Annotated in this window: 44 protein-coding genes, 2 tRNA genes, 3 rRNA genes, 2 pseudogenes and 2 riboswitches; of the genes and pseudogenes, 27 read left to right on the top strand and 24 right to left on the bottom strand. The window is 64.7% G+C overall.

The annotated features are described in order from the left end of the window. Positions 1-151: 151 nt before the first annotated feature. From OKW28_RS01565 to OKW28_RS01555, 3 genes are all read left to right on the top strand, one after another. The gene (locus tag OKW28_RS01565; protein ID WP_429443361.1) at positions 152-883 is read left to right on the top strand and encodes an ABC transporter ATP-binding protein; all 732 of its coding nucleotides are present in this window, start codon (positions 152-154) and stop codon (positions 881-883) included. Further along, on the top strand, positions 873-3,452 hold the full coding sequence (locus OKW28_RS01560; protein WP_429443358.1) for an FtsX-like permease family protein: 2,580 nt from the start codon (positions 873-875) through the stop codon (positions 3,450-3,452). Before OKW28_RS01565 ends, OKW28_RS01560 begins: the two co-directional genes overlap by 11 nt. Before the next feature lie 167 nt (positions 3,453-3,619). Beyond that, a complete protein-coding gene (locus tag OKW28_RS01555) occupies positions 3,620-4,711 on the top strand; it encodes a lipocalin-like domain-containing protein (RefSeq protein ID WP_429446805.1) in 1,092 nt (363 codons plus the stop codon). A gap of 72 nt (positions 4,712-4,783) precedes the next feature. On the opposite strand, the gene rrf is transcribed toward OKW28_RS01555, so the two are convergent. The 5 genes from rrf to OKW28_RS01530 form a co-directional block, all read right to left on the bottom strand. Next, positions 4,784-4,897, bottom strand: a 5S ribosomal RNA gene (rrf, locus tag OKW28_RS01550). Between the two features lie 252 nt (positions 4,898-5,149). Further along, positions 5,150-8,031, bottom strand: a 23S ribosomal RNA gene (locus tag OKW28_RS01545). Positions 8,032-8,397: 366 nt separating this feature from the next. Then, a tRNA-Ala gene (locus OKW28_RS01540) sits at positions 8,398-8,473 on the bottom strand. 53 nt (positions 8,474-8,526) lie between these two features. After that, positions 8,527-8,603, bottom strand: a tRNA-Ile gene (locus OKW28_RS01535). A gap of 79 nt (positions 8,604-8,682) precedes the next feature. Further along, positions 8,683-10,213: ribosomal RNA gene (locus OKW28_RS01530) — 16S ribosomal RNA — on the bottom strand. The 16S, 23S and 5S rRNA genes sit together here with 2 tRNA genes alongside, the layout of an rRNA operon. A 576-nt stretch (positions 10,214-10,789) precedes the next feature. Between OKW28_RS01530 and OKW28_RS01525 the strand changes: the two genes are divergently transcribed. Beyond that, positions 10,790-11,734, top strand: a complete 945-nt coding sequence (locus tag OKW28_RS01525; protein WP_429443355.1) for a flagellar brake protein — start codon at positions 10,790-10,792, stop codon at positions 11,732-11,734. A gap of 67 nt (positions 11,735-11,801) precedes the next feature. Here the strand turns inward: OKW28_RS01525 and OKW28_RS01520 are convergent, their stop codons facing one another. From OKW28_RS01520 to cobW, 4 genes are read right to left on the bottom strand one after another with little or no spacing between them, the layout of a single operon-like run. After that, the gene (locus OKW28_RS01520) at positions 11,802-12,416 is read right to left on the bottom strand and encodes a vWA domain-containing protein (RefSeq protein WP_429443352.1); all 615 of its coding nucleotides are present in this window, start codon (positions 12,414-12,416) and stop codon (positions 11,802-11,804) included. 56 nt (positions 12,417-12,472) lie between these two features. After that, positions 12,473-13,573: an ATP-binding protein gene (locus OKW28_RS01515; protein ID WP_429443350.1), complete on the bottom strand. Its 1,101-nt coding sequence runs from the start codon at positions 13,571-13,573 to the stop codon at positions 12,473-12,475. Beyond that, positions 13,570-17,388: a cobaltochelatase subunit CobN gene (cobN, locus tag OKW28_RS01510; protein ID WP_429443347.1), complete on the bottom strand. Its 3,819-nt coding sequence runs from the start codon at positions 17,386-17,388 to the stop codon at positions 13,570-13,572. The genes OKW28_RS01515 and cobN overlap by 4 nt, the downstream gene beginning before the upstream one ends. Positions 17,389-17,402: 14 nt before the next feature. After that, on the bottom strand, positions 17,403-18,494 hold the full coding sequence (cobW, locus tag OKW28_RS01505) for a cobalamin biosynthesis protein CobW (RefSeq protein WP_429443345.1): 1,092 nt from the start codon (positions 18,492-18,494) through the stop codon (positions 17,403-17,405). 202 nt (positions 18,495-18,696) lie between these two features. Further along, positions 18,697-18,974: riboswitch (cobalamin riboswitch) on the bottom strand. A gap of 80 nt (positions 18,975-19,054) precedes the next feature. Further along, positions 19,055-19,314: riboswitch (cobalamin riboswitch) on the top strand. 195 nt (positions 19,315-19,509) lie between these two features. Here cobW and cobA point away from each other — a divergent pair. The 5 genes and pseudogenes from cobA to bluB form a co-directional block, all read left to right on the top strand. Then, positions 19,510-20,235: pseudogene (gene cobA, locus OKW28_RS01500) on the top strand (uroporphyrinogen-III C-methyltransferase); the annotation flags it as partial. Beyond that, a complete protein-coding gene (locus tag OKW28_RS01495) occupies positions 20,218-20,757 on the top strand; it encodes a cobalamin biosynthesis protein (RefSeq protein ID WP_429446803.1) in 540 nt (179 codons plus the stop codon). The pseudogene cobA and the gene OKW28_RS01495, both read left to right, overlap by 18 nt. Next, positions 20,754-21,356 carry a cob(I)yrinic acid a,c-diamide adenosyltransferase gene (gene cobO, locus OKW28_RS01490; RefSeq protein WP_429443343.1) on the top strand — a complete coding sequence of 201 codons (603 nt, stop codon included), beginning with the start codon at positions 20,754-20,756 and terminating at the stop codon, positions 21,354-21,356. Before OKW28_RS01495 ends, cobO begins: the two co-directional genes overlap by 4 nt. A 3-nt stretch (positions 21,357-21,359) precedes the next feature. Beyond that, positions 21,360-22,739: a cobyrinate a,c-diamide synthase gene (locus tag OKW28_RS01485; protein ID WP_429443341.1), complete on the top strand. Its 1,380-nt coding sequence runs from the start codon at positions 21,360-21,362 to the stop codon at positions 22,737-22,739. Next, positions 22,723-23,382 (top strand): 5,6-dimethylbenzimidazole synthase, encoded by a 660-nt coding sequence (bluB, locus tag OKW28_RS01480; RefSeq protein ID WP_429443338.1) that lies wholly within the window; start codon positions 22,723-22,725, stop codon positions 23,380-23,382. The genes OKW28_RS01485 and bluB overlap by 17 nt, the downstream gene beginning before the upstream one ends. Positions 23,383-23,418: 36 nt before the next feature. On the opposite strand, the gene OKW28_RS01475 is transcribed toward bluB, so the two are convergent. The 8 genes from OKW28_RS01475 to OKW28_RS01440 all read right to left on the bottom strand — a co-directional run bounded on the left by OKW28_RS01475 (position 23,419) and on the right by OKW28_RS01440 (position 35,612). Then, on the bottom strand, positions 23,419-24,033 hold the full coding sequence (locus tag OKW28_RS01475; RefSeq protein ID WP_429443337.1) for a DUF4136 domain-containing protein: 615 nt from the start codon (positions 24,031-24,033) through the stop codon (positions 23,419-23,421). A 42-nt stretch (positions 24,034-24,075) separates the two neighbouring features. Further along, positions 24,076-26,544, bottom strand: a complete 2,469-nt coding sequence (locus OKW28_RS01470; protein ID WP_429443335.1) for a CHASE2 domain-containing protein — start codon at positions 26,542-26,544, stop codon at positions 24,076-24,078. 66 nt (positions 26,545-26,610) lie between these two features. Then, positions 26,611-28,062 carry a FecR domain-containing protein gene (locus tag OKW28_RS01465; protein WP_429443333.1) on the bottom strand — a complete coding sequence of 484 codons (1,452 nt, stop codon included), beginning with the start codon at positions 28,060-28,062 and terminating at the stop codon, positions 26,611-26,613. Further along, a complete protein-coding gene (locus tag OKW28_RS01460) occupies positions 28,059-28,799 on the bottom strand; it encodes a response regulator transcription factor (protein WP_429443331.1) in 741 nt (246 codons plus the stop codon). Before OKW28_RS01460 ends, OKW28_RS01465 begins: the two co-directional genes overlap by 4 nt. Positions 28,800-29,837: 1,038 nt before the next feature. Continuing rightward, on the bottom strand, positions 29,838-33,344 hold the full coding sequence (locus OKW28_RS01455) for an SNF2-related protein (RefSeq protein WP_429443329.1): 3,507 nt from the start codon (positions 33,342-33,344) through the stop codon (positions 29,838-29,840). A 197-nt stretch (positions 33,345-33,541) separates the two neighbouring features. Then, a complete protein-coding gene (locus OKW28_RS01450) occupies positions 33,542-34,081 on the bottom strand; it encodes a cytochrome b (protein ID WP_429443327.1) in 540 nt (179 codons plus the stop codon). Further along, on the bottom strand, positions 34,078-35,133 hold the full coding sequence (locus tag OKW28_RS01445) for a catalase family peroxidase (RefSeq protein ID WP_429446801.1): 1,056 nt from the start codon (positions 35,131-35,133) through the stop codon (positions 34,078-34,080). Before OKW28_RS01445 ends, OKW28_RS01450 begins: the two co-directional genes overlap by 4 nt. A 206-nt stretch (positions 35,134-35,339) precedes the next feature. Beyond that, positions 35,340-35,612 (bottom strand): DUF4148 domain-containing protein, encoded by a 273-nt coding sequence (locus OKW28_RS01440; protein ID WP_429443325.1) that lies wholly within the window; start codon positions 35,610-35,612, stop codon positions 35,340-35,342. Between the two features lie 166 nt (positions 35,613-35,778). Here OKW28_RS01440 and OKW28_RS01435 point away from each other — a divergent pair, with 166 nt between their 5' ends. The 3 genes from OKW28_RS01435 (at position 35,779) to OKW28_RS01425 (ending at position 38,029) form a co-directional block, all read left to right on the top strand. Further along, complete coding sequence (locus OKW28_RS01435; protein WP_429443323.1) at positions 35,779-36,504, top strand: anti-sigma factor family protein; 726 nt, start codon at positions 35,779-35,781, stop codon at positions 36,502-36,504. A 158-nt stretch (positions 36,505-36,662) separates the two neighbouring features. Next, positions 36,663-37,181 carry a sigma-70 family RNA polymerase sigma factor gene (locus OKW28_RS01430; protein ID WP_018421072.1) on the top strand — a complete coding sequence of 173 codons (519 nt, stop codon included), beginning with the start codon at positions 36,663-36,665 and terminating at the stop codon, positions 37,179-37,181. Then, positions 37,178-38,029: an anti-sigma factor family protein gene (locus tag OKW28_RS01425; RefSeq protein ID WP_429443321.1), complete on the top strand. Its 852-nt coding sequence runs from the start codon at positions 37,178-37,180 to the stop codon at positions 38,027-38,029. Before OKW28_RS01430 ends, OKW28_RS01425 begins: the two co-directional genes overlap by 4 nt. Positions 38,030-38,062: 33 nt before the next feature. Here the strand turns inward: OKW28_RS01425 and OKW28_RS01420 are convergent, their stop codons facing one another. Continuing rightward, the gene (locus tag OKW28_RS01420) at positions 38,063-38,962 is read right to left on the bottom strand and encodes a helix-turn-helix domain-containing protein (protein ID WP_429443319.1); all 900 of its coding nucleotides are present in this window, start codon (positions 38,960-38,962) and stop codon (positions 38,063-38,065) included. A 238-nt stretch (positions 38,963-39,200) separates the two neighbouring features. On the opposite strand from OKW28_RS01420, the gene OKW28_RS01415 reads away from it, so the two are divergent. The 3 genes from OKW28_RS01415 to OKW28_RS01405 all read left to right on the top strand — a co-directional run bounded on the left by OKW28_RS01415 (position 39,201) and on the right by OKW28_RS01405 (position 40,706). Beyond that, on the top strand, positions 39,201-40,106 hold the full coding sequence (locus OKW28_RS01415) for an NAD(P)H-binding protein (protein WP_429443317.1): 906 nt from the start codon (positions 39,201-39,203) through the stop codon (positions 40,104-40,106). Positions 40,107-40,184: 78 nt separating this feature from the next. Beyond that, positions 40,185-40,418: a hypothetical protein gene (locus tag OKW28_RS01410; RefSeq protein WP_429443314.1), complete on the top strand. Its 234-nt coding sequence runs from the start codon at positions 40,185-40,187 to the stop codon at positions 40,416-40,418. Positions 40,419-40,490: 72 nt separating this feature from the next. Continuing rightward, positions 40,491-40,706, top strand: coding sequence for a hypothetical protein (locus tag OKW28_RS01405; protein ID WP_429443313.1), 216 nt, complete (start codon positions 40,491-40,493; stop codon positions 40,704-40,706). Positions 40,707-40,939: 233 nt separating this feature from the next. Here OKW28_RS01405 and OKW28_RS01400 read toward each other — a convergent pair whose 3' ends face one another. Then, complete coding sequence (locus OKW28_RS01400) at positions 40,940-41,407, bottom strand: chloride channel protein (RefSeq protein WP_429443311.1); 468 nt, start codon at positions 41,405-41,407, stop codon at positions 40,940-40,942. A 464-nt stretch (positions 41,408-41,871) separates the two neighbouring features. Here OKW28_RS01400 and OKW28_RS01395 point away from each other — a divergent pair, with 464 nt between their 5' ends. The 3 genes from OKW28_RS01395 to OKW28_RS01385 all read left to right on the top strand — a co-directional run bounded on the left by OKW28_RS01395 (position 41,872) and on the right by OKW28_RS01385 (position 44,969). Then, a complete protein-coding gene (locus OKW28_RS01395; RefSeq protein ID WP_429443309.1) occupies positions 41,872-42,711 on the top strand; it encodes an ATP-binding cassette domain-containing protein in 840 nt (279 codons plus the stop codon). Positions 42,712-42,767: 56 nt separating this feature from the next. Further along, positions 42,768-43,763 (top strand): ABC transporter permease, encoded by a 996-nt coding sequence (locus OKW28_RS01390; RefSeq protein ID WP_429443307.1) that lies wholly within the window; start codon positions 42,768-42,770, stop codon positions 43,761-43,763. Positions 43,764-43,976: 213 nt separating this feature from the next. Then, positions 43,977-44,969: a sugar-binding protein gene (locus OKW28_RS01385; protein ID WP_429443305.1), complete on the top strand. Its 993-nt coding sequence runs from the start codon at positions 43,977-43,979 to the stop codon at positions 44,967-44,969. An 11-nt stretch (positions 44,970-44,980) separates the two neighbouring features. Here the strand turns inward: OKW28_RS01385 and OKW28_RS01380 are convergent. After that, positions 44,981-45,459 (bottom strand): annotated as a pseudogene (locus tag OKW28_RS01380) (tyrosine-type recombinase/integrase); the annotation flags it as partial. A gap of 138 nt (positions 45,460-45,597) precedes the next feature. Continuing rightward, entirely contained in the window at positions 45,598-46,248 is a 651-nt protein-coding gene (gene ribA, locus OKW28_RS01375) for a GTP cyclohydrolase II (RefSeq protein WP_090805969.1), read from the bottom strand. Positions 46,249-46,584: 336 nt separating this feature from the next. Between ribA and OKW28_RS01370 the strand changes: the two genes are divergently transcribed. Continuing rightward, a complete protein-coding gene (locus OKW28_RS01370; protein WP_429443302.1) occupies positions 46,585-47,028 on the top strand; it encodes a CBS domain-containing protein in 444 nt (147 codons plus the stop codon). 254 nt (positions 47,029-47,282) lie between these two features. Here the strand turns inward: OKW28_RS01370 and OKW28_RS01365 are convergent, their stop codons facing one another. Further along, on the bottom strand, positions 47,283-47,624 hold the full coding sequence (locus tag OKW28_RS01365; protein ID WP_429443300.1) for a DUF4148 domain-containing protein: 342 nt from the start codon (positions 47,622-47,624) through the stop codon (positions 47,283-47,285). A gap of 301 nt (positions 47,625-47,925) precedes the next feature. Beyond that, positions 47,926-48,555, bottom strand: coding sequence for a DNA-3-methyladenine glycosylase (locus tag OKW28_RS01360; protein WP_429443298.1), 630 nt, complete (start codon positions 48,553-48,555; stop codon positions 47,926-47,928). Between the two features lie 369 nt (positions 48,556-48,924). On the opposite strand from OKW28_RS01360, the gene OKW28_RS01355 reads away from it, so the two are divergent. Together OKW28_RS01355 and OKW28_RS01350 are read left to right on the top strand one after the other, a co-directional pair. Next, positions 48,925-49,284 carry a BON domain-containing protein gene (locus OKW28_RS01355; RefSeq protein WP_429443295.1) on the top strand — a complete coding sequence of 120 codons (360 nt, stop codon included), beginning with the start codon at positions 48,925-48,927 and terminating at the stop codon, positions 49,282-49,284. 319 nt (positions 49,285-49,603) lie between these two features. Beyond that, positions 49,604-50,686, top strand: coding sequence for a calcium:proton antiporter (locus OKW28_RS01350; RefSeq protein WP_429443293.1), 1,083 nt, complete (start codon positions 49,604-49,606; stop codon positions 50,684-50,686). A gap of 35 nt (positions 50,687-50,721) precedes the next feature. On the opposite strand, the gene OKW28_RS01345 is transcribed toward OKW28_RS01350, so the two are convergent. Beyond that, the gene (locus OKW28_RS01345; RefSeq protein WP_429443291.1) at positions 50,722-51,615 is read right to left on the bottom strand and encodes a LysR substrate-binding domain-containing protein; all 894 of its coding nucleotides are present in this window, start codon (positions 51,613-51,615) and stop codon (positions 50,722-50,724) included. A gap of 491 nt (positions 51,616-52,106) precedes the next feature. On the opposite strand from OKW28_RS01345, the gene OKW28_RS01340 reads away from it, so the two are divergent. The 6 genes from OKW28_RS01340 to OKW28_RS01315 all read left to right on the top strand — a co-directional run. Continuing rightward, on the top strand, positions 52,107-53,201 hold the full coding sequence (locus tag OKW28_RS01340) for an ABC transporter substrate-binding protein (RefSeq protein ID WP_429443289.1): 1,095 nt from the start codon (positions 52,107-52,109) through the stop codon (positions 53,199-53,201). Positions 53,202-53,206: 5 nt separating this feature from the next. Continuing rightward, positions 53,207-54,190 (top strand): ABC transporter permease, encoded by a 984-nt coding sequence (locus OKW28_RS01335; RefSeq protein WP_429446799.1) that lies wholly within the window; start codon positions 53,207-53,209, stop codon positions 54,188-54,190. Beyond that, positions 54,187-55,080, top strand: a complete 894-nt coding sequence (locus tag OKW28_RS01330) for an ABC transporter permease (protein ID WP_429443287.1) — start codon at positions 54,187-54,189, stop codon at positions 55,078-55,080. Before OKW28_RS01335 ends, OKW28_RS01330 begins: the two co-directional genes overlap by 4 nt. 25 nt (positions 55,081-55,105) lie before the next feature. After that, positions 55,106-56,200: an ABC transporter ATP-binding protein gene (locus OKW28_RS01325; protein WP_429443285.1), complete on the top strand. Its 1,095-nt coding sequence runs from the start codon at positions 55,106-55,108 to the stop codon at positions 56,198-56,200. A 62-nt stretch (positions 56,201-56,262) separates the two neighbouring features. Further along, entirely contained in the window at positions 56,263-57,084 is an 822-nt protein-coding gene (locus OKW28_RS01320; protein WP_429446797.1) for a transporter substrate-binding domain-containing protein, read from the top strand. A 62-nt stretch (positions 57,085-57,146) separates the two neighbouring features. Continuing rightward, the coding region (locus tag OKW28_RS01315; RefSeq protein ID WP_429443283.1) for an amino acid ABC transporter permease at positions 57,147-57,671 on the top strand (525 nt) is incomplete at its 3' end.

The following is a 57,671-nucleotide window of genomic DNA, read 5'->3' as shown; positions in this document are numbered from 1 at the left end:
AAATGTTCCACTCCAGGCGCACGAATCTTCCGTTTTCCTTACACAGACCAGCGCCGCGCCATGGTAACTGCTGCAGAAACTCGCGCGGCGAGGCACACTCAATTCGCGCAGCGGGCTCCCCTCGCCCGACTCCTTTTCCGGACCTCCTCGCATGGCGCTTCGTGACGACGTCGTACCCGCACTCGAATGCCGTGGCTTGAGCAAGCGGTACGGCACCGGCCGCATCGTGCTCGCGCAGCTCGACTTCACACTTGCAGCGGGCGAGTTCGTCGCGATCATGGGCGACTCGGGCGTCGGCAAGTCGACATTGCTCAACCTGATCGCCGGGCTCGACCGCGCCGATAGCGGCAGCGTGCTAATCGACGGACGCCCGGTCGAGCAACTCGACGACAACGCCGCGACGAGACTGCGGCGCCAGAAGCTCGGCTTCGTGTTCCAGGCGTTTCACGTGCTGCCGCATCTGACGCTCGCGCAGAACGTCGCGCTGCCGCTGCTGCTCAATGATCTACCGACGGCCGCCGCGCTCGACATGCTCGCGGCGGTCGGCCTCGGCGGACGCGGCGACGACTTTCCGCGCGATCTCTCCGGCGGCGAGTTGCAGCGTGTAGCCATTGCACGCGCACTCGTGCATCGTCCGACGCTGCTTCTCGCCGACGAACCGACCGGCAACCTCGACCCTGCCACCGCGCGCGACGTGCTCGGCCTGTTCCGCGCGCAAAGCAAGGCAACCGGCGCGGCGACGATCATGGTCACGCATTCGGAGGCCGCGGCCGCCGTGGCCGACCGCGTGTTGATCCTGAGCGAGGGCGACTTGCATGGCGCGCGCGATAAGGCCGCGAACGTCGCCCACGCCGCGGCCCGCTCGACCCACGATGGCCGTTGATCTTCGTCCACTGCCGCGCGCGCCGGGATATCGTGTTCTCGCGCGCTGGCTGATGGTCGCGGAATGGCGCAGTCATCGCGGACGCGCACTCGTCGCCATCGCGACGATCGCGCTAGGCGTCGCGCTCGGCTACGCGGTGCAATTGATCAACAGCGCCGCCTTCAACGAATTCTCGGCGGCCGCGCGCAGTCTGTCAGGCGAAGCGGATTTGCAGGTGCGCGGCGCGCAGCCTTTCGTCGACGAGTCCCTCTATCCGCGACTCGCCAACGAACCGGGCGTGGTGCTGGCTAGTCCCGTGCTCGCGCTCGACGTCGCGGTGCCGGGCCGCACCGGTGCACTGCCCGTTCTCGGCATCGACGTCTTCAAGGCGAGGTCGATCACGCCCGATCTGATCGGCGTGCCCTCGCCCGATCGCCCGTTCGACACGCTCGCCTCCGATGCGATATTTCTGTCGACGGCCGCGCAGCAATGGCTGAACGTCAAGACCGGCGACGACGTCACGCTACGCAGCGGTACGTCGGACCTGCATCTGCGCGTCGCGGGTGGGCTCGTGCGCACGCGGCCGGGTCAACGGCTCGCGGTGATGGACATCGCCGCCGCGCAATGGCGATTCGGCAAGGTGGGCAAGCTGACGCGCGTTGACGTGCAACTCGCACGCGGCGTCGATCGGCAACGCTTCAAACGCGATCTGCAACAGCAGCTCGGCAGCACATGGGTAGTCGCCGAGACGCGCGACACTGAGAGCCGCACCGATCGCCTGTCGCGTGCTTACCGGATCAACATGAACGTGCTCGCGCTGGTCGCGCTGTTCACGGGCGCGTTCCTCGTGTTTTCGACTCAGGCACTCGGTGTCGTGCGACGCCGATCGCAATTCGCGATGCTGCGCGTGCTCGGGCTCACGCGAGCTCAGCTATTGCGGCAGATCCTGCTTGAAGGCGCGCTGCTCGGGTTGCTCGGCTCGTTGTGTGGACTTGCGCTCGGCTACGCGATGGCCAGCGGTGCGCTGCGCTTCTTCGGCAGCGATCTCGGCGGCGGCTATTTTCCGGGCGTGCAACCGCGAGTCGGTTTCGAGCCGCTCGCGAGCGCGGTGTTTCTCGCGCTCGGGGTCGCGGTGTCGGTGTTGGGCAGCGTAGCGCCCGCTATCGACGCTGCCCGCGCACGGCCTGCCCCGGCACTCAAGGCCGGCGCCGAGGAAAGCGCATTGGCGCGGCTCGCCACGCCGTGGCCGGCGTTCGGCTGTTTGCTGGCGGCCGCCGCGCTGACGCGCGTGCCGCCGTGGTTCGATGCGCCGATCGCCGGTTATCTGGCGGTCGCGTTGCTGCTCGTCGGCGGCATTGCGCTGATGCCGCGCGTGACCGCGCTGATATTCGGCGCGGCAGGCCGCGCGCGCGGCACGCGACGCCGCGCGGGCGCGACGGGCACGCTCGCGATTGCGCGTCTCGCGAATGCGCCGGGGCAGGCGTCGATCGCGATGGGCGGCGTGCTGTCGAGCTTCGCGCTGATCGTCGCGATGGCGATCATGGTGGCCAGCTTCCGCGTGTCTGTCGACGACTGGATCACGCATCTGCTGTCCGCCGATCTGTATGTGCGCGTAGCGTCGGGCGGCAATAGCGGCGACAGTGGCGGCTTGCGGCCCGACGAACAGACGCGCATCGCGACGGTGCCCGGCATCGGCAACGCCGCGTTCGCGCGCATCACACGTCTGACGCTCGATCCCGCGCGCCCGGACGTCGCGCTGCTCGCCCGCGAAATCGATGCGACCGATCCGGGCGCGACTCTGCAGATGACCGGCGCGGTGCTGCCGCCGTCCGCGCTTCGCGCCGGCGACATACCTATTTGGGTCTCCGAAGCAATGATCGACCTGTATGGGTATGAGTTAGGTCAACATGTGCGGTTGTCGCTCGGCGAGCATGGCCAGACGTTCGTCGTAGCCGGCGTCTGGCGCGACTACGCGCGGCAGAGCGGCGCGATCCAGATACGGCTTGCCGATTATCGGCGGCTGACCGGCGACTCCACCGCAACCGATGTCGCCGTGAGCGTCGAGCCGGGCGTGAATGTCGAACGCGTCGTCGCAAGTTTGAAGGCGCTGCCGTTCGGCGCTTCGCTCGAGGTGTCGCAACCGGGCGAGATCCGTGCGCGCACGCTGGTGATCTTCGATCGCAGTTTCGCGGTCACGTATCTGCTCGAGGCGGTGGCGATCGTGATCGGATTGTTCGGCGTCGCAGCGACGTTTTCCGCGCAGACGCTCGCGCGCGCCCGTGAGTTCGGGATGTTGCGCCACGTCGGGGTGACGCGCGCGCAGATTCTCGCGATCCTCGCTTCGGAGGGCGGTCTGCTCACCGCATGCGGCATTGCGCTCGGTTTCGCGCTTGGTTTCGCGATCAGCCTGATTCTCGTGTTCGTCGTCAATCCACAGTCGTTTCACTGGAGCATGTCGCTGCATGTACCGTGGTTCGTGCTGGGCACAGTCGCGTTGGTAATGCTGGTGCTGTCGTGTACGACGGCGGTGGTCGCGGGACGCGGCGCGGTGTCGGTGGATGCAGTGCGCGCGGTGAAGGAGGACTGGTGATGCCAGCTGCACGGCGTGCGTGGAAAATTCGGTTGATCTGGGATAGCGCGGCCATTCGCGAGGTTTGCTCTGCGCTTGATGGCTGCGCAACGTGCATCGCGCGCCGACACGGCGGGTCACCTCCGCGGCGCCTTCAGCTCTTTTTCCGATGGCTACTTTGGATTGGCATAGCCGCTGTGTCGCCCTCTTTCGCCGCTAGTAGCGACTCCACTGGATCCACCCCGGTCGTCTTCGCGGCAGTCACGCCAGACCATCCGATCTCGTTTCCGCGGGACAGCGGTGCTCATCCGGCTTTCCGCACCGAATGGTGGTACGCGACAGGCTGGCTCACGACGCCCGACAACCGACCGCTCGGATTCCAGATCACGTTCTTTCGTACGGCGACTGGTCACGATGCCGCCGATCCAAGCGATTTCGCCCCGTCGCAACTGATCATCGCGCACGCTGCGTTGAGCGATCCGGCCATCGGACACCTCGTTCACGATCAACGCATCGCTCGGCAGGGTCTCGGGCTCGCCTACGCGAAGACCGCCAACACCGACGTCAAACTCGACGCCTGGAAAATGATTCGCGCCGCGGACGGCCACTACGACGTCACCGCCGATGCAAGCGGATTCTCGCTACACCTCCAACTCGCGCCAACGCAGCCTCCGCTGATTCAGGGCGAGCGCGGTTACTCGCGCAAAGGACCGCGGCCCGAACAGGCGAGCTATTACTACAGCGAACCGCAACTCCGCGTGACGGGCACTGTGGTGCGCCCAGCCGGAGGTGAAGACGACACGACGCGCGATGCAGCAGTGACGGGGACCGCATGGCTCGATCACGAGTGGTCGAGCACGTTGCTCGACGCCAATGCGGTCGGATGGGATTGGCTCGGCGCCAATTTGACGGACGGCTCGGCGCTAATGGCATTCAAGATCCGTAGCCGCGACGGACATGCAATATGGGCCCACGCGACGCTTCGCAGACCCGATGGTCAGGTAACGAATTTCGACCCCGGTGAAGTCGACTTCACGCCGCGTCGCATGTGGCGCTCGCCGCAAACGAATACTTTGTATCCGGTCTCGATGACGGTTAGAGCGGGAACGCTGACATGGCAACTCGATCCGCTAATGGACGATCAGGAACTCGACTCACGACAGTCGACAGGTGCCGTGTATTGGGAAGGCGCGGTACGGGTGAGTCAACAGAATGCGGATGTAGGGCGAGCCTATCTGGAACTGACGGGTTACGCGGATGCGTTGCGGATCGGAAAGTAGTGAAGCGCGCAAAGTCGGCCGCGTAAACGCAAAAACCCCACCGCGGCGGGTGGGGTTTCTGACTGGGGAGGAGCCTGACGATTACCTACTTTCACACGGGCAATCCGCACTATCATCGGCGTGGAGTCGTTTCACGGTCCTGTTCGGGATGGGAAGGGGTGGGACCGACTCGCTATGGTCATCAGGCATGACGGGTTGCTGCGTCGCAGGGTTGGAGTCAACCGGTTGCGCCACAGCCAATCGGGAAGAAGCGTAAAGGATTCGGGTGGGGGTTGTGTTGTTTCTGGCACAACACCGATCTCAACCGTGTGCGTGTTCCTGCCCCCTTCGGGGGTGGGGTCCGGGTAAGAGCTTTGCATGGGCCCGGAGTAAGTGCTGAAGCACTAACTCCGGCCGACAGCTGAAGCGTTCACGCTGACCGCAAAACACACCGGTTATAGGATCAAGCCTTACGGGCAATTAGTATCAGTTAGCTCAGTACATTACTGTACGTGCACACCTGACCTATCAACGTCCTGGTCTTGAACGACCCTTCAAGGGGCTCGAAGCCCCGGGGATATCTCATCTTAAGGCGAGTTTCCCGCTTAGATGCTTTCAGCGGTTATCTCTTCCGAACATAGCTACCCGGCGATGCCACTGGCGTGACAACCGGTACACCAGAGGTTCGTCCACTCCGGTCCTCTCGTACTAGGAGCAGCCCCCTTCAAATATCCAGCGCCCACGGCAGATAGGGACCAAACTGTCTCACGACGTTTTAAACCCAGCTCACGTACCTCTTTAAATGGCGAACAGCCATACCCTTGGGACCGGCTACAGCCCCAGGATGAGATGAGCCGACATCGAGGTGCCAAACACCGCCGTCGATATGAACTCTTGGGCGGTATCAGCCTGTTATCCCCAGAGTACCTTTTATCCGTTGAGCGATGGCCCTTCCATACAGAACCACCGGATCACTATGACCTGCTTTCGCACCTGTTCGACTTGTCAGTCTCACAGTCAAGCACGCTTATGCCATTGCACTATCAGCACGATTTCCGACCGTACCTAGCGTACCTTCGTACTCCTCCGTTACACTTTGGGAGGAGACCGCCCCAGTCAAACTGCCTACCATGCACTGTCCCCGACCCGGATCACGGGTCAAGGTTAGAACCTCAAACAGATCAGGGTGGTATTTCAAGGACGGCTCCACGCAGACTGGCGTCCACGCTTCATAGCCTCCCACCTATCCTACACAGACCGGTTCAAAGTCCAATGCAAAGCTACAGTAAAGGTTCATGGGGTCTTTCCGTCTAGCCGCGGGGAGATTGCATCATCACAAACACTTCAACTTCGCTGAGTCTCGGGAGGAGACAGTGTGGCCATCGTTACGCCATTCGTGCAGGTCGGAACTTACCCGACAAGGAATTTCGCTACCTTAGGACCGTTATAGTTACGGCCGCCGTTTACCGGGACTTCAATCAGGAGCTTGCACCCCATCATTTAATCTTCCGGCACCGGGCAGGCGTCACACCCTATACGTCCACTTTCGTGTTTGCAGAGTGCTGTGTTTTTATTAAACAGTCGCAGCCACCAGTTTATTGCAACCCTTTCACCCTTCTGGCGCAGGCCAGTCAGGCTATGAGGGCGTACCTTATCCCGAAGTTACGGTACCAATTTGCCGAGTTCCTTCTCCCGAGTTCTCTCAAGCGCCTTAGAATACTCATCTCGCCCACCTGTGTCGGTTTGCGGTACGGTCACTGTGAAACTGAAGCTTAGAGGCTTTTCCTGGAACCCCTTCCAGTTGCTTCGTCGCCTGAGCGACTCGCCTCGCACCCTTGAATTCCGCGCCCGGATTTGCCAAAGCGCCTTCTCCAATGCAAGGACCGGGACTTCCAACACCCGGACAACCTTCCGCGATCCGTCCCCCCATCGCATTTCACAATGGTGCAGAAATATTAATCTGCTTCCCATCAGCTACGCATTTCTGCCTCGCCTTAGGGGCCGACTCACCCTACGCCGATGAACGTTGCGTAGGAAACCTTGGGCTTACGGCGAGGGGGCCTTTCACCCCCTTTATCGCTACTCATGTCAGCATTCGCACTTCCGATACCTCCAGCACACTTTCCAGTGCACCTTCGCAGGCTTACGGAACGCTCTCCTACCATGCACATTACTGTGCATCCGCAGCTTCGGTATATGGCTTAGCCCCGTTACATCTTCCGCGCAGGACGACTCGATCAGTGAGCTATTACGCTTTCTTTAAAGGGTGGCTGCTTCTAAGCCAACCTCCTGACTGTTTTAGCCTTCCCACTTCGTTTCCCACTTAGCCATATTTGGGGACCTTAGCTGGCGGTCTGGGTTGTTTCCCTCTTGACACCGGACGTTAGCACCCGATGTCTGTCTCCCGTGATTGCACTCTTCGGTATTCGGAGTTTGCTATGGCGTAGTAATCCGCAATGGACCCCACAACCATGACAGTGCTCTACCCCCGAAGGTGATACACGAGGCACTACCTAAATAGTTTTCGGAGAGAACCAGCTATTTCCAGGTTTGTTTAGCCTTTCACCCCTATCCACAGCTCATCCCCTAACTTTTCAACGTTAGTGGGTTCGGTCCTCCAGCACGTGTTACCGTGCCTTCAACCTGGCCATGGATAGATCACCTGGTTTCGGGTCTACACCCAGCGACTGGACGCCCTGTTCGGACTCGCTTTCGCTACGCCTGCCCTAATCGGTTAAGCTCGCCACTGAATGTAAGTCGCTGACCCATTATACAAAAGGTACGCCGTCACCCCTTCGCAGAGGCTCCGACTGTTTGTATGCATGCGGTTTCAGGATCTGTTTCACTCCCCTCCCGGGGTTCTTTTCGCCTTTCCCTCACGGTACTGGTTCACTATCGGTCGATCACGAGTATTTAGCCTTGGAGGATGGTCCCCCCATCTTCAGACAGGATTTCACGTGTCCCGCCCTACTTCTCGTACACCCAGTTCTTCCATGCTGTTTTCGTCTACAGGGCTATCACCTGCTATGGCCGCACTTTCCAGAGCGTTCGACTAACAATACAGATAACGTGTACAGGCTGATCCCATTTCGCTCGCCACTACTCTGGGAATCTCGGTTGATTTCTTTTCCTGCGGTTACTTAGATGTTTCAGTTCACCGCGTTCGCCTCACGCAGCCTATGGATTCAGCTACGGATACTCCATTAGGAGTGGGTTTCCCCATTCGGACATCTCCGGATCAATGCTCGTTTGCCAGCTCCCCGGAGCTTTTCGCAGGCTACCGCGTCCTTCATCGCCTGTGATCGCCAAGGCATCCACCACATGCACTTGTTCGCTTGACCCTATAACGGGTGTGTCTCTGTCGACCAGTGTTAGCGCTTTAGCGCTTACACTGGTCCCATCCCCGGAGGGGACAGGTTCCCGAAGGAGTCGACCATTCACGTTCCGTTACAGGTTGAGTATTCGTGTTGCGCCGTATTCCAAGGCAATCTTTCGATCACCTTTAAAATACATCGATACAATCACAACCCTGATTCACCTACTCACACACCCATCTCCAGGTATGCTTTCGTGAATCTCTTTACTACTTCTTCCTGATTGTTAAAGAACGGCAGCCGGTATGAAGCCTGTGCCTCATACCGCTCTGACTGGCTCAATCGCCAATGCGCAACGCTCTGCCTTCAGGCAGAACCCTGCGCATTGAGGATTGGTGGAGGATGACGGGATCGAACCGACGACCCCCTGCTTGCAAAGCAGGTGCTCTCCCAGCTGAGCTAATCCCCCAGTCCCACAGCTATTCCAGCGGCCCCAGCCCTTCAGCTCACCAGACAAGACCGTGGTGGGTCTGGATGGATTCGAACCATCGACCCCCGCCTTATCAAGACGGTGCTCTAACCGGCTGAGCTACAGACCCCTGATGTCTGTCTGCGTTGCTTCCATTAACCACAGCCGATAAGCGTGAGCACTTGAGTGCAGTGAATGCACAGCTCTGGAAAGGAGGTGATCCAGCCGCACCTTCCGATACGGCTACCTTGTTACGACTTCACCCCAGTCATGAATCCTACCGTGGTGACCGTCCTCCTTGCGGTTAGACTAGCCACTTCTGGTAAAACCCACTCCCATGGTGTGACGGGCGGTGTGTACAAGACCCGGGAACGTATTCACCGCGGCATGCTGATCCGCGATTACTAGCGATTCCAGCTTCACGCACCCGAGTTGCAGAGTGCGATCCGGACTACGATCGGTTTTCCGGGATTGGCTCCACCTCGCGGCTTGGCAACCCTCTGTTCCGACCATTGTATGACGTGTGAAGCCCTACCCATAAGGGCCATGAGGACTTGACGTCATCCCCACCTTCCTCCGGTTTGTCACCGGCAGTCTCCCTGGAGTGCTCTTGCGTAGCAACTAGGGACAAGGGTTGCGCTCGTTGCGGGACTTAACCCAACATCTCACGACACGAGCTGACGACAGCCATGCAGCACCTGTGTTACGGCTCCCTTTCGGGCACTCCCGCCTCTCGGCAGGATTCCATACATGTCAAGGGTAGGTAAGGTTTTTCGCGTTGCATCGAATTAATCCACATCATCCACCGCTTGTGCGGGTCCCCGTCAATTCCTTTGAGTTTTAATCTTGCGACCGTACTCCCCAGGCGGTCAACTTCACGCGTTAGCTACGTTACCAAGCCAATGAAGGCCCGACAACCAGTTGACATCGTTTAGGGCGTGGACTACCAGGGTATCTAATCCTGTTTGCTCCCCACGCTTTCGTGCATGAGCGTCAGTATTGGCCCAGGGGGCTGCCTTCGCCATCGGTGTTCCTCCACATCTCTACGCATTTCACTGCTACACGTGGAATTCCACCCCCCTCTGCCATACTCCAGCGCTGCAGTCACCAATGCAGTTCCCAGGTTAAGCCCGGGGATTTCACATCGGTCTTACAGCACCGCCTGCGCACGCTTTACGCCCAGTAATTCCGATTAACGCTCGCACCCTACGTATTACCGCGGCTGCTGGCACGTAGTTAGCCGGTGCTTATTCTTCCGGTACCGTCATCCCTCACGGATATTAGCCACGAGGTTTTCTTTCCGGACAAAAGTGCTTTACAACCCGAAGGCCTTCTTCACACACGCGGCATTGCTGGATCAGGCTTGCGCCCATTGTCCAAAATTCCCCACTGCTGCCTCCCGTAGGAGTCTGGGCCGTGTCTCAGTCCCAGTGTGGCTGGTCGTCCTCTCAGACCAGCTACAGATCGTCGGCTTGGTAGGCCTTTACCCCACCAACTACCTAATCTGCCATCGGCCGCCCCTTGAGCGCGAGGTCTTGCGATCCCCCGCTTTCCTCTCCCGAGCGTATGCGGTATTAATCCGGCTTTCGCCGGGCTATCCCCCACTCCAGGACACGTTCCGATGTATTACTCACCCGTTCGCCACTCGCCACCAGACCGAAGTCCGTGCTGCCGTTCGACTTGCATGTGTAAGGCATGCCGCCAGCGTTCAATCTGAGCCAGGATCAAACTCTTCAGTTCAAACCTGTTACTGTTTTCGGGCTCTCTCGAACCCGGTCGCTCACTCAACGTACTGACGATGATTGATCCGTCTTCCGACAGACAAACCTTCCTCCAATACTGTGTGAGGCTTCTGATACTTCTGCCTGACAGCAGATTCCACAGAATCCGCCGCCGCATTCCGCATCAAGCGCCCACACTTATCGACTGTTAGTTTTTAAAGATCGGTCCGCCAGACCCGCCGCGCCTGAACCACCACTACCCGGCACCGCTTCGTTTGCGTCGCTGCGTCTGCAGCAGAGAAGCGAGATTATGGAGAGCGGTCGACAACACGTCAATACCCTTCTGCGAATTTCTTTTGGGAGCAAAGACTGCCATCTCCATCGCATTGCCGCCAGCCCTCAAAAGAGTCAACTCTGGCCAGACCAAAAAATCAGCGAATATAGTTAGTCATCCGATTCAACGCGCCGAAGTCCTGATACCGGCAAAACAAAGTAGTCCGAGCACGGCTCGAACTCACCACCGCTCCCCAAATTAAAGTTCTACCCTTCCCCGCCGTCAATCAGATCATCCCGCCACTTAAACTAGCTGCCGACTATGGACAATCTCGTCGACGCACACGTCGAGGACACCCAGCCCGCCGCGGCATCCCCGATGCTCGAGGCTGATACGGTGCCGGTAGGCATGCCGCTGCCATGGCCGATCGTCGATGCCGACGGCACGCTGCTCTTCGCAAGCGCGACGACGCTCGCGACCACCGACGAGCGCGCCTTTCTGTTTCAACACTTCCGCCCGCAACGCGGCGACCTGTTCGACCTCGGCGCACAACAACCGCCGGCGCCAACCGCCCAGCCTGACCACGCCGGTGAGTTGACGCTGAAGGACATGCACCTCGAGATCGGCGCATTGATCGGCATGCGTTCGCAATTCGGCAGCGGCGCGCCGATGCAACCTTGCCGCATCATCGGTTTCGCGCCGAATCATGCGCTGTTCGTCACGCCGCCGATGCAGCAGGGCCAACCGCTGCCGCTCACGCCCGGCGAGAACGTCGAGGTCGTCGCGATCGCGAGTCAGGCCGTGTTTCGTTTCGTCTGCACGGTCGAAGCAGTCTGCCGCGTGCCGTTCGACTATGCCGTGTTGTCGAGGCCCGGTATGGTCCGCCGGCTCCGTGAGCGCAAATCGATCCGCGTCCACGCGCACCTGCCTGTGCGGTTTGGCATCGGCGGGAGCGGTGACACTTACGAAGGCCTTGGACTCGCCAAGGGCATCAGCGCGCTCGGCATGTCGTTGAGTGCGTCATGGACACTGGGCGAAGTCGGCGAGCGGCTGCGCATCGCGTTCCGGCTGAAGTCGGCCGAATACGATTCACAGATCGAGACGTCGGCGGTGATCCGCAACGTTCAGAAGGGCAAAACGCCTGGCGAGCCGTCCATGCATGGGCTCGAACTGGATCAACTCGATTCCGTTCAACAGATGGCGATGAAGGTGTTCGTGTTCGATCGTCAGGAGGATGTTCAGCACTGGTCCAACGGACTGAAATAAGCGGTACGGCCACAAAAGCAACGCGCGTGCGGACACAGCAGCGTCGACCTCGCTGCGCACACATCGATCAGCCGAGCAACTCTTCCGGCGTCAACCGCCGCGCTCCCCAGGCATTGGCGAGCACCTCGCAACGACCGAGCCGTATCGCACCACGCTCGAAATCGACGAACACGACTTCATCGACGCCGGCCGGCCGCGCGGGTTCGTCGCTCGTGCGGCCGTCGGTCAGAATCCATAACCAGCGCTGCTGGGCCGGCCGTCGCCGCGCGCAGCGTTCGAGCAGTTGCGCGGCGCTGCGCACGCCCGACGCGAGCGGCGAACCGCCGCCTCCGCCCACGGGCGCGAGCCATCGCTCGTTCCACCAGCGCGGCACGGCGGGGCCGAAGCGCACATCCGCTCCCGCACCGCCGAAGCAGATCAGCGCAGCCTCGGCGCGCATCGCACTCGCACGGTCGAACAAGGCAGTCAGTAGACCCTTCGCCAACGCGAGGCGTTGGCCCGCCAGCATCGACCCGGAGCAATCGAGCACGAAACAATGCAGCACACCGCCACGCGGCACTTCCCGTACGAAGCGCAGATGCTCACGACGCAGCGTGTGCTCGCGCATCGCGGCGAGCGTCGGCGGCCATGCAATGCGCCTGCCCGGTTCGCCGCGCGACGTGTCGCGCGAATCCGCCCCCACGCCTTGTCGCCATCGAAAACCGCTGCGCGAGTCAGCGGCGGCGCCTTTCCGATGGCTCAGCGTTTTTTTGCGTCGAGCGCAATGACGCCTTTGACAGGCAAAGCCGCGGCCGGCTCGGGCGGCAGGTAGCCCCACTCGGAGTCGGCGGAAGGTGTCGTGGATCCATCCGTATCGCCAGACGCACCCTCAGCGACGTCCCGTGCCGGCGCCTCGCTTTCTGGCCGGCGCTGATTCGCATGTTGCGAATCATGCTGACGCCGCCGATGAAGCAGCACCGGATCGGCAACGCGCTCCACATGTCGCACCGTCACCGCACCTGCCCGTTCGAATGCGGCCAGCGCGCGCGCCGCGCGCAGCATCACGAGGTCGGCGCGCAGGCCGTCGACGGCCGCGTCGATGCATAGCGCGCTCACGCTCGCATGGACGGTGTCATCGAACGACAGCAGCGGCAGCGCCGCGCGCGCCGAGCGAATTCGCTGCACGTATGAAGCTTGCTGCTCCGCGTAAACGGTACGAAACCCAGCGGGATCGAGATCGAACGCGAACCGCGCTTTGACGATCGCCTGCCGCACCTGCGGCTCGAACGCGTTCTGCAACTCCACCATCAGACCGAAGCGGTCGATCAATTGCGGCCGCAACTCGCCCTCTTCGGGATTCATCGTGCCGATCAGCACGAAGCTCGCGTCATGACTATGCGACACGCCATCGCGTTCGACGGTATTCACGCCGCTCGCCGCCGCATCGAGCAACGCATCGACGAGCGCATCGGGCAGCAGATTGACTTCGTCGACGTACAGCACGCCGCGATGCGCCTTCGCGAGCAGCCCCGGCGAGAAGCGCACCGAGCCGTCGCGCAACACGCTTTCGATATCGAGCGTGCCGATCAGACGATCCTCGCTCGCGCCAAGCGGCAGATTCACGAACTCTCCCTGCGGCAGCAGTTCGGCGAGCGCGCGCGCGGCAGTCGACTTCGCGGTGCCACGCGGCCCGCTGATCAATACGCCGCCCAAGCCCGGATCGATCGCCGCGAGCACCAGCGCCTGCTGCAACGAGGCCTGGCCGATCAGCGCCGCAAACGGAAAAACGGGCCGCGCCGCCGTACCCGATGCACAGGCTGAGCAACCTGCATCGTCCGCTCCTCGCATCGCTCCATTCATGTTTGTCTTCCTTCGATCTGCTGTTCGCTCGCAAGCAGATGCGTTTCCACCTGCGCGCGATAGTCACCCGGCTGCTGCCACAGCCCCCGCTGCATCGCCTCGAGCAAACGCTCGCAGATCGAATGCAGCGCATGCGGATTGTGCCGTTGCATGAACGCGCGCGTATCGGCGTCATTCAGATAAGCATCGGCGACGAGCGCGTATTGATGATCCGCGATCACGCGCGCGGTCGCGTCGTAGCCATACAGATAATCGACGGTCGCGGCGATCTCGGCCGCGCCCTTGTAGCCGTGGCGCTTCACGCCGTCGAGCCATTTCGGATTGACCACGCGCGAGCGGATCACGCGCGCGATCTCCTCCTGCAACGTCCGCACGCGCGGCGCGGCCGGATTGGTGTGATCCGCGTGATAGACGCGCGGCTGCTGACCTGCCAGATGCCGCACCGCCGCGACCATGCCGCCCTGAAACTGGTAGTAGTCGTTCGAATCGAGCACGTCGTGCTCGCGGTTGTCCTGGTTCTGCAGCACGAGGTCCATCGCTGCGAGGCGCATGCCAAACGCTTGATGCGCTTCCTCGCCCGCGCTCTTCTGCGCGTACGCATATCCGCCCCATGCCTGATACGCGTTCGCGAGATCGGCGTCGGTCTGCCATTGGCGCGAGTCGATCATCTGCTGCAGACCCGCGCCGTACGTGCCCGGCCGCGCGCTGAACACGCGCCAGCCGGCGCGCTTGCGCGCTTCGAACGGGTCCATGCCGCGCGCGATCAACGCATCGCGTTCGCGCTGCACGCGCGCGCGAATCGGATTCAGCTCCGCGGGCTCGTCGAGTTCGGCAACCGCTTGCACGGCCGCGTCGAACAGATGCATCACGTTAGCGAAGGCATCGCGAAAGAAACCGGATACGCGCAACGTGACGTCGATACGCGGCCGGTCGAACGCGTCGATCGGCATGATCTCGAAGTCCGTCACACGGTGGCTGCCCGGCGCCCATTTCGGCCGCACGCCGAGCAGCGCGAGCGCCTGCGCGATATCGTCTCCGCCGGTGCGCATCGTCGCGGTGCCCCAGACCGACAGGCCGATCGCGCGGGGATAATCGCCGTGCTCCTGCAGATGCCGCTCGATCAGTTGCTGCGCCGATTTCAGGCCGAGTGCCCACGCGGCTTGCGTCGGCACCGCGCGCGTGTCGACCGAATAGAAGTTGCGGCCGGTTGGCAGCACGTCGGGCCGACCGCGCGACGGCGAACCGCTCGGACCTGGCGGCACGAAACGTCCTTCGAGGCCGCGCTTCAGCTGCGTCATTTCCTGCGGGCCGCAGGCGTCGAGACGCGGCAGCACGTCGTCACGCAGGCGTGCGACCACCTGTGCCGCTTGCGGCAGACTGTCGTCGGCTACGGGGACGGCCTGCGAACGATCCGCGTCATCGCAATCGACACCGCAGACGCCGCGCAACAGCTCGCCCGCGAGCAATTCCAACCGCTCGCGCGTATCGCCGTAATGTCGCCACGGCGCATCGCTGACCCGCTGCAATACATCGGGTCGCGGGCCGTCCCATGCGGCGGCCCAATCCACCGTCAACGGGTCGAACCGATGATCGATGCGCAGATCGCGCGCCAGCGCGTCGACGAGCCCCGCCTTGCCGCCCTGCCCATCGCCGACCGGAAAGCGCCCGAGCGCGAGCAGCGTGTCGCGCCGCTGCACGCCGCGCGGCGACTGCCCGAACGTATGCAGGCCATCGCGAATCTGCGCTTCCTTGAGCTCGCACAGCCACGCATCGACGCGTGTGAGCAGCGCGTCTTCATCGTCCTGTCCGTTCGGCGCCGCGAGACTCAGCTCTTCGTGCAACCGATGCTCGACGATCGTCGCCAGAATCGTGCGACGCAAGAGCTTCGCGCGACGCGAATCGACCATCAATGCCTCGTAGTATTCGTCGACCTGGCGTTCGAGGTCCTGCAGCGGCCCATAGTTTTCGGCGCGTGTAAGCGGTGGCATCAGATGATCGATGATCACCGCCTGCGCGCGCCGCTTCGCCTGGCTGCCCTCGCCCGGATCGTTGACGATGAACGGATACAGATGCGGCATCGGTCCGAGAATCAGATCGGGCCAGCACGCGTCGCTCAAGGCGACGCTTTTGCCCGGCAGCCATTCCAGATTGCCGTGCTTGCCGACGTGCACGACCGCGTCGATGCCGAACTGATGGCGCAGCCAGAAATAGAACGCGAGGTAGGCGTGCGGCGGTACGAGCTCCGCATCGTGATAGCTCGCGTAGTCGCCATGCTCGCGCGAACGCGCAGGCTGAATGCCGACGAACACCTGGCCGCAGCGCCAGCCGGCGATCATGAAGCGGCCGCGCCGTAGCGTGGGGTCCTGCTCGGGCTTGCCCCAGCGAGCGTTCAACGCGTCGCGCACGCTCGCCGGCAACGCGTTGAAATGCGCGAGATAGTCGTCGAGTGCGAGGCTTTGCAGGGCCGGACGCAGATCGCGTACGACCGGATCGTTGGTCACGCCTTCGGTCAGCCTGTTCAACAACGCGTCGCCGTTTTCGGGTAATTCGCCGACACGATAATCTTCATCGCGCAGCATCGACAGAATGCCGACCACCGACGCCGGCGTATCGAGCCCGACGCCATTGCCGATGCGCCCTTCGCTCATCGGATAGTTGGCGAGAATCAACGCGACTTTCTTGTCGGCGTTATCGAGCGAACGCAAACGGCACCAGCGCCGGCTCAGCTCGGCGAGAAAGCGCACCCGTTCGAGGTCGGGCTGATAGCGGACCACGTCGACCTGCGTATGCGCACAGCGATACGCGAGCCCCTTGAAGCTGATCGCTCGCGTGATGATGCGCCCGTCCACTTCGGGCAGCGCGATATGCATCGCGATGTCGCGCGAATTGAGGCCGTGGTTGTCCTTCAGCCAGTCTTCGCGATTGCCGCCGCTCAGGATCACCTGAAACACGGGCGCGTCGCCGGCGAGCGCGAGCGGCTCCGGGTCGTCGATCGCGGAAGCGGCGAACGCGGTCGTGTTCAGCACGAGCGCGACACCATGTCGCGCGCACAGCGACTGCACGACATCGCGGCTCACCGCATCCTTCAGCGACGTGATCGCGAGCGGCAGCGGATTGAGCCCTTGCGCTTCGAGCGCGTCGATCAGCGCATCGAACACCGCAGTATTGGCGGCCTGCAGATGCGCCTTGTAGAACAGAATCGCGACGACCGGCGCGTCTTGCCGCCAACGCGCCTGCCAGTCGGCGACGATGGGGGTATCGCGCTCAGGGTGATACAGCGACGCGGCCGGCAACGCGCGCGGCGGATCGGGTTCGCGCCCCCAGTCGAGCGCGCGATACGCGATGCAGCGCAAAAACGCCTCGGCGTTCTGCGGACCGCCCTCGCGCAGATAGCGCCACAGCTGCTGACACAACCCGGCGCTCGCGGTGCTGCGCGCGAGCAGGTTCGGGTCTTCCTGCAGATCGCCGGAAAACATCGCGAGCGTTTGCTGTTTGCGCTGCGCGAGCGCGACCACCTGCTCGATGCCGTACGGCCAATACGCTTCGCCGCCGAGATGATCGACGACAACCACGCGCGCATGCTGCAACACGTCGTCCAGATAGAAATCGACCGAGGCAGGCTGACGCAGATACGTAACGTTCGCGAGCCGCACGCTCGGAAAGCCGTCGCCGAGACGCGGCACCACGCTCGCGAGCAGCGACAGCGTGGTGTCGGCGGAACTGAGCACGACGATCTCGGCGGGCTGCTGATCGATGCGGATCACGCCCTGCGTATCGTCGACGAAGCCGCCCGGCGTCGTGCGCAGCAGATGCATGCTGGTGCGCCCGTTTATGCCGTCGCGTTCGACGTCGCGTCGAGCGCTGCGTCGAACGCCTGTTGCAGCGCGTGTTGGTCGAGGTCTGCGCCGATCAGCACGAAGCGGCTCAACGCGCCGTCGCCATTTTCACCCGCTTGCCAGCGCCGGTCGAAGTAGCTGTCGAAGCGCCGGCCCACGCCCTGGATCACGAGACGCATCGCCGCGCCCTGCAGTGCCGCGAAGCCTTTGACACGGTAAATCGTGTGGGTTTCGACGAGCGTCTGCAAGGCGGCGAGCGCCGCGTCGCGCGACGGTACGGATGCCTGCACGACGACCGCATCGAATTCATCGTGGTGATGATCGGGGTCGTCGGCGGAACCGTGGTGGTCATGACGCAGGTGGATCGTCTCTTCCGACGCCGCTTCGAGGCCCAGCAGCGTATGCAGGTCGAGCCGCCCCTGCTGCGCACGTACGATCTTCACCTGCGGCGGAATCTCCGCGCGGATCGCGGCTTCGACCTCGTGCTGCCGCGCGTCGTCGATCAGATCGGTCTTGTTCAGAATCACCAGATCGGCCGCCGACAACTGGTCTTCGAACAGCTCGTGCAGCGGCGACTCGTGATCGAGATTCGGATCGGCCTTGCGCTGTGCATCGACGGCGAGCGGGTTATCGGCGAACTGGCCGCTCGCGGCGGCCGGGCCGTCCACCACCGTCACCACCGCGTCGACCGTGAAGCCATTGCGGATCTGCGGCCAGTTGAACGCCTGCACGAGCGGCTTCGGCAACGCGAGCCCCGACGTTTCGATCAGCACGTGATCGAGTTCGTCGCGGCGCTCCGCGAGCTTTTCCATCACCGGGAAAAATTCTTCCTGCACGGTGCAGCACAAACAACCGTTCGCGAGTTCATACAATTGCCCTTCGGTCTCGACGCCGTTTTCATCGCAACCGATGCCGCAGCCTTTGAGGATTTCGCCGTCGATGCCGAGCTCGCCGAACTCGTTGACGATCACCGCGATGCGCTTGCCGCCCGCATGCTGAAGAATGTGCCGCAGCAGTGTGGTTTTGCCGCTGCCGAGAAAGCCCGTGACGATCGTGACGGGGATCTTGCGCAATTGAGTTTGCATCGTGAGGTCCATCCCTTGGCGTTGATCGGTATGCCGGAAAGTCCGCGCGTGGGTCCGCGTCGGCTGGCGAATGGAGCGAATGAAGCACGCGCAGCAGTACCAGCGATCACCAGACACGGGGACGAACGACGGCATTGCCGCGACAACGGAAATACAGAAAGCGGAACTGAGGTCATGAACGCGCCGCCGCATCCCCGCGGCGGTCGTTCTGCTTCTTTGGGCCGGTATCCGGGCTGGCGAAAGCGCCGCTTCCCCTTCCCGGCCGAGTGGTTTCTCGTCCAGTGGTGAAATGTCCACGCGACCTTGCGCGAGGACATCGAAGCCGGCACTGCGGTGCCCGGCTATCAAGCCGGAACCGCTTTTCGCTTACCGTTGCGGGGACAGCACAGGTTAGCCGCTCCAGAGCAGGTGGCTCCCTGTTTCCCGTTTAACTGCATGCGCACGAGCGCGCACGCGAGCACCCAAAGTGCGTGCGAGTGTAGGCCCGCGGCCTTGCGCAGTCAAGGAACGCACAGAGCCGGAAAGCGCCGCCCTGGCTTATCCGGCAAGGCGCCATGTGCTATCGTATGCGCGCGTTTGGTGCCCGCACATGCGCTCGCGTGTGCAGTTAAACGGGAAACAGGCAGCGCCTCGCGCGTTCAACCTGTGCTGTCCCCGCAACGGTAAGCGACCTGCGGCGCGCGATTCGATTCGCCTTCGAGTCCGACGTGCCGCGCATGCGTTTTTTGATGCCACTGTCCCGCGAATCCACAAACCGGGACGGGAAGGCGAAGCGCATGAGGCCGCCAGCCCGGATACCGGCCAGACGCGGAGGCGGTGCCGCATTGCATCCGTGCATCACGCGGCGCCGCCGGCCGCCGGAATCCGCGGGGAACGGATGTGAAGGCGTAGCAGCGCGGCATCGCGCGTGCCCGGATTCGCAGTTCCGCATGACCTCTATATTCACCGCCGCGCGCGCTGTCGCACGCCGTTTCTCTTCTTCCATCACCGCATGGCGCGCGCCATGCACGCCGCGATGACGCGCGCCTGGCTGATCGGCGCCGGTCCCGGCGACGTCGAACTGATCACGCTGAAGGCCACCCGCGCGCTCGCGCAGGCCGATGTCGTGCTCGTCGACGATCTGGTGAATCCCGACGTGCTGCAGTTCGCGCGCACCGACGCGCAAATCGTGTACGTCGGCAAACGCGGCGGCCATCCGTCGACGCCGCAAGCCGACATCGTCGCGCGAATGCTCGGGCATCTGCGCGCGGGGCGCAGCGTCGCGCGGCTCAAGGGCGGCGATCCGTTCGTGTTCGGCCGCGGCGGCGAAGAGTTGCAGGCGCTACAGGCCGCGGGTATCGAAGTCGACGTGATCAACGGCATCACGGCCGGCATCGCGGCGCCCGCGGCGCTCGGTATCGCGGTCACGCATCGTGATCACGCGCAGGGCGTCGTGTTCGTCACCGGCCACGGCGCCGGCAGTGGCGAACCGGACTGGGCCGCGCTCGCCGCGACGCGCATGACGCTGGTGATCTACATGGGCATGCGCCGGCTCGGCGAGATCGCCCGCGCATTGCTGGCTGCCGGCATGTCCGCCGACACGCCGTGCGCGGCGATCGAGTCGGCGACGCGGCCTGAGCAGCGTCATGTGCTCGCGCCGCTTCGCGAGTTCGCCGAGGCGGTGGCGCGCGCGGGGCTCGGCTCGCCGGCGATCGTCGTGATCGGCGGTGTGGCGTCGCTCGCACTGGCGCGTGATGCGGCCAAACGCGACGCCGGCTTTGCTCACGAACTGGGAGCGAGCGCGACACGACACGGACTCGGACGCGCGATCAAAACGCTGAGCGTCGGCATCGGTTGCCGCTTGCACAGCGAAGCCGCTGAGATCGAAGCCGCCGTCCGCGCAGCGCTCGGATCGAATACCTTCGAGCAGATCCGCGCCATCGCGACGATCGACACCAAAGCCAACGAAGCCGGTCTGCTCGAATTCTGCTCACGTCATCAGCTGCCGCTGCAACTGTTCAGCCGTGAGCAGATCGCCGCGGTACCAGTCGCGTCGCCGTCGGCGGCGGCACACGCGCATCTCGGCGTCGATGGTGTGTGCGAGCCGTGCGCGCTGCTGGCGGCAACGGCGCCGGACTCCACCACAACCGCGCAAAACGCGCGTCTAATCGTACGCAAGACCGCGCACGCCGGCATCACGGTGGCGATCGCAGCGGCGAACAACGCTGCCCTTAGCGACGCGCCCCCATCCCATCCCGCCTCTCAAGACCAGGACCCTCGATGAAAACCGATCCGGAATCGCATCAACGCATGACCGAACGCCGCCGCGAAGGCCACGAAAAGAAGCAGGCCAGCGCGACCGTCGAAAAAGGCCTGCTGATCGTCAACACCGGCACCGGCAAGGGCAAGAGCACGGCCGCGTTCGGCATGGCCGTGCGGGTGCTCGGCCACGGCATGCGGCTCGGCGTCGTGCAGTTCATCAAGGGCGCGCTGCATACGTCGGAGCGCGATTTCCTCGGCGCGATCGCGCAATGCGATTTCGTCACGATGGGCGACGGCTACACATGGAACACGCAGAACCGCGAGGCCGACATCGCGACCGCGCGCAAAGGCTGGAACGAAGCGCGGCGGATGATCGAAAGCGGCGACTACCAGATGGTGATCCTCGACGAGCTGAACACCGTGCTGAAGTACGAATACCTGCCGCTCGACGAAGTGCTCGCGGTGATCAACGCGCGTGCGCCGATGTTGCATGTCGTCGTGACCGGACGCCATGCGCCGGACGCGCTGATCGAAGCCGCCGACCTCGTCACCGAAATGCGCGCGATCAAGCATCCGTATCGCGAGCAAGGTGTGAAGGCGCAGCGCGGCGTGGAGTTCTGAGCGATGTCGGCGTCCTCCAACGGGGCTTCGTCCGGGGCGCCCCCCAAGGGGACTTGCTCCGCGGCGTCCCCCCAGGGGACTTCCTTCGGGGCGTGCCCCGCGCTGTTCATCAGCGCGCCCGCGTCGGGACAAGGCAAAACCACGATCACCGCCGGTCTCGCGCGTTATCACCGGCGGCTCGGACGTCGCGTGCGCGTGTTCAAGACCGGACCGGATTTTCTCGATCCGATGATCCTCGCGCGCGCGAGCGGCGCGCCGGTGCTGTCGCTCGATCTGTGGATGGTCGGCGAAAGCGCATGTCGCAACCTGCTCGCGCGGGCGGCGCAAGAAGCCGATCTGATCCTGATCGAAGGCGTGATGGGCCTGTTCGACGGCACGCCGAGCAGCGCCGATCTGGCGACCACGTTCGGCGTGCCGGTGCTCGCGGTGATTTCCGCGCAGGCGATGGCGCAGACCTTCGGCGCGCTCGCATTCGGCCTTGCGCGCTTCAGACCACAACTGCCGTTCCACGGCGTGCTCGCGAATCGCGTCGGCTCCGCTCGGCACGCGCAGATGCTGCAGGAAGCGCTGCCGCCCGGGTTGCGCTGGTGCGGCCACCTCGCCGCGAGCGACGAGATCACGCTGCCCGACCGCCACCTCGGCCTGCACCAGGCCGATGAAATCGACGATCTCGAAGCGCGCCTGGAACGCGCGGCGGATACGCTCGCGTCGACCGCGCTCGCCGAACTGCCGCGCCCGGTCGATTTCGGCGTGCCCTCGCCCGAAGTGCTGCCGCGTCTGCTCGAAGGCAAGCACATCGCGATCGCGCGCGACGCCGCGTTCTCGTTCATCTATCCGGCCAACGTCGCGCTGCTCGAAGCGCTCGGCGCGCGGCTCAGCTATTTCTCGCCGCTTGCCGACGAAGCGTTGCCCGCCGGCACGCACGCGCTCTATCTGCCGGGCGGCTATCCCGAGCTGCATCTGGCGACGCTCGCGGGCAACTCGACCAGCGCGGCATCGATCCGCGCGCACGTCGAGGCGGACAAACCGGTGGTCGCCGAGTGCGGCGGCATGCTCTATCTGCTCGACACGCTGACCGACGCGCAAGGCACTAGCACGCCGATGCTGGGCCTGCTACCCGGTCACGCGACGATGCAAACGCGCTTCACGTCGCTCGGCATGCAGCAGATCGATGGCGTCCACGGCACGCTGACCGGCCACACGTTCCACTACTCGAAGCTCGCGACGCCGCTTGCGCCGCAGCGCTTCGCCACGCGCGCGCACAGCGACGCGCCCGGCGAAGCGGTGTTTCGCGTGGGCCCGATTGTGGCAACCTATATGCACGCTTACTGGCCCTCCAACCCGGCTTTCACGGCCGCCCTCTTTTATGGCGCAACCTTTTGACGACTCCGAGCGCGATGCGGTCTATCGCGCGATTTACGAACGCCGCGACATGCGCCACTTCGTGCCCGATCCGGTCGATCCGGCGGTGCTGCGGCGTCTGCTCGACGCGGCGCATCACGCGCCGAGCGTCGGCTACATGCAGCCGTGGCGCATCGTGCGCATCACCGACGCGGCGCTGCGCACGGGCTTGCGCGACATCGTCGAGCGCGAACGGCTCGCCACCGCCGATGCGCTCGGCAAGCGCCGCGACGAGTTCATGAAGCTGAAGGTGGAAGGCATGCGCGAATGCGCGGAACTGCTGGTGATCGCGTTGATGGACGGGCGCGAGCGACACGTCTTCGGCCGTCGCACGCTGCCGGAGATGGATCTCGCGTCGGTCGCGTGCGCGATCCAGAACATGTGGCTCGCCGCGCGCGCGGAAGGACTCGGGCTTGGTTGGGTGTCGCTATTCGATGTCGACGCGGTGCACCAGCTACTGGCGATGCCGGAAGGCGCGCGGCCGGTCGCGATTCTGTGCCTCGGCCACGTCGCTGCCTTCTATAGCGAGCCGATGCTCGAAACGGAGCGCTGGGCGAGCCGTCTGCCGCTCGCCGATTGCCTGTTCGAAAACCGCTGGCCGCGAGACGAGCCGGCGCAGGAATAACTGATACTCGCGGCCCCGGCGATCCGAGGCGGTGTTTTAACGCTGCAGCGGTTCCATCGAGTCGATGTTCGGCACACCGCTCGTCTTGTCGATGCTGAGCTTCACACGCCAGTCGGCTGGCGCATCGAACGGCAGCTTCGCGAGCGCGGTTTTCACGAGCAACGGCAGTGCATGCAGCGGGTCCGCATCGCGATCCATGAACACCGCGCCGACCTTGTAGCGCTCGGCGCCGCTCGCGTAGTCGAAAAATCGCAGCGTCAGCGCGTGCTGATACTTGCGCCCAAACAACAGCGCGCCTGGACCGTCGCTGCCCGCGCCGCAATCGGCGGGCGCGCAATCCTCACCACCGATGCCGATCGACGCCGGCCGCGTGCTATACGCCATCGACAGCAGATAATGCGCGGGCTTGCCCGCCGTATCGACGAACCCGTGTTTCGCCAACTCGTCGCGCAACAGCTTTTCGACTTGCGGATGGTCGACGCTGTCGTCCTGCGGCTGCGTGCGCGCGAGCCAATAGGTCTGCTCGCCTTGCAGCGCAACGGCGCGGTCGGCGCCGTTAGCGGAGACGGTGTGCACGTCGGCGCTCAGGCCCGCGCAAGCGGTGAGGCTCGCCGCGGCCAGCGCGGCACAGAGGTGAGCGATCTTTGCCATTTTTTGTTTTCTCTCTAGTACATCGAATACATCAAAGGCGCATCAGACGCGCGGTCCGATCGATTCGTCGAGGGGCGCGTCGTCGAGCGCGGGCAGCCAGATCGTGAAGGCCGTCCCCTCGCCGGGCGCGCTGACGACTTCGACGCCGCCACCGTGGCGCGTGACGACGGTTTTGACGAACGCCATGCCGAGTCCCGCGCCGCCCACTTCCGGCCGCTCCGCCGCGTGAAAACGGCGAAAGCGCTCGAACAATCCCGCTTGCTGCTCCTCAGGAATGCCATAGCCCTGGTCGCGGATCGTGCACGACACGCGCGGCGCCTCGCTGCCCGCGCGCCTTGCCGCCGGCTGGCCAGCGAAGCTGCATACGATGCGCGTGTCGGGCGGACTGTACTTGACCGCGTTGTTCAGAATATTGACGAGCGCGCGTGTCATCAGCGAGCGGTCGGCGCAGATCCAGGGATCGTGGTCGGCGTCGTCGCCGGATTCCGTATGCAGCGCGATGCGCTTCGCATGCGCCTGCGGCCAGACCTCGTCGCTCGCATCGATGACGAGTTCGGTCAGACTCAGCGGCTCGAGCACATAGGCCTGCGATTCGGCGCGCGCCAGTTGCACGAAGTCGTCGGCAAGCGTGAGCGCGCGTTGCGCGTAGCGTTCGATGCGCTCCAGCACGCTGCGCGCGAGCGCAGGCTCGGTCCGCGCGCGCTCGATCTCGACCAGCGCAATGATCGACGCCTGCGGCGAGCGCATGTCGTGCGACAGCAGCCGCAGCGCGTCTTCGCGCTGACGCTCGGCCGCATGGAGCGCCGACACGTCGACGAGACCGGCGATCCAGCCGGTCGTCTCGCCCTGCGCGTTGGTGCAGGTCGCATAGCGCAGCAGATGGTCGCGCTCGTTCGCGTCGCGCACCTCGACGCCCTGCGCCATCAGCGCCGCGAACTCGCCGCGCGTCGGATCGAGGAGCGCCGGCCAGTGCGCGTGCGCGGACAGATTACGCTCGTTGTCCGTGGCCGCGCCGGTGTCGATCGTCTTCACGAGCGTGAGACCACCGAGCACGCTCTGCATCGGCTGGCCCTCGGGCATCGGCGCGCCTAGCCGAGCGAAATGCGCTTTCGCCGCGTGATTCGCGATCAGCACGACGCCGGCCACGTCGCTGACGAGAATCGGCTCCGGCACGCTATCGAGGCTGTCCCACACGAAGCGCTTCATGTCCTGCACCCGTTGCGCGGCCTGAGCCATCAGCGCCATGTGCTGCGCGAGCACGTCGCCGCCGAATTCGCGGCGGCGCTTCGGCGTCTCGGGCAGCAGATGCGGCTCGTCGGCGAGACGTTGCAGTTCGCCGCGCAGATACGCCATCGTCATTTCGAGGCGTCGCCAGTTCCAGATCGGATAGACGATCACGACGCCGAGGATCGCCGGCACCGGCGAGATCCACAGCCTGCCGCCGTACAGCAGCAGCCCGCTGCCGATCGCGGCGAGCAGCACCAGCGCGCCGGTCAGCAACAACGAGCGGCGCGGCGACAGCACGAGGAAGCCGGCGAGCAGCGCGGCGAGCGGCCCGAGCGCCGCCGCGAACACGATCCACAGCGCGACCGGCTGGATCTCGCGGCCGCTCAGCAGCGTGTCGAGCACGCTCGCGTGGATGTAGACGCCGGGCAGCGGACCGAGCTCGCCCGATACCGGTGTCGCGAAGCGGTCGTACAGACCCGACGCCGTCACGCCGATCACGACGATGCGCCCGCGCAACTGATCGGCCGGCACCTTGCCGGCGAGCACGTCGGCGAAACTGAGCTTTGGGTAGTTCGCGGCGTTCGGGCCGAACGGAATCAGGAAGCGCTCTTCGCCGCCGTCGTCGCTGCCGCGCGCGGGCTCGTTCGAGGGGCGCGGCGGCAGCTTGCCGTGTTCGACCGCGTCGGCGACGAGCACCGTCAGTTGCGGCCAGCGCGAGCGCTCGTCGCCCTGGAAGCGCGCGACGCTGCGCACGATGCCGTCGCTGTCCACTTCGAAATTGATGTGACCGAGCCCGGCAGCAGCCTGCGCGAGCGGCGCGACGGGTTCATCGACGGTGCGCTTGCCGCTCGCATCGGGCGGCGTCAGCAGCACGGGCAGATAGGTCGGGCTCAGCGCAATTGCGTGGGCGAGCTGGGCGTCGTCGACATTGGGCTCGGTGAACAGTACGTCGTAGATCACCGCGGCAGGTCTGGCCGCGGCGATCCGCTCGAGCAGCCGCGCGTGCACGCTGCGCGGCCACGGCCAGCGGCCGAGTGCGTCGATGCTCGCGTTGTCGATCTCGACGACGACGATGTCGGACAGCAGCGGCTGCTCGCGCAGCTTCAGAAACTGGTCGTACACCAGCAGATCGATGCCGGCGCCGACGCGCCCGAACGACGTCAGCAGGATCACCACGAGACCGAGACAGCCAACGCTGACCCACTCGATCAGAAAGCGCCGGCCCGCCCGCCGTCCGAGACGGGCGCGCGGATCGAGGCTCAGTCGCGTAGAAGTGGCGGGCACGGGACGATGGAGTCGGGAACGGAAGGACGGACCGGCCAGCAGGCCGGCCCCGAGAATCTACCAGCGTCAGCGCGCAAGCGTAAAGGAGCGGACCGGACTGCTCTTTTCGTAGAAGCGGCCGTTGTCGAACTGCTCGGCGACGATCGTCCAGTAGTAGACGCCCGGAGGCAGATCGCTGATCACGAGTTCGCCGCCCGGCAGATCGGGGCGATCGATTACCGGATGGCTCAGTTCGGCCGTGTTCGCGAGCAGGAAGCGGAAACGGGTCGGCACGTTGCTGCGGCTGACGAACCAGCGGAACTCGTAGTCGCGGCTACCCGCGCGCTGCGCGGCCGAAGCGTCCAGCCCCAGCTGGCGGCGCTCGAACGCGTACACGTTCGGCAGGCCGTCGAGACCGTTGCTATCGGTCGACGCGACGCGCACGAAGTACGTGCCGTCGGGCAGATCGCCGAAGTCGGCATACGGCGCGCTCACGCGCAGGTCTCGCACCAGGTCCAGTTGATCGGCGTCGTGCGAAATCTGCAGCCGATAACCGACCGCGTGCTCGGCCGGGTTGACGTCGAACGCGACGCTCTTGCCGTCCTGCACGCGCGCCGGCCGCGCGAGCGCGGGTGCGGGCAACAGCTGGACCGGACTGCCGACCGCGCCACCAGAGTGCGTGACGTTGCCGAAGCTTGCCTTGACCAGCCGCTCGGACGCCTGCAACGGCCTGCCTGGCGCCGGCGGGGCGCTCTGGCCATGCTGCGTGGCCGGATCGACGCCGACCGCGCCGTCGAGCACCGCCACCGCGGTGGTTTGCGTGTCGCCGTCGTAATCGACGCGGAAACGCGTGCCGCGCACCCCGGCGACCACCGAAGGCGAACGGATCTGGAAGCGATCTTCGCGTCGCTTCGCATGCGTGACCTGGCTCTCGACCTCGCCGGCGCGCAGCTCAAAGATGCGATCGGCGACGCCGGTCAGCGTGACGTGCCGCAGTCTCTCGATATTGAGTTCGCCGTTCTGCGCGACCGTCACGTATGAGCCGCCGGGCAGCTCGAGCGTCGTGAACCCGTTCGCGCCGGTGCGCAAGCGATCGCCTTCGGCAAGCGTTTCACCGGTTTTCAGCGGCAGATAGGGGCTCGAGTCGAACGCGTGCTCGACCGGACCGCTGGTCGCGACCACGCGAGCCGTGTCCCGATCCTGGCGCAGCCTTCGGGACGGCAAACGCAGCACGATGCCGGCCGCCATGCGGCGCGGCGCGGGCACGTGATTGAGGCTGCTCAACAGCGCCCAGTCGGTCGGATCGGCCATGTAGCGGGCGGCGATGTCATACAGCGTGTCGCCCTCGTGCGTCGTGTACGAAGCGTAGACCGGCGACGCCTTCGCTCCGGTCTTGCCGCGCGCGGGCTGCGCGTGCGCGAGCGCGCTCCAGCCGGTCGCGCCCGTTGCAATCAGACAGGCCGCGGCAAGCCACGCGGCGGCGCGGCGGCCGGGCATGGCGGCGCTGCCCGATGCCGCCCCATCCACGCAGACCGTCACGCTTCCCCCGCTTCTTCAGTGGGTTCGTCGTCGGCGGTCGGTGGGGTGTCGGTTTCGATCCGCTCGAGGCGGTAGCCATAGCCGTAGATCGGCGTGAGCCGATAACCGTGCTCGGGGCGCAGACCGAGCTTGCTGCGCAACATCGACACATGAGTGTCCATCGTGCGCGACGGGATGTCCGTGGCCTGCTTCCAGATCACGTCGAGAATGTGTGCGCGCGACAACGGCCGGCTCATATGCTGGAACAGCAGCAGCGCGAGTTCGAACTCTTTCTGCGTAACGGAGACCGGGGTGCCGCGGACCACGACGTGCTTGACGCTCAGGTCGAACTCGAAGTCGCCGAATACTTCCCTCGTTGCCGGCGGCTTCAGGTAATACGCGCGCCGCAGCAGCGAGCCAACCCGCGCGAGCAGCACGGCGCCCGACACGGGCTTGACGAGATAGTCGTCCGCACCGGTATTCAGAATCGAAGTGATGTCGGTTTCGCGGCCGCGGCTCGTCATGAACAGCACCGGCAGGCGCTCGGACAGGCTTTCGCGCACCCAGCGAAGCACTTCTTCGCCGGACATGTCGGGAACGTTCCAGTCGAGCACGAGCAGATCGAACGTCTGACGACGCAACTGGCGCACGAGTTCGCGCCCTGCGCCATACGCGTGACAGACGTGTCCAGCGGCGGACAGCGTTTGACACACAAGGTCGGCTTGAGCCGAATCATCATCGAGGACTGCAATTCTCATAACACCCCACAACGCAACAGCGCCTTCATGGCTGACGGCCGGTATACCGGCTGACGACCGGGATGACGGCGCAGCACCGCCGATCCGGCTTTCCAAAAAATTCCGGCTGCCACTTTCTGATCAATGGTCCCTCGCCGTACCCCGCCATGACGCCGCTTTCATGAAGCGGAAATCAGCGCATAAATGTAATTTCCATAGCGATTATGCAGGGCAGATCATGATAATCGAAAACCTTCTTTCTTCCCGTTTGCCGTGTACCGGCAATCCGTCGCGAAAAACCCTAATCAGAAACGGCTGACGCGCTTTTCAGGTTTTTCTGGTCTGCCACCACTAGCCGGCGCCCGGGAGGAAGTGACACTGCGGACGGCAGATCCTTGCTGGAGCGGCTTTTTGACCACGCCCGCTTATCGGCCTTAAGATTCCCTTCAGGTACTCTTATTTAACAATTGCGTATTCAGTATAAGAATAATCTCAAAAGAAATCGTTTAAACATTGTTAGATTTTGTCCCGGTCGAGTTGTCATTCGAGGCAGTCGGCTTGGTCGGGCGAGCGACTTAAAGCCGTCTTTTTGCATGAGGCATTCCACTGCTTCACATTGTTGGCCGACGCGATGACGCGCCGCGAGGCGGACCGTCAGCGGGTGATGCGCAGCGTTAGGGCCGCCGGCAAAAAAATGCGGCGCTGCCCCTGTCGAAGCAACGCCGCCCATAAACACTACACACGCTCGCCGGGGGTCTAACCGCACGAGTAACGTCAAGTTAGCTCGGGAAAAAGCCGTGCTCAAGATGAAAGAACTTCCTTTGTAACCGTTGGCGAAGTAGTTATTACGAGCCGCACCAGCCGCGCGCGACGCGCAAGTCCTACACAGCGCGAGTTCAAAATTGGTATGAGTTGAAGCCCTCATCGACGGTAATTTACATACACAGACGCTTTGTTACAGTGTAGCCCCCATTGGTGTTGCTGCTGCGCGTCAGATTTCCCTTGCGTGTCTGCGTGGCCCGTCTGCGTTGCCTCGTTCGGTCGCTTGCTCGCGCGCGTTCAACGCGCGCCTTCGATGTCCGGCATAGGCGCGAACAGCGCGTCGAGATCGTCGTCCGAGAACTTTGCGGCGCCGGCCGCATCTTCCGCGAGAATGCTGTCGGCGAGCCCGGCCTTGTGCTCCTGCAACGCGACGATCTTTTCCTCGATGCTGCCGGCCGCGATCAACTTGTACACGAATACCGGCTTGTCCTGTCCCAGCCGATGCGCGCGGTCGGTCGCCTGGTTCTCGGCGGCCGGGTTCCACCACGGGTCGTAGTGGATCACCGTGTCGGCGGCGGTCAGGTTCAGCCCCACGCCGCCGGCCTTCAGGCTGATCAGGAACAGCGGCACCTCGCCCTGCTGGAACCGCTCGACCGGGCTCACGCGATCGGCCGTGTCGCCCGTCAGCATGACGTACGGGATCGCGGCTTCGTCGAGCGCCTCGGCGATCAACGCGAGCATGCCGGTGAACTGCGAGAACAGCAGCACGCGGCGTCCCTCCTCGATCAGCTCGGGCAGCATCGACAGCAGCAGATCGAGCTTGGCCGAGCGCATCGCGCGCTCGCCGCTGCCCGTGGCAGCGCCGTCCACGATACCGCTGGCGGTGCGCACGAGCCGTGGATCGCAGCACACCTGGCGCAGCTTCAGCAACGCATCGAGCACGATGATGTGGCTGCGCGCGAGCCCCTGCGCGCTGACCGCCGCGCGCACCTTCTGCTGCATCGCGGTGCGCACGGTTTCGTACAGGTCGCGCTGCGCGCCTTCGAGATCGACCGGACACACGATCGTCGTCTTCGGCGGCAGCTCCTTCGCGACCTCGTCCTTGCGACGGCGCAGCATGAACGGCCGGATGCGGCGCGCGAGCAACGCGCGGCGCACGTCGTCGCCGTTCTTTTCGATCGGATTGCGCCAGCGTCGCGTGAAGTCCTTCTGGCTGCCGAGAAAGCCCGGCAGCAGAAAATCGAATTGCGACCACAGCTCGCCGAGATGATTCTCGAGCGGCGTGCCCGTCAGGCACAGCCGATGCCGCGCCCGCAAGCCGCGAATCGCCTGGGCGGCTTTGGTGGTCGCGTTCTTCACGTACTGCGCCTCATCGAGAATCAGCAGATGATAGTCGTGCTCGGCGAGCACCTTCTGATCGCGCCACAACAGCGCATAAGTGGTCAGGATCAGCTCGGCTTCGCCGATCTGCTCGAAACGCTCCTTTCTCTGCGGCCCGTTCAGCACCAGCACTTTCAGCTCCGGCGCAAAGCGGCGCGCTTCCTCGCGCCAGTTGTGCACGAGCGTGGTCGGCACGACGATCAGCGCGGGATGCGTGAGCCGCCCCGCTTCCTTCTCGGCGAGAACGTGCGCGAGCGTCTGCACGGTTTTGCCGAGGCCCATGTCGTCGGCGAGCACGCCGGCCAGATCCTGTTCCCGCAGGAACTGCATCCAGTTCAGGCCCTGGTGCTGGTACCCGCGCAGCTCGGCCTTCAGCCCGCGCGGCACCGGCACTTCGCGCAGGCCCGGACCGGCTTGCAGACGGCGTGCGAGCTCGCGGATCGAATCGTCGCCGCTGAACTGCCAGCGGCCGGTGTCGTGCAGCGCGTCGAGGCGACCCGCATCGACCGCGGGTACGCGCAGAGGCGCGCCTTCGGCAAGCGCGCCGCCTAGCGAATCGAACAGATCGACCAGCACGCGCACCACCGGCTTCAGACGATCGGCGCGCAACCGCAGGCGCTTGTTCTCCTCGGTCTTCAGCTCGATCGGCTCGTCGTCTCGAATACGCTCCAGCGCGCCAGAGAGCCAGCGCCGGTCGCGCCGGAACAGATCGGCCAGCAGCGGTTCGAGCCGCACGTTGCGCTCGCCGACGCGGATGCCCATCTCCAGATCGAACCAGCCGTCGCCAGCCTGCTGCGCGGTGCCGTCGATCGCGTCGATCTCGATCACGTTGTAGCGGAACTCGGGCGCCATCCTCACGCGCCAGCCCTTCGCGACCAGATCCGGCACCGCGTCGTTGACGAACTCGGACCACGCGTCGGTGTCGGGCAGACCGAGCATCGTGTCGGGCAACAGACGCGACGCATGCAGGTTGCGCGTCGGCACCTTTTGCAGACCGGTCTTGCGCAATTCCAGCAGACGCTTTTTCTCGGCGTCGTAGCGCCGGCGGATGTGAATCACGTCGCCGCCCGGCAGCGGCACCAGGGTCACGCTGCTGTCGGCGTTGATGCTGACACCGTCGTAGTCGAAGCTCGCGGCGGCCAGTTCTACCGCGGCGGACTTGCGCTCCGCGGCCTTCGCGGCCTTCGCGGTTTTCGCCGTTTTGATGCCCTTCCCCGCGCCGGGCAGCGCATGGCTGTTCAGCGTCAGCACCGGCACTGGTTCGACGTCGATCACCCGAATCGCGGGCGCGTCGTGGGTCGGCGGCAGTGGCAACTCGGGCGCGATCTCGCGCAGCACCGACGCGACGAGCGGCGCCTCGGCGAGCGAGATCGGCGGCATCGCGAGGTAGTCGGGCAGTTGCTGGAACGGCAGCGACAGTGGCACGACGCCCGCCTCGTTGGCGACGCCGTCCACGTACCAGACCGGTTCGGTCGGCAGCACCATGCTCGCGCGCGGTTCGGTGCGCAGTACCGGGCGCAGGCGCTCGTCGGCGAGCGGCTCCCATTCGATGCGCCCGAGGCGGTCGGCGGCGCGCGCGAGCGGCGTCGGTCCGGCCTGGCCCGGCCCGATCCCGAAGTCGAAGAACAGGCGCCCGGTCGCGATCAGCTTCTGCAGCGTTTCCGCGCCACTCGTGCCTCGCAGCACGAACTGGCCCAAGTCCTCGCGCGAGCGACCGAGCCATAGGCCGCGGAGGATCGACAGGTCTTCGTCGGACACGAAGCGCGGCTGCCTGAGCAGCGCGCCTTCGACGTCGCCCCAGCTGTCGCCGACTTCGGCGATCGCGCCGTCCGCGTCGCAACGCGCGCGATGCAGCACGACTTCGTGGCGCATATGAAAACGCGACCAGTTGAGGCGATAGGCGAGCGTTTCCTTGCGCGCGGCGTCGAGCTTCCGGGTGGCTTCTTTTTCGGCGGCGTCGGCCGCGCGGGCGCGCGCGCGAAAACGCTCGAGCCAGCTGACCAGTTCGGGTCGCACACCTTGAGATGAAGATGGAGACGGTGATGGCGCCGGCGGCTCGCCCGGCACCGTAATCGGTCGCGCGATGAACACCTCCGACGTCGCCGGGTCACTGCCGTCCTCGACCTGCGTGATGTGATCCATCTCGTCGTGGTAGTCGAGTTCCGCGAGCAGCAGCGCCGCGACGTGCTTGCAATTGCGGCCGACCGGGCACGTGCATTTGCCTTCGGCCGACGGCGAGCCGCCATCGGTGCGAAAGCGAACCCGCGTCAGGTACGGCCGCGGCTGCGAGCCCTGCACGTCGCCCGACAGCGTGTCCCCCTGCCATTTGACGTTGCTGACCGCGCCCACCGAGCGCGCCTTGGCGACGGTGCGCTCACCGAGCCATTCCGCAATCCTTTGCCGATCGAAGAAAACTGATGACATCCGCGTGCATTCCTGTTCAAACCGGCGAAGGCAAGCGCGCGTGGACCATGACGGGGCGCCGCGCGACGCCCGGCCGATTCTGTCCAGTTGCGATTTGCCAGTGATAACCGGCCATTTTACGCGTTGGACGAAAATCGCCAGGGCGGGCGATCTGGACAGTTCGGGAGCAACCCGGTCAAGCCGCGGTTCGACCCATATTAGCGTCCGCCGCGGGCCATGCTGCCCCACACCCCGTCGCGCAGGATCAGCCCATGCAACAACGCCGCCGCCAGATGCAGCAGCACCGTCGCGAACAACGCGAACGCGAGCCACGTATGTAGCGCGCGCAGCAGCGCGAACAGCGCGACGTCGTGCGGTGCGATCGGCGGCAGATGCAGCGGACCGAACAGCGTGACCGGATAGCCGGCCGCCGATAGCATCGCCCAGCCGATCAGCGGCATCGCGAGCATCAGCCCGTACAGCACGAGGTGCGACGCATGCGCCGCGATTCGTTGCGGCTTCGACATGCGCGCAGGCAATGGCGGACTGCCGCGCATTACGCGCACCGCGAGCCGCACCAGCACGAGCAGCAGCAACGCGATGCCGAGCGGCCGATGCAGCGCGACCAACGCATCATGGGCACGCGATACCGTCGCCACCATGCCCACGCCGATAAACAGCATCGCGACGATCAGCGGCGCCATCGTCCAGTGCAGCAGCCGCGCGAGCGGACTGAAGTGAGTGCGGGTGCGCGTCATGAAGGCTCTCCGTTCGGCTGGGTTCGATGGATCTCGGGATGCAGCGCCTCCTCGCGCGTGCGGCGTTGGAACGACTGTGCGTAGGCCGCAGAGCGCGCGGCGAGCAGCGGATCGTCCGATGGCGCGATGCCGTCGGGCACGATCGTCGGATCGAAGTTGATGTCGCGGCAGGCGCCGTCTTCCTGCGACGTGGTGCGTTCGATCACGAGCGTCCCCGCGTCGACGCGCTGGCGGTCGTCGGGCCACTGCAGCGTCGCGTCGCTGGTCGGGTCGCCCGGTTGCGCGACGGTCAACAGCAGATGCCAGCGCAACGGTCCGTGTTGCAGACGCTCGTCGAGATCGGCGGCGAGGAAGTTCTTTTCGGCCTGCTGCGCCGCGGTGATCGGCGCGTAAGGCGTGTCGGGCACGACGGCCCAGCGCACGGCCCGCGTCGTGCCGTGGGCATCGGTAAACAGAAACGCGTCGATGCCGTAGTATGCGGCGTTCGCGAGGCTCGACGAGGGCGCGTGCGACTTGACCCAGCGCTGGAACGGCTGCGTCTCGGGATTGGCCGCGTAGAACGCCTTCAGCTTCGCGGGGTCCGGTTTGCCGGTCGCAGGGTCGGGCTTCGTGGCCAGCAATTGCTGATAGAACTGCGCTGGCGTATGCACCGCGAACACCGGCGTCGAGTTCATGCCGGTACGCCACTGTTCGCCATCGCGAAGCCGGAACTGCAGCGCGAGACTGCGCACCGGCGAGCTCGTATCGGGCGCGGACGGATTGCCGCCGGGCACCGCGAAGCGACCCGACACCGGCGTGCGGCCCGGCGCGAACACTGCCGCGTGCGACAGCGCCGCGCCATTGCCGTTGCTGTCGAAATAGCCGTCGATGCATAGGCCCTTGGCGTGATTGCGTCGATAGCCGGGATGCGGGCCCGCGACCGCCTCGAACGTATCGATGATGCGCGGGGCGGTCAGACGCGCGGGCGTCAGCCACCCCGCGGTGTAGGCGAAGCCGCCCGCGAGCGCGAGCGCGACCGCGCCGATCGCGGCGAGCCGGCATGGCACGCAGATCGGCCGCGGGTCGGAGCCGGCGGGGTTGGGTTTGGATTCGAAGGGTGGTGTCACGGAAACTCCTTGCCGGATGGATCGATGATTCGATCGATGGGTCGATCGACTCATCGACCAACGTACGGGCGAACACGCCTCGCTACGGTCTATTCCATCCGGCCCCGGCGCGCACATACAAACCCATTCGCGCGCCAGTGGCCGATGCTGCTTCAATGGGTGCCAGCGGCCGGCGCGCCCGAGTTCGCGACGTGGCTCGCGGCGACCGCCGCTTGCGCGGCGAGCGCCTGCTTGCGCTGCTCGACCTGACGTGCGAACACGGGACTGACATCGGGATATGACGCGTCGGTGATGTAGTCGAGACCGTTCTGCTGCGCCTCGATCAGTTCCTGGTACACCTGAGCACGTGTCTTGCCCTGCGCAAACGCGCTCGACGAAGCGGCGAGAACGACGAACGACAAAGCAACGAACGAAAGCTTTTTCATGATCGACTCCTTGGAGAGTTGTGCGGGTTCGCACCAGGGAGAACCACGGGTGGGCAGCGTTTATTCCTGTATTCGCGGCGTGAAAAAAACATCGCCGGCGCGGGGAATAAATGTCCCCGCCGCCGTGTTTGCCGTCCGATAGCAGCAATCAAGACCGCGCATCATCATGACCTCGACTCACCGCCCCTCCGGCGCTCCGCCCTCCGAAGACGACATCCAGGCCTATGCGGACGGCACGCTGACGCCCGAGCGCGCCGCGTCGCTGCGCGACTATCTCGGCAAGCATCCGGCGGAAGCACGGCGTGTCGCCTTTTACGACCGCTTGAACGCACAGATCCAGGCCACGTTTCAGACCGCCGAGGAGCCCGCGCCTAGGCACCTCGGCGGATCGCGCCCGCTGCGCATGCGCCCGCAACCAGGTGGTCGCGCACGCCGAACGCTCGTCGCGCTCGTCGCGCTCGCGCTGATGCTGAGCGCCATCAGCGGTTGGCTCCTGGCGACTCAGGTGTCGGCACGAGCGCTCGATAATGCCGCCGTGATGGCGCTCGCCGAAGTCACCGCACGGCCCTTTTCCTCGGCATCGCCGACGCGCGTCGATCCAGCCGCGCCGGATCTCGGCGCGATCGGCCTGCGCCTCGTCGAGCAACGCGTGCTGCGGCTCGGGCCATTGCAGCGCGCGGACGAACTCGTCTATCTGAACGGCGATCAGCAACCGGTGGTCGTGCTGTCGGCCGCGGCGCCGTTTGCGCGGGAAGAGCCACAGTGGGCCGCGCGCCGCATCGGCGAGCTGCGGCTGTTGACGTGGACCGCGCGGCGGCGCCGTTTCGTCGTCGCGGGCAATGCGCGCACCCACGGCCTGATGCGCGCCGCCGACGTGATGAGCGCGCGCTGACGCCGGTGCGCGCGGCCCTCGCGGAATAAAATGCGCTGACAGGTGTTTGCAGTTCGAACGCATCGTGCGACGGAAACCTCCGCGACCGGCCCGGCGCGTATCGATACCGACGCGAGTGAAGCCGATGCCACCCCCACGCCCCTTGACCGGGATCAACCATGGATGTCCGTGACGAGCTGATCGAGCACGTGCCGCGACTGCGGCGCTATGCGCGAGCGCTGATCAACAATCGAGAGCTCGCCGACGACCTCGTGCAGGATACGCTCGAGCGCGCGCTCGGCCGCACCCGTCTGTTCCAGCCGGGCACCGATCTGCGCGCGTGGCTGTTCACGATCATGCACAACGTCTTCGCGAATCAGGCGCGCAAGGCGTCGGCGCGCGCGGTCCACGTCGCGGTCGACGACGACAGCATCGCCGAAAGCGAGCTCGCGGTGCCATCGGGCCAGACGCGTTCGCTCGAAATGCGCGACCTCGACTACGCGTTGCAGCGGCTGCCGGTCGAACAGCGCGAGGTGGTGCTGCTGGTCGGTCTCGAGGAGATGAGCTATGCCGATGTCGCGCTCGCGCTGAACGTTCCGATCGGCACGGTGATGTCGCGGCTCTCGCGCGGACGCGAACGGCTGCGGGCTTTGATGGCGGGCGCCCAGCCCGGTGCGAAATTACAGGTGGTGCGATGAGCGAGCCGCAAATGCCGATCGGCGAAGAAGACTTGCACGCGTACGTGGACGGCACGCTGTCCGGCAAGCGGCGTGACGAGGTGGAGCGCGCGCTCGAACAGAATCCGGAGCTGGCCGCGCGCGTCAGCGATTACTTTTCGCTCAATGGTCTGCTTCACGAGCGCTACGACCGCGTGCTCAGCGAGCCCGTGCCGAAGCGTCTGCAGACCGGTGTGCCGCGCCGCGCGCGAGCGGCCGCGAACTGGCCGCGTTTTGCCGCGCAGTTCGCGGGCATGGCCGCGGCGCTCGTGCTCGGCGTGGGCATCGGCATGCACAGGAACGATCTGATTCCACCGGTTGCGATCGATCGAACCGACCCAGGGGCCGAAACGCAAGCCGGAAATCGTCCGGTCAGCGCGGACAGCGCCGAGGGTTTCGCGCGCCAGGCGGCGCTCGCGCACGTCGTCTACATGCCGGCGATCGACCGGCCGGGCGACATGAGCGCCGATCGCGAGCAGGACTTCGTGCAATGGCTCGCGAACCGGCTCGGCACCGAGGTCCATCCGCCGATGCTGTCCAGGAGCGGATTCATGCTGTCAGGCGGCCGCCTGCTGCCCGGCGACGACGGTCCGACGGCCCAGTTCATGTATCGCGGACCGAACGGCGAGCGCGTCACATTGTGCATCTCGCATCGTCGCGAGAACGCGAATACGACCGCGTTCAAGCTGTATCAGGCGGGGCCCGTCAACGTGTTCTATTGGGTCGACGGCGATTTTGGCTATGCGGTGTCGGGTGGGATCGATCGCAAGGAGCTGCTGCAGCTCGCGCATGATGTCTATGCGCAGTTGACGGGGGCCGCGCCCGGTTGAAGCGGATGCGCTCCGCGCCGCGCGGTTCGCGCATCAACGTCGTGTCTTCTCCTGCCCCGACATGGCCGCGTCATCGCGCGCGGCGCCGCGCAGTTCACGCGGCGTTGCACCGAGCAAACGCGACATCCAGTGCGCCATATGGCTCTGATGCGCAAAGCCCGTTTCGAGCGCGATCTGGCTTGCGCTGAGGCGTCCTTGCAGCAGCAGCGTTCGCGCGCGCTCGACCCTGCGCTGTACCACGTACTGATGCACGGGCACACCGAGCGTTTCGCGAAACAGCGCCTTGAAATGCGGCACGCTCAGTTGCGCCTGCGCGGCGAGCTCGTCGAGCGTCAGACGCTGATCGAGATGCGCGTCGATAAACTCGATCACACGTGCGGCCGTGCGCGGCGCGAGCGTACGCCGCCGGTTGTCCGGCATGGGTTCGACGCCAATCAGACGCACCAGCATCGCCGTACACAGACTTTCGGCGTAGAGCGGATCGGACGCATCGTCCGCTTCGAGCTCCGCGCGCAGCGCCCAGGCGAGATGCTGAAAGCGCGGATCGCGCATCTGGAAGCGCGGGCGCACCTGCGCGTCGGCCGAGTTCAACGCGAGTTGCTCGACGGTCCGTCGCGCGAAGTCCTCTGCAAACCAGACGCTGAAAATCGTGCAGGCGGCGTCATCGTTCCACTGACCTTCGAGCCCCGCGGGGATCACGTCGGCGTCGCCGTGCGAGTAGCGGCGCGCATCGCACAGACAGCGCGCAGTCACCGGCGCGCCAACGTGCACGCCCACGCGATGATGGCGAAACGCGGACATCCGATGCAAACCGGCCGACACGTTGACCAGCTCCGCACCGAAGCCTTGCCAGCCAAGCGCCCTGCTCGTGCGCACGGCGATGCGCGAGCCGCTGTGCGGCGCAGGCGCGGGAATCGGGGTGACGGCGTTCATCGCTTGTCTCCTGAATGAGCTGAATGACGGCGAGATGCCTGCATTGTGCGGCGTTTTTGGCAGGTTCGCCGGCGTGACGGAATTTCGTAGCTCGCGATCAGCCAACGCGATTCGCGCGACCTGTGCGGCATCGGATTAATAAATCATCCAGATCTGCGCAACGTCATCCAGATCTGAGCGCCTCGCGAGCACCGCGTCCCTACCATCACGTCATAGCGATCCTCAAAAGGAGCACAACGTGTTCGTTATTTTCGGAGCGACCGGTCACGTGGGACACGCGAGCGCAACCGCCTTGCGTCGCTCGGGCCACCAGGTACGCGCGGTGGTGCGCGACGCAACGCAAGCCGAAGCGCTCGCGGCGATCGGCTGCGAGATCGCGATCGCCGACCTGAACGACCCACAGCTGGTCGCGCGCGCGATCGACGGCGCGCAGGCAGTGCAATGGCTCTGTCCGGTGCCGGGAGCGCATGACGATCCCGCGGCCGCCATGCGGCGCATCATCGACGCGGGCGTCGCGGCTTTGCGCATCAGCGCGCCACCGCGGCTCCTCGCGCTATCCGACTACGGCGCCGAGCACGCGGATGGCACCGGCATCACGACGCTGTTCCACTACCTCGAAACGCAGTTGCGCACCGTCGCGTCGTCGCTGATCTTGTTGCGCGCCGCCGAGCACATGCAGAACTGGGCACGCGTGCTGCCGGTCGCGCTCGGCCGGGGCGCGCTGCCGAGTCTGCATGATCCGCTCGACAAGCTGTTTCCGACCGTCGCGGCGCAGGACGTCGGCGAGCTTGCCGCGCAGTTGCTGCTCGATGAAGGGCCTTCGCGCGCGACGCCACGGGTGGTCAGTATCGAAGGGAAAGAGCGGGTAAGCGCGCTCGACGTCGCGCGTACCTTGGCGGAACTGTCCGGGCGGCCGGTCATCGCCCACCGGGTGCCGCGCGACGAATGGAGTGCCGTGCTGCGCGGCGCCGGGCTCGGCGAGCGGCACGCCCAACTGATCGTCGATCTGTACGACGCGCACAACGCTGGACGCATCGACGTCGAGGCGAATATCAGCGAGCGACGCTTCGGCGCCACCACGTTGCGACAGGTATTGAGGGCGCTGCTATCGGGCGTGGCCGGTACGGCAGCGGCGGCGCGGTGATCCGCGTGGATGTAGGGCAAGCGGACGGCGCGGCGCGGCGCGAACAGCGTCGAAGGCGTTCAACACTGGAGAGACAGCATGCAGACCTGCCCGTTGCTTCGCGCATCGATCGACGCCAGATCAACGAAAAACGCAATGCGACGGATGCAGTGCGTAGCGTCAACACCGTCAACACCGTCAACGCACCCGAGCTCACGCGCCGAGCGCTGGCTGCGCATAGCGATAAGGCTAGCGAGCTTCATGGGCTGGCGCGCGCTTGCCAACCTGCTCGCCGCCATTCCCGACAGCAATGACGATTTCGGCGTGTTCTAGGGCCTGTTCACGCTAATAACGGGCTTGCGAACGTGCCTTTCCGCGCGTAGTGCAAGGAGAGAGGAGCGCCGTTTGGCCGAGCCAAACAAGCGACGACCGACGCCGCAATACGGGCGGAAAGGCACGTTCCCCTGTTTTAAAAAAACCTTCAAGGGGCTGGCCGCCAGAAGGGCCGAACGCAAGGATTGCGACGCAACGAATACCCGACGTATTCGCAAGGAGTATGACGCGGCGATCGGCCCTTCTGGCGGCCAGCGCAAGCCCGTTATTAGCGTGAACAGGCCCTAGGTTCTCAGTCATGAGCCGCGGGCGGGTCAAGCGGCGCTGAAGGTCCCGGCCTGGTGGCAAGCACCGCGCCGCAAGCCGCCACCAACCCGCTTATCGAGCGGGTTTACTCGTTCTCGTCGAAATAGTGACGCGGGCGATCCTTCTCGTACAAACCTACGCCAAAGCTTACGCAGGACCACTGAGAGGTTGATACCGTCAGCGATACCGTCGGGTCACGGCCTTTTTCAACGCGATCAACCCTGAACCACGGTTCGAGCTTCTCTGACCACAACGACGACTTTTAAGGTACAACCACGCCACTTGCCTAACTGAGTCGGTCGACCGGTGGTCTTGAGGTTTGTTCGACGCCTGCCCATCTCCGCGGGCTCACGAGCGCGTGAAGTCGCACGTTGGTTGTATTGAAGGTTCAAATCGGTGAGATGTGTCTCAACTGCAAGGGCACTCGACGTAGCGATCGCCGATGCGAGCGACTGGACGACCGCCACGACCGGACGGATCACGCCGCCCCCGAAATAGGTCGCGTCCATGACTTCTGGCACGCCATGCCCTTTTGCTTCCGGTGCGAAGCGGCTTCCCAGCCACGTGACCGCGAAGCCGCCGGGCTCGTCGAGCGTCGCCCCGACGCTTCCGACCGGCGACTCGTGCAGGTCCATCTGACGGAAAAAGACGAGCGGTGCCTGCTGAAGCTCGCGATGCTGCATAAGCGGGAAATCGAGTCATTCGGTTGGGCGCTGGGGCAGTTTCAGGTTCAACAGACGCCACTGGTTGGCGGAGCGACCAAATCGCCAGATTGGTGATCATGCAGCGGCGCCAGGGATGAGCATCCGTCGACGGCCGGCGCGCCGGCGACGATCTCCGCGTGCCAGCCCTTTAGCCCGTGTCCGTACGACCCATTCTCAAGACATCCCAGACCGCTTGGGCTAATGGGTGATTACCCTCGCACGGACGCGCCACAAGCTTTCAGGCCTGCCTTAATTGGGGCGATCGTTCTTATCATGCCAGGAGCGGCGACTGTGGCGCGAAGTCCGCTGGATGACATTTTCCGATGGACGCGAGTGGCTCGACGCCCCTCAGCGGCCACCGCTCGCCGCTTCGTGCGGAGCCGCACTGGACGCGCCTTCCGATTCGGCGGTACGTTCGACAGGTAGCTAAAGTGCCTTGCTAAATGCCCTATCGTGCGCTAAAAAACATCTACTTCCTTCGCGTGTCTACTGGCCGTCCGGCCAATGCCATGGACGCCTCCACCCAGCGAGCACGACTGTCCATGAGTCTTCTTGAGCTCAGAGGCGTTTCCAGGCATTTCGGCGCCATTCAGGCCCTGACCGACGTGACGCTCAGTCTCGAGCCAGGTCAGGTCGTGGGGCTCATGGGCGATAACGGGGCCGGGAAATCGACTTTGGTGAAGGTCGTCGCCGGCAACTTTCCACCTTCGCACGGCGAAATTCTCATCGATGGAAATCCCGTGCATTTCAACAAGCCGGTCGACGCGCGCGCGCGCGGCATCGAAGTCGTCTATCAGGATCTCGCGCTCTGCGACAACCTGACGGCAGCCGCCAACGTTTTCCTTGGCCGCGAACTGCGGGTCGGGTTCGGGCCTATCCGCGTGCTCGATCACGCGACCATGTATCGGCGTGCGGGTGAACTGTTCAAGGCACTGAAGTCCGAGACGCGCCCGCGCGACCTCGTCAGGCAAATGTCGGGGGGACAGCGGCAGGCGGTGGCCATCGCCCGCACGCGCCTCTCGGAAGCGAGGCTCGTTCTCATGGACGAGCCGACCGCCGCGATCAGTGTGCGCCAGGTCGTCGAGGTGCTCGATCTCATCAGACGCCTGTCCGAACACGGTATCGCCGTCATCCTCATCAGCCACCGCATGCCTGACGTATTCGCCGTCGCCCACCGGGTGGTTGTCATGCGGCGCGGGCGCAAGGTCGCGGACAAGAAGGCCGAAGAGTCCTCCCCGGAAGAAGTGACCGGACTGATCACCGGCGCCATCGCCGCTGCCTGAACCTGCCTCGCATTGGAGCCACCACATTGAACGACGCGCCGCGAAGGCCCCCTACAATGCCGCCATTGCTCGATGATCCACAGTCCGCGAGGACGCATACTCGCTGGTCGGGATTGCTCGCAAGCCAGGTGTTCTGGGTCGTGCTGGCAACGATCGTCGCCTGTATCGCCCTGTCTTTCGCGACCTCGACCTTCGCGACCTCCGAGAATCTTTTCAACGTTACGCGAAACTTCGCCTTCGTCGCCATCGTGGCGCTGGGAATGATGGCGGTGATCGTCACGGGCGGCATCGACATTTCGGTTGGCTCGACGATCGGCATCAGCGGTATCGTGCTCTCGGTCGTCATGAACGCGGGCTACCCGATCTGGGCCGGTATCGGCATGGGACTACTGACCGCCGGGCTGGTCGGCCTCGTCAACGGCTTGCTCATCGCGTATCTCGGCATGCAGCCTTTCGTCGTGACGCTCGCCATGCTGAGCGTCGGCCGCAGCCTCGCACTCGTGATCTCCCGCAGCCGGACCATTTTCGATTTCGGCCCCGACGGGAGCAAGCTCCTCGCGCTCGGCGGCGGCGCGACGCTCGGCGTCGCCAATCCGGTGTGGTTCCTGATCCTGCTTGGGCTGCTGTTCTGGTTCGCGTTCGGCTGGACGCGCTGGGGCCGCTACGTGTTCGCGATCGGCGGCAACCGTCATGCGGCGACTCTCACCGGCGTACCGGTGCGCCGCATCGTTTGTTCCGTCTACATGCTCTGCGGCCTCATGGCGGGCGTCGCGGCGATTCTCGAAGTCGGCTGGCTAGGCGCGGTGACGACAGGCCTCGGCACGGGCGACGAACTGCGCGTGATCGCTGCTACCGTGGTCGGCGGGACCAATCTGATCGGCGGGGTTGGCAGCGCCTTCGGCACGATCGTCGGCGCGGCGCTCATCGAGGTCATCCGCAACAGCCTGATCCTGCTCGGCGTCGACGCGTTCTGGCAGGGCACGGTCGTCGGCAGCTTCATCGTCGTCGCGGTGCTCTTCAACAGGCTCGGTGGCGAGCGGCAAGGAGATTGAAATGTCGTTGGACGCGCCGGCCGCTTCCCGGCCGGTGCCGCGGGAAGCGGGTGCGGCCGGATTAGGCGCGGAACTGCCGCACGCATGGGTTCACAAGACCGCGAGGATCCGCTCCAAGGCCGAGTTCCGATTTCGGGCCTGACGCTGGATCGTTATGAAGACTGTGCAGGCCGACATGGGCACCGTAGAGCCGGCGCCGAACAGGAGGAAGCAATGAAGAAACTGTGGATGTGTCTTGCTGCGGCTGGAGGACTCGCGATGCTGGCGTCCCCGGGCTTCGCGGCCGATAAGACCCTTGCGCTGGTGGTGAAGGGTCTCGACAACCCGTACTTCGACCTCATGCATCAAGGATGCGAACGGGCGAACAAGGAACTCAACAAGCAAGGCTACAACTGCTACTACACCGGTCCCGCGACCGCCGCGGACGAGAGCGCGCAAGTGCAGATCATCGACGACCTGCTGACCAAGGGCGTCGCGAGCATGGCGATCTCGCCCGCGAACGCGCCGGCTGTGGGAGAGGTGCTGCGCCGCCGCGGCGGATCGGTCCCGGTCATCACCGCGGATGCCGATCTGCTGCCGAAGGATGCGTCACTGCGCAAGAGCTATGTCGGCACCGACAACTACGAACTGGGCGCCAAGCTTGGCGAGCAGTTGAAGATGCTGATGCCGAAAGGCGGCAATGTCTGCCTGGTGATGGGCAATCCGGCAGCGGAGAACATCAACCAGCGGGCCCAGGGCGCGCGCGATGTGCTCTCCGGGAAGAAAGGGATCACGAAGCTTGCTGGCGAGAACGGCTGGCATGAGATCAGTGGCTGTCCGCTTTACGTGAACGACGACGCCGCCAAGGCGAACCAGATGATGCAGGACACGCTGACCGCCAACCCTACCGGTCTCGACGCCTTTCTGCTAGCGGGCGGCTGGCCTCTCTTTGCGCCGCAGGCCTTTTCGCAGGTTGTCGCGCCGATAATGGACAAGATCAAGAACGGCAAGTTCGTGATCGTCTCGGCGGATACGCTCGGGCCCGAACTGCAAGCGCTCAAGGACCGCAAGGTGAATGTGCTCGTCGGCCAGCGGCCCGAGGAAATGGGCTACCGCGCCGCGATGGTCATGCGTGACCTCGCGGAAGGGAAGTCGGTACCTCAGGTCATTCACACCGGACTCGACGTCTGCACATGGAAGAACGCCGACACTTGCCTGAAGCATTGAAGGCCGGCGGCCCTGATCCAGCCGCCGTCGCACAACGACCTCGGCGCGCCCTACGCGCGGCACGCGCAGATCCGTTGCTCTCTCGTTATGAAGCCCCTTGGTCTTTTGTTTCGGGATCGTCCACCAGAGACCGTCCGCTTCCTCCGCAATCTCCGTGCTCTCCATAGCGACGATCTCGCCACCACGCGTGCCGGTCCGAAGGTAGAGCGTCAACGCATCAGCCACAGTCAAACTGAAGTTCGGCAGCCACCGGATCAATGTACCCAGTTCATCTGCTGATAGCACTCGTTTCTGGGTCCCGGTGTATTTGCCCTCGACCTTGCGCCGTTTGCTCTTCAGTCGCCCTCTCAGAACTTCCCTCCACCAATTCGCGGTGTTTTCAGGAAGACGACCAGCATCAAGTGCGTAATGCCGGGCGCTACCCAGTTCCATGCGAAGGCGCCGGCGTCGACCGGTACGACTCGAGGAAATCGAAAGACTCGGCGTAGGTTTCTGCACAACGGCACAAAAACCTACGCCAGCATCACAAGTTTGGGGTAAGCGAAGCGTTAATATTTTCTTAAAATTCAGATACTTGTCGTATATCCTGGAAGCCTTTTGGCTTACCGGGACAAGCCTGAAAACATGGCTATTCGTTCTCGTCGAAGTAATGCCCGAACTTCAGCTGCTTCGTGCGGATATACCGCTCGTTTTCCTCGCGCATCGGAATCGCGAGGGCGACACGCTCGCACACCGGAATGCCGTGCTTCGACAGCGTGTCGAACTTTTCGGGATTGTTACTCATCAGCCGCACCGACGTGACCTTCAGCGTGCGCAGGATGCCCGCGGCCGAATCGTATTCACGTGAATCGTCGGGCAGGCCGAGATCGAGGTTGGCTTCGACGGTATCGCGCCCTTGCTCCTGCAGCGCATACGCGCGGATCTTGTTCGACAGACCGATGCCGCGTCCTTCGTGGCCGCGCAGATACAGCAGTACGCCGCAACCCTCTGCCGCGATATAGCGCAGCGCGAGATCGAGCTGCTCGCCGCAGTCGCAGCGATAGGAGCCGAGCACGTCGCCCGTCAGACATTCCGAATGCAGGCGCGTCAGCACCGACGACTGGTTGGCGACATCGCCCATCACGAGCGCGAGATGTTCGGCGCCGCTGTCGACCACGCGAAACACATAGGAAGTGAACGTGCCGTAGCGCGTGGGCAGCGTGGCGGTGGCGTCGAGCACGACGCATTCGCCGGTGACGGCGCCGTCCGCTGCGGGCGATGGATCCTGAGACGTGAGCATGGCGTTGAACAATGGTGCTGGCATGAACCCGGTCGAGCCGGGGATAAGGTGTGGACTGCGAGTTTACCGCTAATCCGCATGCAGCACGCGGATGCCCCTTCGCTTGCACGGGACGCTGCCCCGCGACAAGCCGCACCAGACACGCGCATCAGGCGAAACACGACCCCGAGACCCGAAACAAGCCGACGCGGACCGCGTCAATCCAGCGCGCATCGTCCGGCGCGCCCGAGGTATTCCCGGTGTACCGCGGGCGCGCGTCGCGCCTATACTGGTATCGCCTGTCCCTCACGACAGTGCGCCACTTCGGCGTGCTGCATTGCGAAACGGAGCCGCTCCATGACAAGCGTTGCACAGCTTCTTAAAACGAAACCGAACCCCTCCGACGTCTACACGATCGGCGCCGACGATTCCGTCTACGAGGCGATCCGGTTGATGGCCGAGAAAGGCATCGGCGCGCTGGTGGTGACGGACGGCGACAGCATCGCCGGCATCATCACGGAGCGCGACTACGCGCGCAAGATCGTGCTGATGGACCGATCGTCGAAGGCGACGCCGGTGCGCGACATCATGAGCAAGGCGGTGCGCTTCGTTCGTCCGGACCAGACGACCGAAGAGTGCATGGCGCTGATGACCGAGCGGCGCATGCGTCACCTGCCTGTCATCGACAACGAGAGGCTGGTCGGCATGGTGTCGATTGGCGACCTCGTGAAGGACATCATCGCGGAACAGCAGTTCACGATTCAGCAACTCGAGTTCTATATTCACGGCGAACGGCTCTAACAGGCAGCACGGTTTTCGCTTAGCGACACCGCATCGATCATCCGCGCGGGACCAGACGCAAAAAAAGCCCAAACCTCTAAGAGCTTGGGCCAAGCTACCTTGCGGCAGCGGAGGTTCCTTCGGAAAGAGGAACGCAACGCGCGCGGATCACACGCTCTCGGGCGCATGAGTGCGGCGCGCTCGTTTGAAACAGTACCGGGTATGAAACGCTGTGTGCGCAGTCAAACGACGCGCACACAGATTCTGCTGCCTGCTTAGTTACCGAAATAGACGCTCTTCGGGCCGCTCATCGGCTGCTTCATGCCGCCCGCCTGGGTCGATCCGCTCATCGGCGCGCCGTAACCGCTGGTATCAGCGCTCGGCTGGGTTTGCGCGACGGCCGGATTTTGCGCTTGCACGCGCTGCTCGGCGGCCTGGATGTCGGCCGGATAATTCGGGTCGCTCGAGGTCGACGGGTTGTAGCCCGCGTGCTCCAGCTGGATCAGTTCGCTGCGGACTTCCGCGCGGGTGACCGGCTGCTCGCTCGACTGCGCGAACGATACGACTGGCGCGGCGACAAAGGCCGCAATGGCAACTGCCTTGATCAGCGATTTCATGATGACTTCCCTCCAATGTGGTTTTATCTGCATCGCCGACACCTCGGTGTCCAGCGAATGACTTGAGTCTAGTCACCGCACTGCCAAGGGAAAACCCTTAATTGCGAGATAGAAAATTGCTCAGTTCGCAACGATCTCGGAAATATCGTGGAACCGCCTCCGTTAGCATGATCTTCGGGGTAACAATTGCCCGGATCGTCACCTTTGCGTCTGATGTTTCCGAAATACGTCTGATCGAAGAAAAAATTCGCCCGCACGCACGCCGAAACGTCTGAATCGATGTACGCGCGTAGCTGCGACGTCATGCGCCCGAATGCGGAATCGTCAGTAGCTTGCGCGGGCCGCTGACGAACGCGCTGCCCGGCTCGAAAAATCGCAACGGACGGTGCATCTCGCGCGACAGGCCGATGCGCGTCGTCACGCCGATCGGCGCGTCGCCAGTCTCGATCACGCCGATCCATAGCCCCCGCCCCGTACACAAATCGCGGCCGTCGAACGTCTGGCCGATGCCGAACGCCACCGTCAGCCGGCCGGGTCCGCGCGCGAGATCGCGCAGCGGCACGCCGGGACGGCGCGCTTCCATCAGCGCGAGTCCTTCGAGCGGTTCGATCGCGCGCAGCAGGATGCCGGCGCCGACCTCCTCCGCTTCGGACGACATGTTGAGCATGTAAGACACGCCGTAGGTCAGCCGCACATAAGCATGACCGCGCGCGAGGAACATCGACCCGTTGTACGGACGACGTCCGATGAACGCATGGCTCGTCGAGTCGCCGAGCGGATACGCCTCGGTCTCGACGATGCGTCCGCTCAGGCGTCCTTCGGGCAGATCGTGCACGAGATATTTGCCGACCATGAAGCGCGCGAGTTCCACGGTATCGGTCGGCAGATCCTCGCGGCGCAACGGTCGGATCGGAAGAGCTTCGTTTCGCATGCGCTGGGTTTCCTCGAGTCGGTGCTGAAATCGGTGCTGAAACCTACGGCCTCGCGACAAGCGCGCAGTCGCCCCACTCCCACGTCATCGACCGGTTACGCTCGACAAATTCGTTGTACCGAAGCCTCATTTTCTGCGCCATGGAAGTCAACATGGCACCAATTGTTGTATTGTGTGCATCCGGCCGGTCACACGGCCGTTTGCATGTTTCGGCGCGCGCTTCGCGGCTCGCTGAAACCGCGTGTCGGCTGAAAGCGTTCGCAGACTGCTGTGCCTGTTCCATTGGCATTGAATCCCGCTGTACCCGCTGGTGTATAAAAATCGACCCCATCCGGGGATCGACGTTCTACGACAACAGGAGATGGTTGAATGAAAGCATTCTCGGCAATCAAGGTGATCGGCGGCGCGCTGGTCGTTCTCGCTTCCCTCAACGCGTACGCGCAAAGCAGCGATGCGGCCGCGACCGCAGCGCCGGCGGCATCGGCACCGACCGCCAAGCAGACTCGCGCGGCTAATCGCGCGCTGCAGAAGAAGGTCCGCGCGGCGCTCGCGCGTACGAAGGGCCTGACCGTCGGCAATATCACCGTGCGCGCACGCGACGGCGCCGTCACGCTGGAAGGCTCGGTGCCGGAACAGGCTCAGATCGAACTCGCGACGAACGCCGCTCAAGGCGTGGCAGGCGTGACGTCGGTGAAGAGCGCACTGTCGATCCGCGCGATGGGCCAGTAATCCGGTCGAACGGCCGAAGAAGTTGCGGTAACAGCAGCAAGCTGGCGTCGACGGCGGAAAGCTCCGCCGCGACGCCAATTCCCCCTCCGATGCAGCGCTCGACACTATTGCCTCACGGTGCGGCCATCGCACCATCCGACGCGGCGATTCCCCGCGCCCCCGAAACCGCGATATTTTTAATGCGCTACGCGCGTCGCGATGACGACCCGACCGCGTGGCGACGGCTTCTCGTAACGAGTTATCCCCGATAATTTAATAGCTTAACGTCACTTGTTAAGATATTACTTCAGGTTCACACACGCACCGAAAGGAAGGCCGGATGACTGCGTCCGTGACCGTCTTGCCTCGTTGGACTCTCGTCGCGCCGATCGTTAGCTGGATCGTGCTCGCCGCCGCCTACGCGATGCCGGGCAACACGCTGCTGCTCGCACTGGCCGGCATGTCGCTATGCGCGGCCGTGTTTGCCGCCGTGCATCATGCCGAAGTGGTCGCGCATCGCGTCGGCGAGCCGTTTGGCACGATGGTGCTCGCGGTCGCCGTCACGGTGATCGAGGTGGCGCTGATCGTCTCGGTGATGCTGACGTCCGGTCCCGAGAAAGCCGGCCTCGCGCGCGATACGGTATTCGCGGCCGTGATGATCGTCTGCAACGGGCTCGTCGGGCTGTGTCTGCTGGTGGGCGGCATCCGCCATCTGGAACAGGACTTCCAGAGCCGCGGCGCGGCGGCCGCGCTGGCGGTGCTCGCGTCGCTGTCGGTACTGACGCTCGTGATGCCGAATTTCACGACCACCAGCCCTGGGCCTGTCCTTTCGCCGTCGCAGCTCGCGTTTGCCGGCGTGTCGTCGCTGGTGCTGTACTGCGTGTTCGTGTTCGTGCAGACGGTGCGCCATCGCGACTACTTCCTCGCCGGCGTGCCCGACGAAGACGTCCATGCCGAGCCGCCGGGCGCGCGCCTCGCCGCCATCAGCGGCGTGCTGCTGCTCGTGAGCCTCGTCGCGGTCGTGCTGCTCGCGAAAGTGCTGTCGCCGGTGGTCGAGTCCGCGGTGCTGAGCGCGGGCGCGCCGCCGGCGGTGGTCGGTATTGTGATTGCGTCGCTGGTGCTGTTGCCGGAAGGGCTCGCGGCGCTGCGCGCAGCGCGCGCCGACCGCCTGCAGACCAGCCTGAACCTCGCGCTCGGCTCGTCACTGGCGAGTATCGGCCTGACTATTCCCACCGTCGCGGGCGTGTTCCTGTACATCGGTCGGCCTATCGTGCTCGGCATCGATGGCAAGGACATGGTGCTGCTCGCGCTCACGCTGGTGGTCGCCACGCTGACGCTCAGCACCGGGCGCACGACGATTCTGCAAGGCGCCGTGCATCTGTCGCTGTTCGCGGCTTATCTGTTTCTGTCGTTCGCGCCGTGACGCGATGCCTTATCCGACACGGGTGGACGGCAACCTCACTCTTCCCAATGCTCGGCGATCCAGTCGCGGAACAGATTCAGCTTCTGCTGTTGCGCGACTGAGTCCGGATACACGAAGTAATAGCGCCAGCCGGTCTTCAGCACGGTATCGAACGGCCGCACGAGGCGCCGGGCGGCGACGTCCTCGTCGATTAGCGCGAGGTCGCTGATCGCGACACCGAAGCCCTGCGCGGCGGCGTTGGTCGCCATGTCGAGCGTATCGAAGCTCGGGCCGAGTTCCGCGTCGATCGTCGCGGCGCCCGCCGAATCGGCTTCCGCGACTTTCGCGAGCCACATCTTCCAGTCGCGGTGATCGCGCGTCGGATGCAGCAGCGTGTGGCGCGCGAGATCGGCCACCTGCGCGAGCGGCTTGTCCTTCAGCAGCTCGGGCGTGCAGACCGGCGTCAGACGCTCCTCGAACAGCGACACCGCCTGCACGTCCGCACCGGGCGACGAACCGTAGATGATCGCCGCGTCGAACGGCTCGCTCTGGAAATCGACGTCGTGCTGCCAGGTGGTCGTGATCTGCACGTGCAGATCGGGATAGTCGGACTGGAAGCGCATGATCTTCGGCAGCATCCAGCGCATCACGCAGGTCGGCACCTTGAGCGCGAGATCGGTGCGCTGCCTCGTCAAGCGCAGCGACATTTCCTCGATCCGCGCGAAGCTCTCCTTGACCGCCGGCAGCAGCATTTCGCCCTCGGCGGTCAGCGTCAGCCCCTTTGCGTGACGCCTGAACAGCGGAAACTTGTAGTACTCCTCGAGCGCGATGATCTGCCGGCTGACCGCGCCTTGCGTCAGGCACAGATGATCGGCAGCACGCGTGAAGCTGCGATGGCGCGCGACGGTTTCGAAAATCTGCAGCGCGTTGAGCGGCGGTAGGCGTCGCATCGGATATCCAGGATCAGAAAAAATCATTGCGTGGCTGCGGCAGCGCCCCTCGCCGCCCTGCCTGTCACGCCCACAGCATACGCGATCGGCTATGCGCGCACGAGTGGGCGCGCGGGCAAACCCGCATGCGTTCGACTCATGGCATGCGTGCAAACGCCCGTACTGAAGAATGTCGCACCGGCGTGGTGCAAAAAAGCCTTCAGCAATCGCACCAGAACCGAGCTTTCCTCATACCTCGACGCACGCTGGGATTCCTCAGCCAGATATGGACGTTAACCCGCATAAGCCATCGCCCGTAGCTTCCCGCCGCGTCGTCGAATCGCTCGCCCCCGTGATCGCCGGCGGCGAGCCATGAGCGTACGTCATGCCATCCATGCGCATATTTCGATTGTTGCGTGATTTTGGCAAACCTACAGTGCATCCACGCACGGTATATCCGGCAGCGGTCACGGCGAATCATGGGCAACGGGCGTTCAACACAGGAGACCGCCATGCAGCAGATCAAACGGGGTAGAAGGCAGGCCATCAAGATGATCGGTACGGCGCTCGCGGCATCCGCGCTGCCGATGCCGTTCCTCAACCTGCGCGCGCAGGAGCACAACTTCAGCGGCAAGACGCTGCGCATCCTCACGTGGTCGGACGATACCGGCACGGCCGCGCTGCGCAACATCGCCGCGACCTTCACCGCGAAGACCGGCGCGAAGGTCATCGCCGATCGCGCCGACGGCACCTCCGGCATGGTCGCGAAAGTCAAGGCAGCGGGCGAGCGCCCCACCTATGACGTGATCACGCTCGCCGGCGTCGGCGCCTCCGGCCTCGCCGACGCGGGCCTGCTGATGAAGCCCGACCTCGACCGCCTGCCGAACCTGAAAGAAGTCGCGCCGCCATACCGCACCGGCGCGAACGGTTTCGGCGTCGGCTATCTGCTGTGGTCCGACGGCCTCATCTACAACACCGCGACGGTCAAGACGCCGCCTTCGTCGTACGAGGCGCTGTGGGACCCGAAATACACCGGCCGCGTTTTCCTGCCGCCGCCCGAGTGGGCCGAAGCGGTCGATCTCGCGATCATCGCCGCGAAGATGAACGGCGGTTCGCAGCAGAACATCGAGCCCGGCTTCAAGAAGCTCGCGCAACTCAAAGACCACGTGATGACGCTCGGCGAGAACCCGAACCAGGTGGCCGACCTGTTCCGCACGGGCTCGCTCGACATCGGCGGCATCTACTCGCCCGCGTTTTTCCCGGGTCAGATCCGCAAGCCCGAATACAAGATGGGCGTGACCTACGGCATGAAGGAAGGCTTCGCGACGCAACTGATGTTCACGGTGATTCCGAAAGCGCATCCGGGCGACACCGACCTGATCCACGCGTTCATCAATCACTCGCTCGACGCCGGCGTGCAAGGCCGCATGGCCGCCGATGTGCTGAACGGCCCAGTCAATTCGAAAGCGATGATTCCGGCCGAGAGCCGCGCGTTCGTGCCGAGCCCGCAGCAGATCGCCGAGAAAGCCGTGCTGCATGACGACAAGGCGCTCGCCGCCGTGCAGCCGGCATGGATCAAGCGCTACACCGAAATCTTCTCGGCGTAACCACGATGCTCGCGCGCTTCCCGCGGCGTGCCGCGATGATGCCGGACGAAGCCGCGCCGGGCCCAGCGCCCGGCGGCGGCGCCTCCGCTTCCGCAGTTGTTGCGACGGCCGCGTCCGACCCCGCTGCCGGCGCAACGACGCTCGCGAAAGCCCGGCCGTGGCTGCTGCTCGCGCCGATCCTGCTGTTTCTGGCGATACTCGGCGCGGCCGCGCTGGTCGTGCTGCGCATGAGCTTCGGCACGTCCGGCAACGAATGGCGCAGCTTCACGCTGCAGAACTACGCGGACCTGCTCGACGGCTACTTCCTGAAATCGTTGTGGCTGACGCTGCGGCTCGCGTTCCAGAGCATGCTGTGCGCGGTCGTGCTCGCAATTCCGGTCGCGCTCGCGATGGCGCGCACGACATCGCGGCTCGCGCGCCGGCTGCTGCTCGCGGGTGTGCTGCTGCCGCTGCTCGTCAATCTGCTGCTGCAAGGCTATGGCTGGCTCGTGATCCTCGGCCCGGCGGGTCTGCTCAATCACGCTCTGCTCGCGAGCGGACTCGTCGAGCGTCCGGTGATGTGGCTGTATCGCGAGCATGGCGTGCTGCTGGGGCTGATCCAGACCGCGTTTCCGCTCGCCGTGCTGCCGCTGTCCAGCGCGATGCGCGCGGTGTCGATCTCGTACGAGGAAGCCGCCGCGACGCTCGGCGCGACGCGCTGGCAAACGCTGCGTCACGTGCTGCTGCCGCTCGCGATGCCGGGCCTCGTGTCGGGCGCGCTGCTGGTGTTCGCGTACAACGCGAGCGCGTTCGCGGTGCCGCTGCTGCTCGGCGGCCGGCGTGTGCCGATGCTCGCGGTGCTGGTGCACGATCAGGTCGCGCCGCTGCTGAACTGGCCGGCCGCCTCCGCTTCCGGCCTGGTGCTGATGATCGCGACGCTCGCCGTGATGGCGCTGTCGCAACGGCTCGTGCGCCGCACCCAACGTCTGACCGGGGAGCCTCACGCATGAGCACGCCGCTGCCGAGTTCGCGCCTGCCGCGCACCGAACCTCAGACGCCCCGCTTTCCACGCCTGCCGCAGACGATGCCCGGCCAGCTCGGCCGCGCGACCGCGCTCGTCGCCGGCGTGGTGCTGTTTCTCGCCGCGCTGCCGATCCTGACGATGATCGCGATGTCGTTCAGCGCGGCCGACACGCTCGAATTCCCGCCGCACGCGTACAGCCTGCACTGGTACCGCGCGGCGTGGCACAGCTTCGTGTCACCGGACGCGACCGATACGCTGTCGATGGGCGCCGCGCTGACCACGAGCCTCGTCGTCGCGCTAGCGACGATGCTGATCGCGACGCTGGTCTCCGTGCCCGCCGCGTACGCGCTGTCGCGCTACCGTTTTCACGGCAAGCCGGTGGTCGAGCAACTGGTCGCGCTGCCGCTCGTCTATCCGCTCGTGATGCTCGGCCTGTCGCTGCTGCTGGTGTTCAACGTGCTGCCGGTCGAGCTTGGCGTCGGCCGTCTGATCATCGCGCATGTGATCCTGGCGCTGCCGTTCACGGTGAAGAACTGCGCGGCGTCGGTCGCGTCGATCGGCCCCGAGTTCGAGGAAGCCGCGCTCGTGATGGGCGCGAGCCCCGGCCGCGCGCTCATCGACGTGGTGCTGCCGCTGATGCGCCCCGGCATTCTCGCCGGCATGCTGTTCGCCTTCATCGTGTCGTTCAACGAGTTCACGGTGACGTTCTTCCTGTACAGCATCGATACGATGACGCTGCCGGTGTGGCTTTATAGCCGCACGGTGTCGTCGCTCGATCCGACCGTGTTCTGTTTCGCGGTGGTCATCGTCGCGATCGACTTCGCGCTGATCTGGCTGCTCGAAAAGCTGATCGGCGACGAAGGCGTCGCGCTGTGAACCCGTCACCTTGCTGGAGCTTCCGATGACCCATCTGACCTTGCAGGCCGTCACGCGGCGCTTCGGCGCCGTGCATGCCGTCGACGACGTCGACCTGAGCGTGCCCGACGGCAAGCTCGTGTGCTTTCTCGGCCCGTCCGGCTGCGGCAAGACCACGCTGCTGCGGATGATCGCAGGCCTCGAAACGCCGACCGAGGGCAGCATCCATTTCGCCGGCCGCGACATCACGCGACTGCCGGCCAATCGGCGCGACTTTGGGATGGTGTTCCAGTCGCTCGCGCTGTTTCCGCATATGACGGTCGCGCAGAACGTCGTGTATCCGCTGAAGCTGCGCAAGGTCTCGAAAGAGAAGCAAACGCGCCGCGTCGCCGAGCTGCTCGAACTGATCCAGCTGCCGCACATGGCGAACCGGCCGGTCACGCAACTGTCGGGCGGCCAGCGCCAACGCGTCGCGATCGCGCGCGCGATCGCTTCGGAGCCCCAACTGCTGCTGCTCGACGAACCGCTGTCCGCGCTCGACGCGAAGCTGCGCGAAGCGATGCAGGTCGAAATCCGCCTGCTGCAGCAACGCCTCGGCATCACGACGATCATGGTCACGCACGACCAGCGCGAAGCGATGACGATGGCCGACGAGATCGTCGTGATGGAGAAAGGCCGCATCGCGCAGGTCGGCAAGCCGCTCGACATCTACCGCGATCCGGTCAGCGAGTTCGTCGCCGACTTCATCGGCCTCGGCAACATCCTGCCGGTGCGGTACGACGGCGAGGGCATCGTGAGCCTGCCGGGCGGACGGCGCATCGCGGTGACGCCGAACCCGAGCGCGCCGCTCGCCGATGCGCGGCAGCCGGGTGCGGCCGGCGACGCGATCCGCCTGCTGATTCGCCCCGAGGACATCTGCGTGAAGGCGGCCACGGAAGCACCGAACGCGAACCGGCTGCCCGGTACCGTCACGTTCATTCGCGACGTCGGCGCCTCGCTCGAAGCGACGATCGATTGCGTCGGCTTCACGCTGACCGCCGCGACCACGCCGCGCGAAACGCCCGGGCTCGCGCTCGGCATGCCGGTGCTCGCCGAGCTGCCGCCGCACGCGTGCAAGCTGATCGCCGCGCGCGCCGCCTGATACCCGAACCCATCACACACGCTTCGCTTCGATAAAACCGCATGACGACAGAGGAACAGATGATGAACCAGCGCCCCGCTCTCCAATCGACCCGCCGCGTGTTCGCGACGCTCGCCGCGACGCTCGCGATGACCGCGCTCGGCGCGCTGTGCGCGCTGCCATCGGCCGCGCATGCCGACGCGCTCGACGACATCGCGAAGTCCGGCACCGTGCGCATCGGCGTATTCGAGGACTATCCGCCGTTCGGCTCGATCGGTCCGGACATGAAGCCGGTCGGCTACGACATCGACGTCGCCAATCTGATCGGCAAGGCGCTCAACGCGAAGGTCGAACTGGTGCCGGTCACCGGCGACAACCGCATGGCCTTTCTCGCCGACCGCAAGGCCGACATGTTGCTGTCGGTCGGCCAGACGCCCGAGCGCGAAAAAGTGATCGACTTCTCGCAACCCTACGCGCCGTACTACCTCGCGGTGTTCGGCCCGAAGTCGCTGCCGGTGAAAAACGCCGCCGACCTCGGCGGCAAGTCGATCTCGGTCGCGCGCGGCACGCTCGAAGACCTGAGCGTGACGAAGATCGCGCCGCCGTCGGCGAACATCAAACGTTTCGACGATCCGAACGGCGCCATTTCGGCGTTTCTTTCTGGTCAGGTACAGTTGATGGTGGTCGGCAACGACGTCGGCGCGACGATTCTCGCGCGGCATCCGGCGAACGATCCGGAGCAGAAGTTCGCGCTGTTCAGCTCGCCCGATCACGTCGGTCTGAACAAGAACGAGCCGCGCCTGAAGGCGAAGGTCGACGAAACGATTGCCAAGGCCCGCAAGGACGGCACGATGAACGCGATTTCGCAGAAGTGGCTGCGCGCGCCGCTGCCGGCCGATCTTTGAACCCTGTGGCGTGGCGCCGTGAAGGCCGCGCCGCGATCTGATCCTACGATGGGCAAGAGGCCATGACTTACGCGTTCGATTTCAGCGGCTTCGGCCTGTATGCGGGGATGCTCGCGCGCGGCGCCGCCGTGACGCTCGGCCTCACGGCCGTGTCGACCCTGGCGGGTGGGCTGGTGGGGATCGCCGGCGCGAGCATCGCGGCGGCCGGGCCGAAGTGGGCGCGCTGGCTGGTCGCGAGCTACGTCGAGCTGATCCGCAACACGCCTTTTCTGGTGCAGTTGTTCTTCGTGTTTTTCGGCCTGCCGAGCCTCGGCATTCATATCGACGAGATCCAGGCCGCGATTCTTGCGATGACCGTCAATCTCGGCGCGTACGCGATCGAGATCGTGCGCGCCGGCATCGATTCGATTTCGCGCGGCCAGGTGCAGGCCGCCCAGGCGCTCGGCCTGCATGGACGCCAGGTGTTCCGCTGCGTCGTGCTGCCGCAGGCGCTCGCCAACGTGTTTCCCGCGCTGCTCGGCCAGGTGCTGATCGTGATGCTCGGCTCGGCCGTCGTGTCGCAGATATCGGTGCCCGACCTGACCTAT

Origin of the sequence: Paraburkholderia sp. 40, from assembly GCF_050434105.1 — a bacterium.
GTDB lineage: Bacteria > Pseudomonadota > Gammaproteobacteria > Burkholderiales > Burkholderiaceae > Paraburkholderia > Paraburkholderia tuberum.
Note: the sequence above shows the minus strand (reverse complement) of the source record. Positions and strands in the feature narration are given on the sequence as shown.

Bases quoted from the DNA above. Each gene is read 5' to 3' on its own strand.
- OKW28_RS01565 (WP_429443361.1), top strand. From the start codon at position 152: ATGGCGCTTCGTGACGACGTCGTACCCGCACTCGAATGCCGTGGCTTG.
- OKW28_RS01560 (WP_429443358.1), top strand. From the start codon at position 873: ATGGCCGTTGATCTTCGTCCACTGCCGCGCGCGCCGGGATATCGTGTT.
- OKW28_RS01525 (WP_429443355.1), top strand. From the start codon at position 10,790: ATGGACAATCTCGTCGACGCACACGTCGAGGACACCCAGCCCGCCGCG.
- OKW28_RS01515 (WP_429443350.1), bottom strand. From the start codon at position 13,573: ATGAATGGAGCGATGCGAGGAGCGGACGATGCAGGTTGCTCAGCCTGT.
- cobN (WP_429443347.1), bottom strand. From the start codon at position 17,388: ATGCATCTGCTGCGCACGACGCCGGGCGGCTTCGTCGACGATACGCAG.
- cobW (WP_429443345.1), bottom strand. From the start codon at position 18,494: ATGCAAACTCAATTGCGCAAGATCCCCGTCACGATCGTCACGGGCTTT.
- cobO (WP_429443343.1), top strand. From the start codon at position 20,754: ATGAAAACCGATCCGGAATCGCATCAACGCATGACCGAACGCCGCCGC.
- OKW28_RS01485 (WP_429443341.1), top strand. From the start codon at position 21,360: ATGTCGGCGTCCTCCAACGGGGCTTCGTCCGGGGCGCCCCCCAAGGGG.
- bluB (WP_429443338.1), top strand. From the start codon at position 22,723: ATGGCGCAACCTTTTGACGACTCCGAGCGCGATGCGGTCTATCGCGCG.
- OKW28_RS01475 (WP_429443337.1), bottom strand. From the start codon at position 24,033: ATGGCAAAGATCGCTCACCTCTGTGCCGCGCTGGCCGCGGCGAGCCTC.
- OKW28_RS01460 (WP_429443331.1), bottom strand. From the start codon at position 28,799: ATGAGAATTGCAGTCCTCGATGATGATTCGGCTCAAGCCGACCTTGTG.
- OKW28_RS01455 (WP_429443329.1), bottom strand. From the start codon at position 33,344: ATGTCATCAGTTTTCTTCGATCGGCAAAGGATTGCGGAATGGCTCGGT.
- OKW28_RS01450 (WP_429443327.1), bottom strand. From the start codon at position 34,081: ATGACGCGCACCCGCACTCACTTCAGTCCGCTCGCGCGGCTGCTGCAC.
- OKW28_RS01440 (WP_429443325.1), bottom strand. From the start codon at position 35,612: ATGAAAAAGCTTTCGTTCGTTGCTTTGTCGTTCGTCGTTCTCGCCGCT.
- OKW28_RS01435 (WP_429443323.1), top strand. From the start codon at position 35,779: ATGACCTCGACTCACCGCCCCTCCGGCGCTCCGCCCTCCGAAGACGAC.
- OKW28_RS01430 (WP_018421072.1), top strand. From the start codon at position 36,663: ATGGATGTCCGTGACGAGCTGATCGAGCACGTGCCGCGACTGCGGCGC.
- OKW28_RS01425 (WP_429443321.1), top strand. From the start codon at position 37,178: ATGAGCGAGCCGCAAATGCCGATCGGCGAAGAAGACTTGCACGCGTAC.
- OKW28_RS01420 (WP_429443319.1), bottom strand. From the start codon at position 38,962: ATGAACGCCGTCACCCCGATTCCCGCGCCTGCGCCGCACAGCGGCTCG.
- OKW28_RS01410 (WP_429443314.1), top strand. From the start codon at position 40,185: ATGCAGACCTGCCCGTTGCTTCGCGCATCGATCGACGCCAGATCAACG.
- OKW28_RS01400 (WP_429443311.1), bottom strand. From the start codon at position 41,407: ATGCAGCATCGCGAGCTTCAGCAGGCACCGCTCGTCTTTTTCCGTCAG.
- OKW28_RS01395 (WP_429443309.1), top strand. From the start codon at position 41,872: ATGCCCTATCGTGCGCTAAAAAACATCTACTTCCTTCGCGTGTCTACT.
- OKW28_RS01390 (WP_429443307.1), top strand. From the start codon at position 42,768: ATGCCGCCATTGCTCGATGATCCACAGTCCGCGAGGACGCATACTCGC.
- OKW28_RS01385 (WP_429443305.1), top strand. From the start codon at position 43,977: ATGAAGAAACTGTGGATGTGTCTTGCTGCGGCTGGAGGACTCGCGATG.
- ribA (WP_090805969.1), bottom strand. From the start codon at position 46,248: ATGCTCACGTCTCAGGATCCATCGCCCGCAGCGGACGGCGCCGTCACC.
- OKW28_RS01370 (WP_429443302.1), top strand. From the start codon at position 46,585: ATGACAAGCGTTGCACAGCTTCTTAAAACGAAACCGAACCCCTCCGAC.
- OKW28_RS01365 (WP_429443300.1), bottom strand. From the start codon at position 47,624: ATGAAATCGCTGATCAAGGCAGTTGCCATTGCGGCCTTTGTCGCCGCG.
- OKW28_RS01360 (WP_429443298.1), bottom strand. From the start codon at position 48,555: ATGCGAAACGAAGCTCTTCCGATCCGACCGTTGCGCCGCGAGGATCTG.
- OKW28_RS01355 (WP_429443295.1), top strand. From the start codon at position 48,925: ATGAAAGCATTCTCGGCAATCAAGGTGATCGGCGGCGCGCTGGTCGTT.
- OKW28_RS01350 (WP_429443293.1), top strand. From the start codon at position 49,604: ATGACTGCGTCCGTGACCGTCTTGCCTCGTTGGACTCTCGTCGCGCCG.
- OKW28_RS01345 (WP_429443291.1), bottom strand. From the start codon at position 51,615: ATGCGACGCCTACCGCCGCTCAACGCGCTGCAGATTTTCGAAACCGTC.
- OKW28_RS01340 (WP_429443289.1), top strand. From the start codon at position 52,107: ATGCAGCAGATCAAACGGGGTAGAAGGCAGGCCATCAAGATGATCGGT.
- OKW28_RS01335 (WP_429446799.1), top strand. From the start codon at position 53,207: ATGCTCGCGCGCTTCCCGCGGCGTGCCGCGATGATGCCGGACGAAGCC.
- OKW28_RS01330 (WP_429443287.1), top strand. From the start codon at position 54,187: ATGAGCACGCCGCTGCCGAGTTCGCGCCTGCCGCGCACCGAACCTCAG.
- OKW28_RS01325 (WP_429443285.1), top strand. From the start codon at position 55,106: ATGACCCATCTGACCTTGCAGGCCGTCACGCGGCGCTTCGGCGCCGTG.
- OKW28_RS01320 (WP_429446797.1), top strand. From the start codon at position 56,263: ATGAACCAGCGCCCCGCTCTCCAATCGACCCGCCGCGTGTTCGCGACG.